Raw genomic sequence first — 57671 nt, 5'->3', positions numbered from 1 at the left:
CGGGGACCAGCAGGCCCAGGTGGTAGCGCAGCACGCCCTTGTAGTGTCCGGAGTGCGGGGGGATGTGCTTGCGGCCCCGGAGGATGGAGAACATGGCGCTCGTCATGCCCGGGATGCTCTCCAAGAGACGCGTCGTTTCCGGACACCGGCGGCAGTTGTCCTCGAACTTCACCCCGTAGCCGTAGAAGACGAACGTCTTCCACCTGTCATCCGTGGTCAGCTCGCGCTGCTCGGGCATCAGGTCCTGGAAGTTGGGGATGATCTCCACCCCCCGCATCACCGCGTCCAATTCCTGTCGGATGACCTTCCAGTTGCGCTCCATGCGGCTGGTGAAGGGGAACGCCGCGGGGTCGAAGAAGGTGTTGTTTGCGTCCGGCCGCTGGTGGATGGCCTGGGTGACCTGTTTGGCAGTGAAGAGGGCCCCTTGCGTGAGGGCCGTGCCGGCCAGCTCCATCGCCTGTTGTTTCAGCGCCTGACGCAGACCCGGGGGGCGCGGGGGGGGATTGTTCCCGGAGCTGGAGGGGCTTTGGGTGTCTTCCATGTCTGGCTTTCTGGAGAGGGATTGAAGGGTTGGAAGGGAACGGGTGGAGAAGGGCTCACGCCCGGACCATGTGCTGCTCGAGGGACTCGGCCAGCGCCTGGTCCTGTTCGGCGGCCTGGAAGCAGTCCTGCATCCGCTCCAGGGCGCCGCGGTACGAGGGCCCGCTGATGATCTCCTCCAACTGCTGGACGAGGAGGTCCGGCGTCAGCGTGTCGATGCGGGTGCGCACGCCCAGCCCGTGGTGCGCGACCCGCGCCGCCATGCCGGGTTGATCCCACTGGACCGGCAACACGACCATGGGCACGCCGAAGTAGATGCACTCCTTGATGCTGTTGAAGCCGCCGTGGGTCACCATCGCGGTCGCGCGCCGCAGCATCCGCAGCTGGGGCACGTGCTTCACGGACACGAGGTTGTCCGGCGTTCCTCCTGGGACCTCCTCCGTCCACTGGTTGGTGGCGACCACGAACTGCCAGCCCGGGCGCTGGCGGGCCGCCTGGGCGACGGACTGGTGGAAGCGGCGGGCCTGATCCGCCTGGTTGACCATCGTCCCCAGCGAACACACCACCAGCGGACGCTCCTCATCGAGCCGCTCCCAGGGGAAGTCCGGCTCCTGCCGCTCCAGGTCGATGCAGGGCCCCGTGAAGTGGAGGCCGGCGGAGGGCTTCGCGCCGCGGAACTCCACGAACTCCCGCGGGCAGGGCACGAGCAGGGGCTCGTGCGCGCCGGTGACGCGGCCGCCGAAGTCCAGGCTCGACACCGGGTAGCCATGCTTGCGCGCCAGCGCGCGCCGGAACTTCATCGAGTCCGGCTCAATGCCCACCCAACTGCCCAGCGAGCCCAGCTTCGTGTCGATCAGGATGCGTCCCCAGTCCACGGTGTTCCGGACGAGCGTGGGGAGCCGCTCGTCGGGGATGAGCCCCGAGCTGGTCGGTGGCGTCCGGGGCTCCCAGCGCAGGGGGATGCTCGTGCTCAGCGCCACGGTCGGCACCCGGTGGCCGTGGAGGACGAGGGCCTGCTCCGGCTGCAGGATGTCGATGACGCCCAGGTCCGGGCGCGTCCGCTCGACGATCGCGTCGAACTCGCCCTGGAGCATCGCCTCCAGCGTCTGCGTCTGCCTGCGGGCCAGCTCGCGCAGGAACACCAGCCTGGACAGGCCGCTCAGCGTGCCCAGCCGGGCATTGCTCCTGGCCTGGAAGCCCTTCGGGTAGAGGGACTCGAAGAGGCACTCGAAGCCGAAGCCCTCCGCGCGGATGAAGTCCTCCGTGTCAGGGAGGCTGCAGTAGATGATCCGGTGGCCGCGCTTCTGGAGCGCGCGGGCCATCTTGAACGTGGGGTTGATGTGCCCGCGCGCGGGCATGGGAACGAAGAGGATGGTGGACATGCCTGCACCTGGGAGAAGGGGCGGCTAACGCGGGCCGGGGTCGCGCAGGAGGGAGGGCTCCAGGAAGGCGGAGTCCGGCGGGTACCAGGCCCACGCGCCCGGCGTGGACCCTGGCGGGCGGGCTGACTCCGGAGTCGCGAGCGACAGCACGCCCTTGTCGAAGAGCGCCTCCAGCGGCGCGAGCGGGGGGGCCCCGCGCAGGACGTCGCCCGCGGAGTTGCCCAGCACCCGCGGCAGCAGCGCCTGTTCCTCCTCGCCCAGCCGATCATCGCGGTAGTCGGAGCGGAAGCGCCCGCTGGCCGCGTCGAGCCGGCGCACGGTGGGGCTCAGCCGCACGACCAGGTCCTCGAACGCCCAGTCCGGCCGCGCGGGGTCCGACTCCAGCCGGGCGATGCAGGCTCGGACGCTGGAGGAGAAGGCGGCGCGGGTGAAGGTGCGGCGGATCAGCGCGGCGCCCCGCTGGCAGGCCTCACGCAGGGGCGCTGGCGCGAGCACGTCCTGGAAGATGCGGGCCGCCAGGGAGGCGTAGGCGTCCGGGGCGCCAGCGGCCATCGCCTCGGTCTCGTGGACGAGGATGCCGTGGCCCGGCGGGAGCGCGTGGCGGTTGTTGCCCGCCCCGTTGGTGTAGACGGGACAGCCGTTGAGCACGGACTCCAGCACGTACATCCCGAAGGGCTCCGGGGTGGTGTTGTAGCAGAGCCCGAAGCGGGCCTCGCGCACGAGGCGGAAGAGGGCGGGCTGGCTCAGGTGCGGGACGGGCAGCAGCAGATCCTCCAGCGTCGCGTCCGCGGCCTGAAGCGCCTGGGCGAGCGCGTGCGCCTGGAAGGGGAAGTCGAAGCGGAGCACGTGTTGCAGCAGCGCGAAGTCCTGGGCGGCCACCACCAGCCGCACGGGAGGATGGCCGTGCTCGCGGGCTTGCGCGCGCAGGCCCAGGAGGATGGCGCAGACGGACTGCCAGTCCGCCTTGCCGGGCTGGATGGCGTGGCCCAGCACCTCGCCGCGGTCCAGCGCCTCCTGCACGGTCCGGGGCAGCTCGACGCCGGGGAGGCGCCCCTCGCCGTCGGGGGCCTCCAGGCACGGCAACGTCGGCACGAGGGTGCTTACGTTCGCGGCCCCGCGCGGATCCAGGCACCGCCGAGCGGACCAGTCCGGGGTCAGCAGCAGCGACGTGAGGGTGTCGTGGATGTAGGGCGACAGCGCCCCGTACAGGTCGATGAGCGGGTTGCCCAGCCACGTCGTGGGCTGGCCGTGGAGGCCGTGGAAGAACACGAACGTCCGCCGCGCCAGCTCCCTGTTGGGCGCGCGGATGCCCAGGCCCATGTCGCAGTAGACGGCCAGGTCCGCGGCGGGCCGGGAGTGCAGCGCCAGCACGCGCCGCGCGTTGGCCACCGGGATGCCGGAGTCCCCCGTGTTGGGGTAGTGGCGGTTGAAGCGCTCGACGTCGTGGCCGAGCGCTCGCAGCTCCTCCTCCATCCAGGCGTTGATGGCGCCCGCGACGCTCTGGAACGGCTCCGCCTCCAGGTACAGCCGGGTCCTCGTGCTCATGCGACCTCCCGTGACTTCGAGTCCGAAGGGGGCGGGGCCAGCGACCCCAGGGGCCGGTCCGGTTCCTCCACCACCTCCATCAACAGCGCCTGGAGCGCGTCCACCATCCGCGCGACCGTCGTCGCGTCGAAGAGCTCCGTGCGGTACTCCAGTTGGCCCGTGAGTCCTTCCGGGCCGTCCGTCAGCAGCAACTGCAAGTCGTTGAGCAGCAGGCCCAGGTCCGCGTCCAGCGGTTGGATCTCCAGCCCGGCCAGGGTGACCGCTGGCGCGGCGGAGGCGTGGAAGACGTAGCCGAGCGGGCTCAGCGGACGGCGGTCCACGACACCTGGACGCAGCAGCGACACCAGCTCCGCGTGGGGCAGGTCCTGGTGCTCGGAGGACTCCAGGTAGCTGGCGCGCACGCGCCGCAGGACCTCTCGGAAGGAGGGGTTGCCGGACAGGTCCGTGCGCAGCAGCAGGTAGCTGGCGAACATGCCCACCAGCGGCTCCAGCTCCGGGCGCGGGCGGTTGGCGTGCACGATGCCCACCACCGTGTCGCCGCACTGGAGCGTCCGCGCGAGGAACGTCTTGAAGGCCGCCAGCCCCAGCAAGAAGGGGGTGACGCTCTCGCGCCGGGCCAGCGTGTGGAACCGGGCGGACAGCGCGGGCGGGAGCGTGAAGCCGTGGCGTCCCTTGCGGAAGGTGCCGGCCTCCGGGCGCGGGCGGTCCAGGGGCAGCGACGCCGGCAAAGGCTTCTCCAGGCGGCGGCTCCACCAGTTGCGGTGGTGCTCCAGCACCTCGCCGCGCATCCACTCGCGCTGCCAGCGGGTGTAGTCGCGGTAGCTCACGGTGAGCTCCGGCAGCGGCGAGGGCTGCTCGTCGCGGAAGGCGGGGTAGAGCGCAGTCAGCTCTCGCAGCATCACTCCGCCGGACACCTGGTCGGTGAGTGCGTGGTGGACGGCGAGCATGAGGACGTGGCGGCTGTCCGTGACGCGGAAGAGGCGCGTGCGCATCAGCGGCCCGTGCTCCATGTCGAACGGGCGCCAGCCTTCTTCTTCCATCCGAGACATCAGCGCCTGCTCGCGCGTGTCCTCGGGCAGGGAGCGGAGATCCTCCACGGGGAGTTCCCACTCCGTGGGCGGGGCCACGCGCTGCACGGGCTGACCGTCCACGCTGGGGAAGGTGGTGCGCAGCGGTTCGTGGCGGCGCACCAGCTCTTCAATCGCGCGCCTCAGGGCCTCCACGTCGAGGGGGCCGTCCAGGCGCAGCGGGGTGAGCACCTGGTTGTAGACGCTCCCCGCGCCCATGCGCTCCGGAGACCAGTAGGCGGCCTGCGCGTGCGAGAGGGGGACTTCGCCGTCCTCCGGGGAGGACGTGATGGGGGGCGGCCTCGCGAGTGAATCGCTGTGCGGGGCCCGGAGCCGATCCGCGAGGCGGGCCACGGTGGTGCGGTCGAACAGCTCCTGAAGCGATACGTCCACGTCGAACACGGCGCGCAGGCGCGCCACCAGTTGCGTGGCGAGTAGCGAGTGGCCGCCCAGGTCGAAGAAGTCGTCGTGGATGCCCACGCGCTCCACGCCCAGCAGCTCCGCCCACAGCGTCGCGAGCAGCTCCTCCACCGTGTCGCGAGGAGCGACCTGGAGCGCCGCCCGTGCGGGCGGAGTGCCCGGGACGGGCAGCGCGCGCGTGTCCACCTTGCCGCTGGCGGTGAGAGGCAGCGCGTCCAGGAACACGAACGCCGCCGGCACCATGTACTCCGGCACTCGCGCCTTGAGCATCGCGCGCAGTGGGGCTTCGTCGGGGGACTCGTCTCGAGAGACGACGTAGGAGACGAGGCGGAGGAGGGAGGGCGAGTCCTCGCGAAGGAGTGTGAAGGCGTCGAGGACGGAGGAGTGGTCGCGAAGGAGGGAGGAGACTTCGGAGGGCTCGATGCGGAAGCCGCGCAGCTTCACCTGGGAGTCGAGGCGGCCGAGGAACTCGAGACGGCCGGAGGGCAGCCAGCGGACGCGGTCACCAGTGCGGTAGAGGCGCTCACCCGGCTCGCGCGAGAACGGATGGGGAATGAACTTCTCCGCGGTGAGGGAGGGCTGGCCGAGGTAGCCGCGAGCAACGCCAGGGCCGGAGACGAAGAGCTCACCGGGGAGGCCGACGGGGACGGGGCGAAGGAGGGCGTCGAGGACGAAGAGGCGGACGTTGGGGAAGGGAGCGCCGATGGTGGGCTGAGAGGGAATGAGCTGCGACTCAATGGAAGCGCAGACAGTCACTTCAGTGGGGCCGTAGGCGTTGAGCAGGAGGCGCTGGGGGTGGACCCAGCGTGAGGCGACGGCAGCCGGGAGCGCCTCACCCGCGGAGATGACGATGCGCAAGGAGTCGAGGCCCGTGGGGTCGAGCTGAGCGAGGACGGAAGGCGTGAGGGTGACAGCGGAGATGGCGCGGTCGCGGAGCAGGGAGTGGAGGGGCGGCCCTGGGAGGAGCTGCTCGCGAGGAGCAAGGTGGAGGCAGGCGCCCGCGAGGAGGGAAGAGAAGACCTCGCAGACGCAGGCATCGAAGCCGATGGAGGCGAACTGGAGGACGCGGGAGGAGGAGTCGAAGTGGTGTTCGCGGACGGCGGCGAGGGCGGTGTTGGCGAGGCCGCGGTGGGTGAGGAGGGTGCCCTTGGGCTTGCCGGTGGAGCCAGAGGTGTAGATGACGTAGGCGAGCGAATCGGGCAGGGAGCGGGGAGGAGGCGGCTGGGTGGAGCACGAGGCCACCTGATTCCAATCCGCGTCCACGCACACCAGCACCCCGCCGTGCGCCGGCAGCTCATCCGCCAGATGATCCTGGGTGACGACCACGGGGGCGCCGGAGTCGGCGAGCATGAAGGCGAGGCGGTCCGAGGGAAGCGTCGGATCCAGCGGCACCCATGCGCCGCCGGCCTTGAGGACGGCGAGCATGGAGACGACGAGATCGAAGGAGCGCTCGAGGCAGAGCGCGACGCGGGTCTCGGGACCGACGCCGTAAGCGCGCAGATGCCAGGCGAGCTGGTTGGCGCGTGCGTCGAGCTGCTGGAACGAAAGGGTGTCGTCGCCAGCGGCGAGAGCGGCAGCGTCGGGAGTGCGGGCCACCTGCGCTTCGAAGAGCTGGTGGACGAGGCGCTCCTGGGGGAAGGCCACGTCGCTGGCATTCCACTCCACCAGCACCTGGCGCCGTGCCTCTTCCGTGAAGAGCGACAGCGCGCCCAGCGGCTGGTCGGGTGAGGCGAGCACCGCCTCCAGTGCGGTGCTCCAGTGTGACAGGAGCTGGTCGATGGCTTCCGCGCTGAAGCGCGCCGGGTCGTAGCCCAGTCGCAGGAGCAGCTGGCGGTCGGGGATGACCATCGCCGCGAGCGGATAGTTGATGCGCTCCAGGAAGCTGATGTCGCGGATCGCCAGGGCGCTGCCCCGCTCGATGACGGACGTGTCCACCGGGTAGTTTTCGAAGACGAGGAAGCTGTCGAAGAGGGACGAGCCGCGCGGCAGCTCGCTCCAGCCCTGCACCTTCACCAGCGGGCTGTGCTCGTGCTGGCGCATCTCCGCCTGCCATGACTGAAGCTCCTTCAACCACCGCAGCACCGGCACGTCCGGATCCATCCGCACGCGCACTGGCAGGGCGTTGATGAAGAGGCCCACCATGGACTCCACGTCCGTCAGCTCCGGCGGACGTCCGGAGACAGTGGTGCCGAAGACAGCGTCGGTCGTGCCCGCGCAGCGGCCGAGCACCAGGCCCCACGTCGCCTGCACCAGCGTGTTGAGCGTGAGCTGGTGGTCGCGGGCGAACGCCTGGAGCTCCAGGGTGCGCTCCGCGCTCAGATGGATCTCCCGCTCGCCGGGAGCCAGGGGCGCCGCGTCCGCGCTCACGGGCCGGGCGAGGGGCAGGGGCGTGGGCTCCGTGAAGCCTCGCAGCGACTTGCGCCAGAAGGCCTCCGAACCGGCGTCGTCCCGGCGCTGGAGCCAGGCCACGTAGTCGCGGAAGGGAGGGCTGGACCGGTCCGGAAGAGGCTCGTCGCGCAGGAGCGCCTGGTAGGTGGTGAAGAGCTCCTGGAACAGCAGGCCCAGGCTCCACCCGTCCAGCAGCACGTGGTGGTACGTCCACACCATGCGCGTGACGTTCTCCTCCAGTCGGATGAGCGCCAGCCGCATCAGCGGAGGCCGGGACAGGTCGAAGCCCTGGGCGCGATCGCGGGCCAGGAAGTCTTCCAGCCGGAGCTGCTGCTCCGCCGGGGACGCGTCGCGCCAATCCAACTCCAGCCACGGGAGCGGGGCGCGGGCGCTCACCACCTGGAGCGGCTCGGCCAGTCCCTCCCAGAAGAGCGCGGTGCGCAGCAGGGGCTGACGCTCCACCAGCCGGTCCATGGCGCGGTGGAAGGCGTCGCGGTCCAGCGGCGCGTGGAACGTCCAGGTGAGCTGCTCCAGGTACATGCCCACCTGGGGCTCGAACAGCGCGTGGAAGAGCATGCCCTGCTGCATGGGCGACAGCGGGTAGATGTCCCTCGCGAGCGGCGCCGTCTGGAGGATGCGCTCCAGGGCGCTCGGGGCGAGGCGGGCCAGCGGGAAGTCCGCGGGGGTGCGCCGTTCCGCATCCGTGCCCAGGCGACCGGCGATGATCCTCCGCAGTGCGTCGCCCCAGGCGGTGGCGAGCGCCTGGATGGTGGCGTGGGAGTGGAGCGCCTCGCTGTAGCTGACGAAGAGGTCCATCCGGCCGGAGAGCACGTAGCCGCCCGCCTCCAGCACGTGCGGCCGCCGCTCCGATTCACCGATGGTGGGGCCCGCGGACTCACGCACCAGGGTGAAGGGGCCCTCGGCGCGCGAGTCCGTGTCGAACTGGCCCAGGTAGTTGAAGCTGAGCTCCGCCGCAGGCAGGGCGCGCAGCCGCCTCGCCGCTTCGTCCTCGCGCAGGTAGCGCAGCAGGCCGTGGCCGAGTCCGCGCGACGGTACCTTCGCCAGCGCCTCGCGCACGGCGCGCACCGCGTCTCCCGGACTGGCCTCGGAGGGGACCTCCAGCAGCGCGGGGTACAGCGCCGTGAACCAGCCCACCGTGCGCGACAGGTCCACGTCGTCGAAGAGGTCCTCGCGGCCGTGGCCCTCCAGGTCCACCAACTGGCGCGGCTGGCCCGTCCAGGCCGCCAACGCCTGCATCAGCGCCGCGAGCAGCACGTCGTCGATGCGCGCCCGGTACGCGGCGGGCACGTCCTGCAACAGCAGGCGCGTCTCCTCCGCGCTCAGCGACACCGTCACGCCTCGTGCCGACGCGAAGGTGGCGTCGCCGCCGGCACCCTCCCGGGGCAGCGGGCGCACGCGCGAACGGGATGCGTCCAACCAGAAGGGCAGCTCCGCCGTCACCGCTGGCGAATGGGCGTGCGCCACCAGCCGCTCCGCCCACGCCTTGAAGGACGTGCTCTTGGGGGGCAGTGACACCGCGCGCCCCTCCTGGAGCTGCCGGTACACCGTGGCCAGGTCCTCCAGCATCGTGCGCCACGAGACGCCGTCCACCGCCAGGTGGTGGATGACGAGCAGCAGGCGTCCAGACTTCTCCTCCGACGGGTCCACCAGCGCCGCCGCCACCAGCGGGCCGTCCTCCAGCGAAAGGCCGCGCTGCAACTCCCCGGCGACCTGCTCCAGGCGCGCCGCGTCCACCCGCCGCACCACCACTCCGCCGGGGCCGGGCTCGGCGCACGTCTGCCGCCAGCCCTCCGCCGTCCAGGTGAGGCGCAGCCGGAGCGCGTCGTGGTGCGCGAGCAGGTGGCCCAGCGCCGCTTCCAGCAGCGGCACCTCCATCGGTTGGCGCAGCTCCAGCACCATGGCCTGGTTGTTGTGCTGCGGTGCCTTCAGCTCGCGCTCCACGAACCAGCGCTGGATGGGTGTGAGCGGCACCGGACCCACCACCGGCCCCTGCTCCCCGGTTGGCACGTCCGCCGGAACCACCAGCGGCGCAAGCTCCGCGATGGTCGGGTGCTGGAAGAGCTGCCGGGGCGTGAGGCGCAGGCCCACGCGGTGCGCGCGGGCGATGATCTGCAGGCTGACGATGGAGTCTCCGCCCAGCGCGAAGAAGTTGTCGTGCAGGCCCACGTTCTCCCGGCGAAGCACCTTCGCCCAGATGTCCGCCAGCCGCTGCTCCACCTCTGTCCGAGGCGCCACGAACGGCGTCCCCACCGAGCGCTCCAGCTCCGGCGCGGGCAGCGCCCTTCGGTCCACCTTGCCGTTGGACGTGAGCGGCAGGGACTCCAGCGCGACGAGCGCTGCGGGCACCATGTAGTCCGGCAGCCGCTGCTGAAGGTGCTGGCGCAGCGTTTCGATGTCTGGCGTCTGGCCCACGGCGGGCGTCACGTAGCCCACCAGCCGCTTGCCGCCCGGCGCGTCCTCGCGCGCCACCACCACCGCTTCGCGCACGGAGGGGTGCAAGGCCAGCGCGGTTTCAATTTCTCCCAGCTCGATGCGGAAGCCGCGGATCTTCACCTGCAGGTCCGAGCGGCCCAGGTACTCCAGCTGCCCGTCGGCGCGTACGCGCGCCAGGTCTCCCGTCCGGTAGAGGCGCTCTCCGGGGCGCGTGGCGAAAGGGTGCGGCACGAAGCGCTCCGCTGTCAGCTCCGGACGGTGGAGGTAGCCGCGCGCCAGGCCCGGGCCTCCCACGTACAGCTCGCCCGGGATGCCCACGGGCTGGGGCTGGAGGCGCGAGTCCAGGACGAAGGTCTGGAGGTCCGGGATGGGCACACCCACGATGCTGCCCGAGCCCCCTTCCGCGTCGGCCGTGTGCACCACGCGGTAGGTGACGTGGACCGTCGTCTCGGTGATGCCGTACATGTTGATCAGCCGGGGCCGCGCGTCCCCGTGCCGCGCGAACCAGGGCCGCAGGCTGGCGAACTCCAGGGCCTCGCCGCCGAAGATGACGTAGCGCAGGGACAGCGCGCCGGGCTCGTCGGAGGTCGCGTCCGCGTGGAGCAGCTGGCGGAAGGCGGAGGGCGTTTGATTGAGGACCGTCACCCTCTCGCGGCGCAGCAGCGACAGGAAGCTCTCCGGCGAGCGGCTCACCCAGTAGGGCACCACCACCACGCGCCCGCCGTACAGCAGCGCGCCCCACAGCTCCCAGACGGAGAAGTCGAACGCGTACGAGTGGAAGAACGTCCACACGTCCTGTGCGCCGAAGCCGTACCAGGGCTCCGTGGCGGTCATCAGGCGCACCACCTGCTCGTGCGCCAGCTGCACGCCCTTGGGCCGGCCCGTGGATCCGGAGGTGTAGATGACGTACGCCAGGTTCTCCGGGGCGACTCCCGCGTCGGGGGCGTGGACGGGCTCCGCTTCGAGGCCGCGGTCGTCCAGCAGCACCACGTGTGCGCCGTGCGCCGGCAGCGCTCCCTGGAGAGAAGTCTGGGTGACGAGCACCGGGACGCGGGTGTCCTCCAGCATGAAGGCCAGGCGATCCATGGGGTACGACGGATCCATGGGGACGTAGGCGCCGCCTGCCTTGAGGATGGCGAGCAGGCCCACCACCATGTCCAGCGAACGCTCCACGCACAGCCCGACGAGCGTCTCCGGCCCCACGCCGAAGGAGCGCAGGCGCCACGCGACCTGGTTGGCGCGCGCGTCCAGCTGCCGGTAGGTGAGGTGCTGCTCGCCGCAGGTGGCGGCGAGGGCGTCCGGCGTGAGGGCCACCCGCGCCTCGAAGCGCTGGTGCAGGGTGGGGCCTCGCGCGAAGCCCTCGCGCGGGGTGTTCCACTCCACCAGGTGCTGGTGGCGCTCGGCTTCGGTGAGCAGCGGCAGCTCCGCCACGCGCCGCTCCGGGTGGGCGGTGACGTCGCGCAGCAGCACCTCCAGGTGCCCCAGCAGCCGCTCCGCGGTGTCCGGCTCGAAGAGGTCGGCGTTGTACTCCAGTCCCAACTGCTGGCCCTGCTCACTGTCGGTGACGTAGAGGGTGAGGTCGAACTTGGCGGTGCGCCCCTCCACGGGCAGCGGGCGCATCGTCAGCCCCGGCAGGGCCCGCTCCAGCTCCAGGCCGTGCTGGTGGACCAGCATCACCTGGAACAGCGGCGTGCGGCTCAGGTCGCGCTCCGGCTGGAGCACCTCCACCAGTCGCTCGAAGGGCACGTCCTGATGGGAGAAGGCGCCCAGCACCGCCTCACGCGCCTGGGCGAGCAGCTCGCGGAACGAACGTTCGCCGTCGATGCGGGCACGCAGCACCAGCGTGTTGATGAAGAGGCCGATGAGCCCCTCCAGCTCCGGGCGCCCGCGGCCGGACACGGGCGTGCCCACGCCCAGGTCGTCCTGGCCAGAGTAGCGGAACAGCAGCGCCTGGAGCGCGGCCAGGTACGTGGTGAAGGGCGTGACGCCCTCGCGGCGGTGGAAGGCTCGCAGTGCGTCCGACAGGTCGCGCGGCAGCCGGCGGGTGGCCACCGCACCCTTCGATGTGACGAGCGCGGGACGCGGCCGATCCGTGGGCAGCTCCAGCGCCCGGGGCATCCCGTCCAGCTGCTGGCGCCACCAGCCGAGCTGCGCGTCGAGCACATCACCCTGGAGCCAGGAGCGCTGCCACACAGCGTAGTCCGCGTACTGCACCGGCAGCGGTGGAAGCGGTGAAGGTTCGTCGCGCAGGAAGGCGTCGTGGAGCACGGCCAGCTCGCGCAGGAGCACCTCCAGCGACCAGCCATCGGAGACGATGTGGTGCAGCGTCAGGAGCAGCACGTGGCGCCGGGGCTCCAGGCGCAGCAGCGTGACGCGCATCAAGGGGCCACGGGCGAGGTCGAAGGGCCGGTGCGCCTCTTCGACGGCGAGCCTGCGCGCCTCCTGCTCGCGCTCCGTCGCGGGCAGCGCCTCCAGGTCAATCACGGTGAGGGGCGCGGCGGCCTCCGCGTGCACGCGCTGCTCTCCGCCGTGCTCGCCCTGGAGGAACGTCGTGCGCAGCGGCTCGTGGCGCCGGATGAGCTCCTGGAAGCAACGCTCCAGCAGGCCCACGTCCAACTCTCCCTCCAGCTCCAGCGCGGCGGGGATGTTGTAGAGCGGGCTGCCGGGCTGCCACTGATCCAGGAACCACAGGCGCTGCTGGGAGAAGGACAGGGGCAGCGCGCCGTCGCGCGGCACGGGGCGAGGGGCCGGAGCGGAACCTTCCTCGGGAGTCCGTGCGTCCACCAGGACGGCGAGCTTCGCGACCGAGGGCGCGTCGAAGAAGGCGCGCAGGGGTAGCTCCACGCCGAAGGTCTCCTGCACGCGCGCCACCAGGCGCGTTGCGAGCAGGGAGTGGCCACCGAGCGCGAAGAAGTCGTCGTGCGGGCCCACGCGCTCCAGCCGCAGCACGCGTGCGAAGAGTCCGCACAGCAGCTGCTCCGTGCGGGTCCGTGGCGGGGCGGAGGTGCGCGTCGCCTCCAACGCGGTGGTGGGCGCGGGCAGTGCCCTCCGCTCCAGCTTGCCGTTGGCGGAGAGCGGCAGCGCGGCCATCACCACGAAGGCCGCGGGCACCATGTACTCGGGCAGCCGCTGCTGGAGGTGCTGGCGCAGCGTGGCCGTGTCGGCCTCTTGGCCCGGGCCGGGCACCACGTAGGCCACCAGACGCGGATCGCCCGGCACGTCCTCGCGCGCCACGACCACTGCCTCGCGCACGGCGGGGTGCAGGCCGAGGCAGGCTTCGATTTCGCCCAGCTCGATGCGGAAGCCACGCAGCTTCACCTGGAAGTCGGTGCGGCCCAGGTACTCGATGGCTCCGTCGGGCCGGTAGCGCGCCAGGTCTCCCGTCCGGTAGAGGCGCGCACCGGGCTGTGTGCCGACGGGGTCCGGCACGAAGCGCTCGGCGGTGAGGTCCGGCCGGTGGTGGTAGCCGCGCGCCAGGCCCAGGCCTCCAATGTAGAGCTCGCCCGGGATGCCCACGGGCACGGGGCGCAGTCCCGCGTCGAGGACGTGCAGACGCAGGTTCGTGATGGGTCGGCCAATGGGGACCGTGCGCGACGGGTCGCCGTGCTCGCATGTCCAGTGCGTGACGTCGACGGCAGCCTCCGTGGGGCCGTAGAGGTTGAACAGCCGCGCTGGCAGCCGCTCCAGGCAGCGCCGCGCGAGATCCGGGGGGAGGGCTTCGCCGCTGGAGAAGATGCGCTGGAGGGAAGCGCAGGATTCCAGTCCCGGCTGCTCCAGGAAGACCTGGAGCATGGACGGCACGAAGTGCAGCGTGGTGATGCGCTCCTCGGCGATGGTGCGCGCCAGGTAAGCAGCGTCCTGGTGGCCTCCGGGGCGAGCCATGACCAGCCGCGCGCCGGTCATCAGCGGCCAGAAGAACTCCCACACGGAGACGTCGAAGCCGAAGGGCGTCTTCTGCAGGACGGCGTCACCGGGTGTGAGCGAATAGGCGGACTGCATCCACGCCAGCCGGTTGTGGATCGCGGCGTGGGTGTTGAGCGCCCCCTTGGGCCGGCCGGTGGAGCCCGACGTGTAGATGATGTACGCGGCGCCCTCGGGCGCGATGGTTACGTGGGGCCGGTGCGTAGGCGCTCGCGTGACGATGTCCCAGTCCGAGTCCAGGCACACCACGCGCCCGGAGGTCGCGGGCAGTGAGGGCTTCAGACTCTCCTGGGTGAGGAGCACCGGGGCGGCGGCGTCTTCCAGCATGAAGGCCAGGCGCTCGGCCGGGTACGACGGATCCATCGGCACCCAGGCGCCGCCCGCCTTGAGGATGGCGAGCAGGCCCACCACCATCTCCAGAGAGCGCTCCACGCACACGGCCACCGGCACTTCCGGGCCCACGCCCAGCGAGCGCAGGTGGTGCGCGAGTTGGTTGGCGCGGGTGTCCAGCTCCCGGTACGTGAGCCGCTGGCCTTCGAACACGACCGCCGGTGCGTCCGGCGTGCGGTCCACCTGTGCCTCCACGAGCTCGTGCAGCCTCGCTCCGGCCGGTGCCTGCGTGCCGGTGTCGTTCCACGCGACGAGCAGCGTCTGGCGCTCTGCGGGCGTCAGCAGCGGCAGCTCGGAGAGGGGCGCTTCCGGCCGCGCCACGATGCCGGTGAGCAGCTCCTGCAGGTGGCCGGCCATGCGGGCCACCGTGGCCGCGTCGTAGAGGTCGGTGTTGTATTCGAAGGAGAGGCCCAGCCCTTCGGGGTGGTCGGTGAAGGCCAGCGACAGGTCGAAGCGCGCGGTGCGGCTCTCCACCTCCAGCGGGAGCAGGGTCAGGCCCGGCATCGCGCCGGTGAGCTCCAGCCCCTGCTGGTAGATGATCATCACCTGGAAGAGCGGCGAGCGGCTGGGGTCGCGCTTCGGCTGGAGCGCCTCCACCAGCTTCTCGAAGGGCACGTCCTGGTGCGCGAGCGCGCCGAGCGTGGACTCGCGCGCCTGGGCGAGCAGCTCCCGGAAGGAGAGCCCCGGCCGTGGCCGTGCGCGCAGGACCACGGTGTTGATGAAGAACCCGATGAGCCCTTCCAGCCCCTGCTGCTCACGGCCCTCCACGGGCGTGCCGAGCGCGAAGTCCTCCTGGCCGGAGTAGCGGTGCAGCAGCACCTGCGTGGCCGCCAGCAGCGTCACGAAGGGCGTGACGCCCTCGCGGCGGTGGAAGGCGCGCAGGGAATCGGAGAGGGCGCGCGGCAACCGGGTCTCGCTCACGGCGCCGCGGTGGCCCTGGGTCGCGGGCCGGGGGCGATCCGTGGGCAGCTCCAGCGCCTGGGGCATCCCGTCCAACTGCTGGCGCCACCAGCCGAGCCGCGCGTCGAGCACGTCGCCCTGAAGCCAGGAGCGCTGCCACACGGCGTAGTCCGCGTACTGCACCGGCAGCGGTGGAAGCGGTGACGGCTGTCCCCGCTGGAAGGCGTCGTAGAGCGCGGCCACCTCGCGGAGCAGCACCTGGATGGAGCGATCATCCGAGACGATGTGGTGCATCACCCCGAGGAGCACGTGCTCCTGTTCCTCCAGCCGCAACAGCGTGAGCCGCAGGACCGGTCCCGCCGACAGGTCGAAGGGCCGCTGCGCTTCCGCGTCGGCGAGCCTGCGCGCCTCGGGCATCCGCTCGGCGGTGGGCAGGCTGCTCACGTCGATGACTTGAAGCGGAATGGACCGCGCCGGGTGGATGAGCTGGTGGGGCTCCTCCTCCGTGGAGTCGAAGGTGGTGCGCAGGGATTCGTGACGGCGGATCAGTTCGTCGAAGGCGGACTGGAGCGCGGGGAGGTGGAGGGCGCCGAGGAGCCGGAGCGCGGAGGGGACGTTGTAGAAGGCGCTCTGGGGCTGCCAGCGGTCGAGGAACCAGAGTCGCTGCTGGGCGAAGGAGAGAGGCGGGGGCGCGCCATCGCGAGGTGTGGGGCGCAGCGGAGGCGCGGAAGAAGAGAAGGAGGAGTCGCGAAGGGCGTCGAGGCGCTGGGCGAGGAGCGCGGGAGAAGAGGCCTCGAAGAGAGCGCGAAGGGGCAACTCCAGGCCGAGGGCTTCGCGCACGTGGGCGACGAGGCGGGTGGCGAGGAGTGAGTGTCCACCGAGGGCGAAGAAGTCGTCGTCGATGCCGACGCGCTCCAGCCGCAGCAAGCGAGCGAAGAGGCCGCAGAGGAGTGCCTCGGTGCGCGTGCGGGGCGGGACGAAGGATGCGGCGAGAGAGGCGTCTGCGTCGGGGAGAGGAAGGGCCTTGCGGTCCACCTTGCCGTTGGAGCTGAGGGGCAGGGTGTCGAGGAGGACGAAGGCCGAAGGCACCATGTACTCGGGCAGGTGCGAGGCGAGCGACGCGCGGACTTCGGAGACGTCGAGAGGCAGGCCCGGGCGCGGGCAGAGGTACGCGACGAGACGCGCGTCACCGGGGGAGTCCTGGCGAACGAGGACGACGACGTCACGCACGGCGGGCAGCCCGCGCAGAGAGGCTTCGATTTCACCCAACTCAATGCGGAAGCCGCGCAGCTTCACCTGGAAGTCGATGCGGCCCAGGAAGTCGAGGGAGCCGTCGGGAAGCCAGCGGACGCGGTCACCGGTGCGGTAGAGGCGCGCGCCGGGTGAGGAGGCGAAGGGGTCCGGAATGAAGGAGACGGCGGTGCGGGAAGCGTCGAAGAGGTAGCCGCGGCCGACACCCGTACCCGCGACGAAGAGCTCGCCCGGAATGCCGAGGGGGCAGGGCCGAAGGAGGGAGTCGAGGACGTAGAGGCGGGTGTTGCAGACAGGGCGGCCGATGGGGACAACGGAAGAGGCCGGAGGTGAGGAGAGGAAGGCGTGGGTGACGTCGTCGGAGCACTCGGTGGGGCCGTAGGCGTTGACGAGGGGAATGGCGGGCCACGCGAGAAGCCAGCGGCGAGCGGTTTCGGCGGGAAGGGCCTCACCGGTGGGAAGCATGAAGCGCAGGCGAGAAAGCGCGGGACGTGCAGCGCCGCGAGAGTCGGCCTCGTCGAGCAGGGCATTCAGCAGGGAGGGGACGGACTCGACGATGGAGACGGCGTGGGCCTCTAGCGCATCAAGCAGTGAGCTAGGAGAGTGGGCAACGTCGTCGCCAAGCACCAGCGTCTGGCCACCGACGAGCAGGGCAACGAAGGACTGCCAGACGGAGATGTCGAAGCACTGAGAGGCCGTCTGGGCGACGACGTCCGTGGGCCCGAGGTCGAGTGCAAGCACCTTGGCATGCAGGTGGTTGAGCATGCCGCGCTGCTCGACCATGGCGCCCTTGGGGGTGCCGGTGGAGCCCGAGGTGAAGATGACGTAGGCGAGGTGTGAAGGAGACGCGCGAGGCGAGAGGCGCGAAGAAGGAACGTCCGCGTTCAGGGAGGCTTCGAGCGAAAGGACGCGCGGGCGAGAGTCCTCGGGAAGCAGCGCGAGTGCGGAAGCCAGCAGCGGCGCGAAGACATCGGCGACGAGGACGAAGGGAGCGCGGCTGAGGGAGAGAATCTGGGCGAGGCGCTGGGGCGGGTGGAGCGGGTCGAGGGGCAGCCAGGCAGCGCCGGCCTTGAGGACGCCGAGGTTGGAAGCGACGAAGTCGCAGCCACGAGGGGCCAACAGAGCGACGAGGGAATCGGGCTGGACGCCAGAGGCGACGAGGTGGTGTGCGAGGCGGTTGGAGCGAGCGTCGAGGGCGCGGTAGCTGAAGGAAGAAGACGCGTCGCGGACGGCGACGGCGTCGGGGGCGCGGTCGGCCTGGCCTTCGAAGAGCTGATGGAAGCAGGCGTCGAGCGGCACGTCGGCGTGGGTGCGGTTGAAGTCGAGGAGCACCTGACGCTGCTCGGCCTCGGGCATGAGGGGCAGTGAAGCCAGGGGCGCCTCGGGGCGAGCGACGGCGGCCTCCAGTACCGTGCGCAGGTGCTGGGTGAGGCGCGCGATGGTCGCCTCCTCGAACAAGTCGGTGCTGTACTCCACGTGACCGACGAGCCCGCCTCGCTCCACCTCCACCAGCGACAGGGTGAGGTCGAACATCGACCGGCCCGCGGTGCTCTTGATGGCCTCCAGCGTCAGGCCTCCCAACTTGGGACGGCCCTGCGGCTTCTGGAGGATGAGCATCACCTGGAACAGCGGCGTGTAGCTGAGGCTGCGCCGGGGCTGGAGCTCCTCCACCAGCTTCTCGAAGGGCACGTCCTGGTTGTCGAACGCGCCCGTCGCGGCCTCACGCACCCGGCCCAGCAGCCCCAGGAAGGTGGGATCGCCGGACAGGTCCGTGCGCAGCACCAGCGTGTTGAGGAAGAAGCCGATGAGGCCCTCCAACTCGGCCTGGCTCCGGCCGGCGCTGGGCGTGCCCACGCAGACCTCGTCCTGCCCCGAGTACCGGTGCAGCACCGTCTGGAAGGCCGCGAGCAGCACCATGTAGAGCGTGGCTCCGCTGCGCCGGCCCAGCGCCTTGAGCTGCTCCACCAGCGCGGCGGGCAGCTCCACGCGCAGCTCCGCCCCCTGGAATGTCTGAACGGCCGGACGCGGCCAGTCCGTGGGCAGCTCCAGCACCTGCGGCGCGCCGCTCAGCCGTGCCTTCCAGTAGTCCAGCTGACGCCGCAGGGCCTCGCCCTCGCGTCCCTGCTGCTGGCGCGCGAAGTCCGCGTATTGCAACGGCAGTGCTGGGAGCACTGGCGCGGTGTCGGCGACGAAGGCTTCGTAGAAGACGCCCACCTCGCGGATCAGCACTTCGATGGACCAGCCGTCGGAGACGATGTGGTGCATCGTCAGGAGCAGCACGTGCTCCTCCGGCGATAGCCGCAGCAGCCGGGTGCGTAGCAGCGGTCCGCGCGTCAGGTCGAACGGCCGTCGCGCCTCCTCCGCCATTCGCATGCGCGTCTGCTCCTCGCGCTGCTCCAGCGGCAGGCCCGTCAGGTCCTCCGGTGCCAGCGCCAGTGTCAGTGACGGCTCCGCCACCTGCACGGGCTGACCGTCCTGATCCATGAAGCGCGTCCGCAGTGATTCATGGCGCTCCACGAGCGCGTTGAAAGCGCGCCCGAGGGCTATCACGTCCAGCGGCCCGCGCAGGCGGAACGCGGCCGGGAGGTTGAACAGCGTCGTCCCGGGCTCCATCCGATCCAGGAACCACAGCCGCTGCTGGGCGAAGGACAGCGGCGACGGTTCGGACGCCGCGCGCGCGGGCCTCGGGGCTGGTGCAAGGTCCTTCGCCGGCGCACCGGAGGCCTGCTGCCGTTCGGCCATCTTGCGCAGCAGTTGCTCGCGCTTTTCGGGAGGAAGGTGGGCGATCCGGTTGCGAATGTCGCTCATGGTGCTCGGTCGGTGAAGAAGGTGGGGCGAAGAGGGGGAGCGGCTCACTCCAGCTCGGACAGGAGGGACTCCAGCTCTTCCTCGCTCATGTTCTCGGTGCGGCTTTTGACGATGGCCACGGCCATGCCCGCGATAGTGGGCGTCTCGAAGAGCGTCCCCAGGCGCAGCTCCACCTGGAACGCCTGCCGGACGCGCGCCACGACCTGCGCGCCCACCAGCGAGTGTCCGCCCAGCTCGAAGAAGTCATCGTGGATGCCGGGCTCCGCGACGCCGAGCAGTTCCGCCCAGATGGCGGCGATCCCCTGCTCGACGGAGTCTCGGGGCGCCACGAAAGCGGTCCGCACGCCGCGCCGGGAGTGCCCGGCTCCCGTGCTCGTGGCCGGTGCCGTGCCGGTGCGCTCGCGCCGCAGCCACATCGCCTGCCGCGCGGAGAGGTCCGTGGTGGACACCGCCCAGCGGCCCTCGGCTCGCGCGGACAACAGCCGCCGCAGGGCGTCCGAGCCCTCGGCGAGCGTCATGTCCGACGCGCCAGGCACTTCACTGTCCTGATGCCAGCCGTCCCAGTCCACGCTGAGCCATTGCGTCCCGCCCGCCCGGGCGCGGTCGCACGCCAGCGTGTCCATGAAGGCATTGGCCGCCGCGTAGGCGCTGAACCCCGGGCCGCCCAGCACGGTGGACAGCGAGGACTGCAACACCACGAAGTCCAGCGGCGGCCCACCGGCCAGTGCGGCCGTGAGCCACCGGGTGCCATGCACCTTGGCGGCGAGCTGCTCCTCACTCCGCTCGCGCTCCAGGTCCACCAGCGGCACCGACGTCCGCGCGCCAATGATGCCCGCGGAGTGCACCACGCCATGCAGTGCCCCGAAGCGCGCCCGCGCGCGGGCCACCACGGACTCCAGCTCCGCCCGCCGGGACACGTCCGCCGACAGCACCAGCACCTGCGCGCCACGGGCCTCCATCGCCCGCAGGCGATGAATCTTCCGCGACACGTCATCCTCCTCGCCGTGCGCGCGCAGCCACGCGTCCCATTCTTCCGGAGAGGGGAAGGTCGAGCGGCCCACCAGCACCAGCCGCGCTCGCACCGCCGCCGCCAGGTGTTCGGCCAGGCCCAGGCCGATCCGTCCCAAGCCTCCGGTCAGCAGGTATACGCCCGCTTCACGCAGCGGCGCTGTGTCCGCGCTCGCGGAGGGCAGCCGCGTCGCCTCGAAGTGCTCGGCGTAGCGGCGCGAGCCGCGCCAGGCCACCACGGGCTCCGCCGCATCCAGGCGAACCTCCGCCGCCAGCCGTTCCAGCAGGCCCGCCTGCTTCGCCGCGTCCTCGGGCAGGCGCACGTCGATGCAGCGCGTGCGCAGCCCCACGTGCTCCTGCGGGACCACCTTGCAGGGGCCCACCATGAGCGCGCGGGCGGGCACCAGCGGCTCGTCTCCCGTCACCTCCAATGCGCCACTCACCAGCACCGCGACGTCCACCGGCCCATTCACCGGCCGGGCCTGGATCGCCCGCAGCAGGGCGACGAGGCCGTGGAAGCCCCGCTCCAGCTCCGTGGCGAGCGCCGCGTCTGCATCCCCACCGATGGTGGGGCCCAGGCCCCATGCGTGCACCACGCGCCGGGGCGTGCCCACGGCCTCCAGCAGCGCGCGGTAGTGCGCGGGTTCTCCAGGCACGAGCTCGAAGGTGCGCGCGTCGCGTTGGGAGAATCCGGACGCGGGCACCACTCGCACCACCTCCGAGCCCCCCGCCTCCAGTCGCGCCGCCAGCTCCGCGCCGAAGCCGGTGGCGTCGACGAAGGCGAGCACACGCTCACCACTGACAGCCGAGGGAGCAGGTGGCGGCGTGGGCTTCCAGGCCGGCTGGTAGAACCACTCCGCCGCGTCGTCCCGCTTGCGGAGCGCCGTCCCGGCCGTCCGGGGATCCGCCGCGGCGTGCGTTCCCGCCACGGCCTCCAGCCAGTAGTCCTCCCGCTGGAAGGGATAGGGCGGCAGCTCGACGCGGCGGTGCTCGCCCGGACCCTGGAGCCGCTCCACGTCCAGCTCCGCGCCCGCCAACCACAGCCGCCCCGCGGCATTCAGGAGCACCGCGGCGTCCGGCTGAGGATCCTGCGGCCGGCGCATCGAGGCGACAATCGTGCGCCCCGCCGCGTTCGTGGCCTGCCGCGCCAGCATCGTCAGCGCCTGCCCCGGCCCCACCTCCAACAGCAGCCGGTCCGGCTCCTCGAGCAGCGTCGCCACGCCTTCCGAGAAGCGCACGGGCCGCCGCACCTGCTCCGCCCACGCGCGAGGATCCGTCGCCTCCGCGTCGGTGAGCCAGGTGCCGGTGAGGTTCGAGACGCAGGGGATGGACGGAGGCGACAGGCGCACCCGGCGCAGCGCCTCTTCCAGGGGCCGCAGCATCGGCTCCAGCATCGCGGAGTGGCCGGCGTAGGTGCTGTGCAGCAGGCGGCACTCCACGCCGCGCGCCACCAGCTCCGCCTGAACCGCGTGCACGGCATCGGGAGGCCCCGACACGACGCACAGCGAGGGCGCGTTGCTGGCGGCGATGCCCACCGGCCTTCCCACCAGCAACGGGCGCACCTCTGCTTCAGGGAGTGACACGGACAGCATGGACCCCGCGGGCAGCTGCTGGATGAGCCGGGCGCGCAGCGCCAACATCGCCGTGGCGTCCTCCAGCGTGAAGATGCCCGCCACACAGGCCGCCGCGTACATGCCGACGCTGTGGCCGATGAGCGCCTGGGGCCGCACGCCCACGTCCATCCACCAGCGCGCCAGCGCGTACTCGATGGTGAAGAGCGCCGGGTGGCCGAACGTCGTCTGCTCCAGCTTCCGGGTGGCCTCCGCGTGCTCCGACGCGGCCGGGAAGAGGATGCGCCGCAAGTCGGAGCCCAGGTGCGGGGTGAAGCGCTCGCAGCACGCGTCCACGTGCTCGCGGAAGCGGGGCTCCGCGGCGTACAGGCCGCGGCCCATGTCCACATGGTGCGAGCCCTGACCGGGGAAGAGGAACGCCACCGAGCAACGCCCGTCCCCCGCGACCTCCGTGAGCAGCCGCGCGTCGCGTGCCGCCAGCGCCTCCCGGGCCTCGCGCGCGTCCTGGGACACCAGCACCCGCCGGTGCTCGAAGCGACGACGTCCCACCATCAGCGTGTGGGCGACGTCCGCCAGCGCAACCTCCGGGTGCTGCTCCAGGTGCGTGGCCAGCCGGTCCGTCATCTCCTCCAGCGCGGGCGCGGTCCGAGCGGACAGGGCCAGGAGCTGCCACGGGCGCTGCGCGGGCGTGCGCTGCGCGGGCGTGGGTGCCTCCTCCAGCACCACGTGCGCGTTGGTGCCTCCCATGCCGAAGGAGCTCACACCCGCGCGTCGGGACTTCGCGCCGGGCCACGGCCGCGACGCGGTGTTGACGGCGAAGGGACCGTCGTCGAAGGGGACGCGCGGGTTGGGATTCTGGAAGTGCAGACTGGGGGGAAGTCGCCGGTGCGCCAGCGCCAGCGCCGTCTTGATGAGACTCACCACGCCGGCCGCCGCGTCCATGTGGCCCAGGTTGCTCTTCACCGAGCCCAGGGCGATGGAGCCCCGAGGCAGCCCCTGGAACACCTGGTTGAGCGCGGCCACTTCAATGGGGTCTCCCAGTTGGGTGGCCGTCCCATGGGCCTCCACGTACTGAATGGAGTCGGGATCCACGCACGCCACCGCGAGCGCTTCGGAGATGACCTGGGACTGTCCGTCCACGCTGGGCGCGGTGAAGCCCACCTTGTCCGCGCCGTCGTTGTTGATGGCCGACCCGCGGATGACCGCGTGGATGCGGTCTCCTGCCTCCAGCGCGTCCGACAGCCTCTTGAGCGCCACCACCGCCACGCCCGAGCCGCCAATGGTGCCTTCGCCCCGAGCGTCGAAGGGACGGCAGCGTCCATCCGGAGAGAGGATGCCTCCGTCCCGATACGAGTAGCCGGCGCGCTGGGGCAGCGCCAGCGCGACACCGCCCGCGAGCGACAGGTCCGACTCGCCGGACAGCAGGCTCTGGCAGGCCAGGTGCACCGCCACCAGTGACGTGGAGCACGCCGTCTGCACGGTGAGGCTCGGGCCGCGCAGGTCCAGGCGGTGGGAGACGCGCGTGGCGAGGAAGTCCTTCTCGTTGGCCACCATCAGCGAGAACAGGCCCTGCGACGCCACCAGGTCCGGCCGGGTCAGCAGGTTCGCGATGAGGTAGGTGCTCCGGCCCTCGCCCGCGAAGACGGACGTGGCGCCACGCCCACGTGCGTCCCCATGGCCGGAGCGCTCCAGCGCCTCCCACGCGCACTCCAGGAAGAGGCGGTGCTGGGGATCCAGCAACTCCGCCTCGCGGGGGCTGTATCCGAAGAAGGCCGCGTCGAAGGCGGCCACGCCGTCCAGGACGAAGCCTTCGCGCACGTAGCCCGGCTGCTCGCGCACGGTGCGAGGCACTCCAGCCGCCTCCAGCTCCGCGTCGGAGAAGGACGTGCGCGGCTCGACGCCGTCGTCGATCAACCGCCAGAAGGATTCGGGATCGCGAACGCCCGGAACGCGCAGCGCCATGCCGACGATGGCGACGGACTCGGACGGGGATGAAGGGTCCTGAGCCATCACGCGCTTCCCTTCTTGCGGCGGCTCAGTCGCTGCTCCCGTTGTTGATCCATGCGCTCCTTGCGGCCCTCGCCGCGCTCCTGGCTGGACTCCAGCCGCGAGCCTCCGCCGGACTGGGACAGGTGTTCGGCCAGACCCGCGATGGTGGGGTACTGGAAGAGCACGGGCAGGGAGAGCCGCAGGTCCAGCGTCGTCTGGAGGCGCTCCTGCACGCGGACGATGAGCAGGGAGTTGCCGCCCACGTCGAAGAAGCGCTCGTGGCGTCCCACGCGCTTGAGGCCCAGCAGCTCGCACCAGAGAGCCGCCAGCGTGCGCTCCAGATCACCCTGCGGCTCCACGTAGCCCTGACCGCCGCCGACATGGGTCTCGTCGGGAGCGGGCAGCGCGCGCGTGTCCACCTTGCCGCTAGCGGTGAGGGGCAGCGCGTCCAGGAACACGAACGCCGCCGGCACCATGTACTCCGGCACGCGCTCGCGCAGGTATGTGCGCAGCGCCGCCGCATCGTGCCCGGGCTCGCGCGAGACGACGTAGGAGACGAGGCGGTGGAGAGAAGGCGAGTCCTCGCGAAGCAGCGTGAAGGCGTCGAGGACGGAGGAGTGGTCGCGAAGGAGGGAAGAGACTTCGGAGGGCTCGATGCGGAAGCCGCGCAGCTTCACCTGGGAGTCGAGGCGTCCGAGGAACTCGAGGCGACCGGAGGGCAGCCAGCGGACGCGGTCACCGGTGCGGTAGAGGCGCTCGCCCGGCTCGCGCGAGAACGGATGAGGAATGAACTTCTCCGCAGTGAGCGAGGGCTGTCCTAGGTAGCCGCGAGCGACGCCGGGGCCGGAGACGAAGAGCTCACCGGGGACGCCGACGGGGACGGGCCGCAGGAGTGAGTCGAGGACGAAGAGGCGGACGTTGGGGAACGGAGCGCCAATGGTGGGCTGAGAGGGATTGAGCTGCGACTCGATGGAAGCGCAGACAGTCACTTCAGTGGGTCCGTAGGCGTTGAGCAGGAGGCGCTGGGGGTGTGCCCAGCGGGAAGCGACGGCAGCCGGAAGCGCCTCGCCAGCGGAGATGACGGTGCGCAGGGAGTCGAGCCCAGAGGGGTCGAGCTGCGCGAGGACGGACGGGGTGAGGGTGACGGCGGAGATGGAGCGGGCGCGGAGCAGGGAGTGGAGAGGAGTCCCTGGGAGGAGTTGGTCACGAGGGGCGAGGTGGAGGCAGGCGCCCGCGAGGAGAGAGGAGAAGACCTCGCAGACGCAGGCATCGAAGCCGATGGAGGCGAACTGGAGGACGTGGGAGGAGGAGTCGAAGCGGTGCTCGCGAACGGCGGCGAGGGCGGTGTTGGAGAGGCCGCGATGGGTGAGGAGGGTGCCCTTGGGCTTGCCGGTGGAGCCAGAGGTGTAGATGACGTAGGCGAGCGAGTCGGGCAGGGAGCGGGGAGGAGGCGGCTGGGTGGAGCGGGAGGCCACCTGACTCCAATCCGCGTCCACGCACACCGAAGCGCCGGCATGCGCGGGCAGCACGGACTTCAAGCGCTCCTGGGTGAGGACCACGCGAGCGCCGGAGTCGGCGAGCATGAACGCGAGTCGGTCCGCGGGCAGGGTTGGATCCAGGGGCACCCAGGCGCCACCGGCCTTGAGTACGGCGAGCATCGAGACGACGAGGTCGAAGGAGTGCTCGACGCAGAGCGCGACGCGGATCTCGGGACCGACGCCGTAAGCGCGCAGATGCCAGGCGAGCTGGTTGGCGCGTTCGTCGAGCTGCTGGAACGAGAGGGTGTCGTCGCCGGAGGCGAGCGCGGGGGCCTCGGGCGAGCGGGCCACCTGGGCTTCGAAGATCTGGTGGACGAGGCGCTCCTGGGGGAAGGCCACGTCGCTGGCGTTCCACTCCACCAGCACCTGATGACGCTCTTGTTCCGGAAGGAGCGACAGCGAGGCGAGCGGGCGGGCCGGCGCGGCGATGACCTCGGTGAGCAACGCGGACAGGTGATCCGCCATGCGCGCCACCGTGGCCTCGTCATGGAGGTCGGTGTTGTATTCGAACGACGCGCGGAGGCCTTCGTCGGTGTCGGTGAAGGAGACGGTCAGGTCGAACTTGGCGCCCTGTCCATCCAGGGGCACCGGGCGCGCGATGAGGCCGGGCAGTGCCTGCTCGACGTGCAGGTCCTGCTGGTAGGCCACCATCACCTGGAAGAGGGGTGAGCGGCTGAGGTCGCGCTCGGGCTGGAGCGCCTCCACCAGCTTCTCGAAGGGCACGTCCTGGTGCGCGAGCGCGCCCAGGGTGGATTCGCGCGCCTGGGCGAGCAGCTCCCGGAAGCTGATGCGTGGATCGAACCGGGCACGTAGCACCAGCGTGTTGACGAAGAATCCGACGAGCGCCTCCATCCCGGCATGCGTGCGGCCGGAGACGGGAGCGCCCACGGTGAAGTCGTCCTGGCCCGAGTAGTGATGCAGCAGCGCCTGCGTCGTCGCCAGCAGGGTCATGAACGGGGTGACGCCTTCAGCGCGGTGGAAAGCGCGCAGCGCTTCGGAGAGCGGGCGCGGCAGCATCCGGGTGAGGAGGGCGCCGTTGAACGTCTGCAGCGCCGGACGCGGACGGTCCGTGGGCAGTCGCAACGCATGCGGTGCGCCGTGGAGTTGCTGGCGCCACCACCCGAGCTGCGCGTCGAGCACGTCGCCCTGGAGCCAGGAGCGCTGCCACAGGGCGTAGTCCGCGTACTGCACCGGCAGCGGCGGAAGCGGCGACGCCTCGTCGCGAAGGAAGGCGTCGTAGAGCGCGGCCAGCTCACGCAGCACCACCTCCGAGGATCCGCCGTCGGAGACGATGTGATGCATCACCACCACCAGCACATGGTGATCCGCATCGAGCCGCACCAGCGTGGTGCGCAGCAGCGGTCCATGCGCAAGGTCGAAGGGCCGCCGGGCCTCATCGCTGGCGATGCGGAGCGCTTCCGGATCGCGCTGCTCCGAAGACAGCTCCCTCAGATCCACCAGGGTGAGCGGAGACGTGAGCACGGGGTGGATGAGCTGCACCGGGCCCTCAGGGCTGTCCTGGAACGTCGTCCGGAAAGATTCGTGACGACGGATCAGTTCGTCGAAGGCCGACTGGAGCGCGGGGAGGTGAAGGGGGCCGGTGAGCCGGAGCGCGGAGGGGATGTTGTAGAAGGCGCTTTGGGGCTGCCAGCGGTCGAGGAACCAGAGGCGCTGCTGGGCGAAGGAGAGAGGCGGAGGCGCGCCATCGCGAGGTGAGGGGCGAAGAGGAGGCGCGGAAGAAGAGACGGAGGAAGCACGAAGCGCATCGAGGCGCTGGGCGAGGAGCGCGGGAGAAGAGGCCTCGAAGAGAGCGCGAAGGGGCAGCTCCATGCCGAGGGCTTCGCGCACATGGGCGACGAGGCGGGTGGCGAGGAGTGAGTGGCCACCGAGAGCGAAGAAGTCGTCGTGAATGCCGACGCGCTCCAGGCGCAGGAGGCGAGCGAAGAGGCCGCAGAGGAGGGCCTCGGTGCGCGTGCGGGGCGGGACGAAGGATGCGGCGCGGGAGGCGTCGGCGTCGGGGAGAGGAAGGGCCTTGCGGTCCACCTTGCCGTTGGAGCTGAGGGGCAGGGTGTCCAGCACCACGAAGGCGGCGGGCACCATGTACTCGGGAAGCCCCTGACTCAGATGGAGCTTGAGGACTTCGACCTCCAGCGATGCATCCGCCTTGGGCGTGACGTACGCAACGAGACGCGCGTCGCCGGGGGAGTCCTGGCGAACGAGGACGACGACGTCACGCACGGCGGGCAGTTGGCGCAGGGAGGCTTCGATTTCACCCAACTCAATGCGGAAGCCGCGCAGCTTCACCTGGAAGTCGATGCGGCCCAGGAAGTCGAGGGAGCCGTCGGGCAACCAGCGGACGCGATCACCCGTGCGGTAGAGGCGCGCGCCAGGTGAGGACGAGAAGGGGTTCGGAATGAAGGAGACGGAGGTGCGAGAGGAGTCGAAGAGATAGCCGCGGCCGACACCCGTGCCCGCGACGAAGAGCTCACCGGGAATGCCGAGGGGGCAGGGCCGCAGGAGAGAGTCGAGGACGTAGAGGCGGGTGTTGCAGACGGGGCGCCCGATGGGGACGACGGAGGAGGCCGGAGGGGAGGAGAGGACTGCGTGGGTGACGTCGTCAGAGCACTCGGTGGGGCCGTAGGCATTGACGAGGGGAATTGCGGGCCACGCGAGAAGCCAGCGGCGAGCGGTTTCCGCCGGAAGGGCCTCACCCGTGGGAACCATGAATCGCAGGCGGGAGAGGGCGGGACGTGCGGATCCGCGAGAGTCGGCCTCGTCGAGCAGGGCGCTCAGCAGCGAGGGGACGGACTCGACGATGGAGACGGCGTGGGCCTCCAGTGCGTTGAGGAGGGCAGAAGGCGAATGCGCGACGTCGTCACCGAGCACGAGCGTCTGGCCACCGACGAGCAGGGCGACGAAGGACTGCCAGACGGAGATGTCGAAGCACTGAGAGGCCGTCTGGGCGACGACGTCCTTGGGACCGAGGCCGAGAGCAAGCACCTTGGCATGCAGGTGGTTGAGCATGCCGCGCTGCTCGACCATGGCGCCCTTGGGGGTGCCGGTAGAGCCGGAGGTGAAGATGACGTAGGCGAGGTGCGAAGGAGACGCGCGAGGCGAGAGACGCGAAGAGGGAACGTCCGCGTTCAGAGAGGCTTCGAGCGAAAGGACGCGCGGGCGAGAGTCCTCGGGAAGCAGCGCGAGTGTGGAAGCCAGCAGCGGCGCGAAGACATCAGCGACGAGGACGAAGGGAGCGCGGCTGAGAGAAAGGATCTGAGCGAGGCGCTGGGGCGGGTGGAGCGGGTCGAGGGGCAGCCAAGCAGCGCCGGCCTTGAGGACGCCAAGGTTGGAAGCGACGAAGTCGCAGCCGCGAGGAGCCAGCAGGGCGACGAGGGAATCGGGCTGGACGCCAGACGCGACGAGGAGGTGGGCGAGGCGGTTGGAGCGGGCGTCGAGGGCGCGGTAGCTGAAGGAAGAAGACGCGTCGCGGACAGCGACGGCGTCGGGGGCGCGGTCGGCTTGAGCCTCGAAGAGCTGGTGGAAGCAGACGTCGAGAGGGACGTCGGCGTCGGTGCGGTTGAAGTCGAGGAGCACCTGACGCTGCTCGGCCTCGGGCATGAGGGGCAGCGAGGACAGCGACGCCTCAGGGCGAGCGACGGCGGCCTCCAGCACCGTGCGCAGATGCTGGGTGAGGCGCGCGATGGTCGCCTCCTCGAACAGATCGGTGCTGTACTCGAAGCGGCCGCGCAGGCCGTCGTCGGCCGCGGTCAGCACCAGCTCCAGGTCGAACTTGGAGGTGCCGTGATCCACGTCCAGCCGGTGCAGCTCCAGGCCCGCGTGGGCGGTCTCCGGCAAGCGGTTGTTCTGGAACGTGAACATCACCTGGAACAGCGGTGAGCGGCTCAGGTCGCGCCGGGGCTGGAGCGCCTCCACCAGCTTCTCGAAGGGCACATCCTGGTGCGCGTAGGCCCCAAGCGCCGCCGTGCGCACGCGCGTGAGCAGCTCCCGGAAGGAGATCGCGTCATCCAGACGCGTGCGCAGCACCAGCGTGTTGGCGAAGAAGCCAATCAACCCCTCCAGCTCGACGCGGCTCCGGCTGGCGACAGGCATGCCAATGCAGAGGTCGTCCTGGCCCGAGTACCGGTGCAACACCACCTCGAACGCGGACAGCAGCACCATGAACGGGGTGACGCCTTCACGCCGGCTCAGCGCCTCGACCGCGTCGGACAGCTCGCGGGGCAGGTGGACGAACCAGCTCGCGCCCTGGAGGGACTGGACCGCGGGGCGCGGCTTGTCGGTGGGCAGCTCCAGGACGCGCGGAGCGTCCCCCAACTGCTGACGCCAGTACGCCAGCTGCGTCTCCAGAGCCTCGTCCCGCAGCCACTGCCGCTGCCACGCGGCGTGATCCGCGACCTGGATGGGCAGGTCGGAGAGCGGCGAGGGCTGGCCCCGGGTGAACGCCGCGTAGAGGGCCATCAGGTCCTCGACGAGCACGTTCATGGACCAGCCGTCGGAGACGATATGGTGCATGGTCAGCAGCAGCACATGCTCGCGTTCGGCCAGGCGCAGCAGCGTGACGCGCAGGAGGGGACCGCGCGTCAGGTCGAAGGGCCGGCGCGCCTCCGCGGTGGCCCGGTGCTGGACCTCCGCCTCGCGCTCCGCCAGGGAGCGCGCCGACACGTCGATGACCGTGAAGTCGGGAGCCAGCGAGTCCGCGATGCGCTGCTCGGGTCCCTCCACGCCCTCGTGGAAGGTGGTGCGCAGGGACTCGTGGCGATAGGTGAGGGCGGAGAAGCCGCGGCGCAGGGACTCCACGTCCAGCGCTCCGCTGACGCGCACGGCGGCCGGCACGTTGTACGCGACGCTGCCCGGCTCCAACTGCTCCAGCAACCAGAGGCGCTGCTGCGCGAAGGACAGCGCCAGGGGCCCGGTGCGCTCCGCCGGTGAGAGCGGAGGCGACTGCCGGCCCTGCCTGGCCGCGCGCAACGCATCCACCTTCTCCGCGAGCGCCGCCAGGGTCGGGGCCTCGAAGAGGCTGCTCAGGGGCAGCTCCACCTGAAGCGCCTCGCGGATCCGCGAGACGGCCTGGGTGGCCAGCAGCGAGTGCCCGCCCAGCTCGAAGAAGTGGTCATACGCGCCCACGCGCTCCACGCGCAGGACGCGAGCCCACACGGAGGCCAACAACTCCTCGGTGAAGGTGCGCGGCGCGACGGTGCCGGACTCCACGGGAGCGGCCTCCGGCGCGGGCAGCGCCTTGCGGTCCACTTTGCCGTTGGGCGTGAGGGGCAGCGCGGCCAGGGTGACGAAGGCGGACGGCACCATGTAGCGGGGCAGGTGCCGCTGCACTGCTTCCTTGAGGACTGCCGCGTCCGGCACGTGGCCGGGCTGGGCCACGACGTAGGCCACCAGCCGCTTCTCGCCCTGAGCTTCCGAGCGCGCGTGGACGACGACGTCCCGCACGGACGCGTGAGCGCGGAGCACCGCCTCCACCTCGCCCAGTTCGATGCGGAAGCCGCGCACCTTCACCTGGTTGTCGATGCGGCCCAGGTACTCCAGGTCGCCGTCCGGCAGCTGCCGGACCAGGTCCCCGGTGCGGTAGAGCCGCGCGCCGGGCTCGCGTGAGAGCGGATGGGGGATGAACCGCTCCGCGGTGAGCTCCGGCCGGTGGAGATACCCACGGGCCTGCCCCGCGCCTCCCAGGTGCAGCTCACCGGGGACGCCCAGGGGCACGGGGCGTCCGCGCGCATCCAGCACCCATGCGGAGGTGCCGGGCAGCGGGCGCCCGATGGTGGGCTCGCCGCGCGCGTCCTGGGGAACCCGCGTGAACGTGGAGTAGGTGGTGTCCTCCGTGGGGCCGTACAGGTTGAAGACGTGCTCCACGTGGCCCGTGCGGTACAGGTCCGCCACCAGCGAGCCTGGGAGCGCCTCGCCCGCCAGGTTCACCGTGCGCAGGGACGCGGGCAGTGCACCGGCCCGCACCAGCTCCGTCATGGCCGACGGCACCGTGTTGACGAGCGTCACCTCACCCGCCGCCGCGAGCCCCGCCAACGCCAGCGCGTTGTCCGCGAGGATGACGGTGCCTCCCCGTGCCAGCGGGGCGAACATCTCGAAGAAGGACAGGTCGAAGCAGAACGACGTCGCGGCCAGCACACCGGACAGCTGCTCGCGCGAGAACACCGACAGCGCCCAGCGCAGGAAGGCCACCGCGCTGCGGTGCTCCAGCGCCACGCCCTTGGGCCGGCCGGTGGATCCGGACGTGTAGAGGACGTAGGCCAGGGAGTCCGGCCCGGTGCTCGCGGGCGCCAGCGGAGCCAGCAACACCGGAACCTCCGCGCCCGCCTCCAACCGGACGACCCGCGCTCCGTGCGAGGGCAGCGTCGCCTCCAGCTTCGCCGTGGTGATCAGCACCGGCGCCTGGGAGTCCTCCAGCATGAACGCCAGCCGCTCGGCGGGGTAGGCCGGATCCAACGGGACGTAGGCTCCGCCCGCGCGCATCACGCCCAGTAGGGCGATGACGAGCTCTGGCGTGCGCTCCATGCACACGGCGACGCGCGTCTCCGGGCCCGCGCCAAGCTCACGCAGCGTGTGCGCCAGTTGGCGCGTGCGCGACTCCAGCTCGCCGTAGGTGAGCCGCCGCGCCTCATGCACCAGCGCCACCGCGTCCGGCGTGCGCGCGGCCTGTGCCTCCACCAGGTGATGGACACAGGTCTCCCCCGGAAGCTCGGCGTGCGTCCCGCTCCACGCGCGCAGTTGCTGCCACTCGCGCTCGGGCAGCAGCTCCGCCCGGTCGTAGCGGCTCTGAGGCGCCTTCGACATGGCGCCGAGCACGCTCAGGTAATGCGCCTTGATGGACTCCACCTGCTCGGCGCCCAGGCCGTTGCAGTCCAGGGCGATGTGCAGCTCGGTGCTGGCCGTGTTGACGTTGAAGTAGGCCGTCCAGGCGAAGTACGTCTGGTCGGTGGCCATCATGTCCAGGACCTCCAGCCCGCGCAGCTCGCGCAGCCGGTCCAGGATGTGGAACTGGGTGAAGTTGAAGGCCGTGTCGAAGAGCGGCTGCCCGCCTCCGAAGGTCTTCTGCAGCTCCGCCAGCGGGAAGCGCCGGTGCGGCAGCCGGGCGCGCTCCGCCTCGAAGGCATCGCGCGTCAGGTCCAGCCACGACCCGCCCGCCACGTCCATGCACAGCGGCAGCGTGTTGAGGAAGATGCCCAGCACCTGATCGCCGCCGGGCACCTCCGGGCGTCCGTTGGCGATGATGCCCGTCACCACCTGGTCCTTCCCGGTCAGCAGCGCCACGACGCGCGCGTGCGCGGCGACGAGGACGCTCTTGAGCGGGAGGGTCGTCTCGGTGGCGATCTGCTTGAGGCCGGTGAGCACCTCGTCGGCCACCGGGAAGATGATCCGCAGGTGCTGTCCGGCCGGCTCTCCTTCGGCCAGCGGCCAGGGCATGAGCGGAGCGCGCTCCAGTCGAGACAGCTCCCAGGCCCAGAAGTTCTTCGACGCCTCGGAGGCCAGCGCCGCCCGCTCCAGGGCGATGAAGTCCCGGTAGGTGGTGGCCGGAGGAGGCTCCACCGGCGTCGGGCCGTCCAGCGATGCCACGTAGAGCCGCAGCAGCTCCGACCACAGCGAGGCCACGCTCCAGCCGTCCAGGAAGGGCTCGGACAGGGTGATGCGGAAATCGTCGTCGGTGAGGCGGTGGACGTTGATCCGGATGAGCGGCGGCGCGCGCCAGGTGAAGCCCAGACGGCGCTCGGCCTGGCTCCAGGCCTTGAAGTCCTGCCGCTGCTCCTTCTCCGGGCGATCCCGCCAGTCGAACACCGCGAGCGGCGCCTGCGCGTGCGTGTACACCAGCTGCAACGGTTCGCTGAAGGAGACGTCGAAGGCCGAGCGCAGCATGGGGTGGCGCCGCGCCATCTGTTCAAGCGCCCGTCGCAGCGCGTCCTCGTCGAAGCGCACCCGGACGTGGAAGCTGGTGAGGTAGACCTCGTAGCCCTGGCGCAGCTCCGCGTGGAAGACGAAGCCCGCCTGCAACCGCGACAGCGGATAGGCGTCCGAAAGGCCCGCGGGCAGCGCCGCGAGGTCCGCGTCGGACACCAGCGAGAAGGGCTCGGTGCGCACGGCGGTCTCACCCGAGCGGCGCAGCGCCTGGGCCAGCGCGCCCACCGTCTGGTGGTCGAACATCTCCGCGATGCTGAGCGTGAGCCCCCGCTCGCGGGCCCGCGCCACCACGCGCAGGCTGCGGATGGAGTCGCCTCCCAGCTCGAAGAAGTTGTCGTCCACGCCCACCTGATCCACGCCCAGCGCCTCGCTCCACACCTGGCACAGCAGCCGCTCCAGGTCGTTGGTGGGCGCCACGTAGCCCTCGCTCAACGACGGGCGCAGACGCTCCGGTGCGGGCAGCGCCCGGCGGTTCACCTTGCCGTTGGCGGTGAGCGGGAGGGTGTCCAGGAAGACGAAGGCGGCGGGCACCATGTGCTCGGGCAGCCGCTCACGCAGGAAGGCGCGCAGCTCGCCCACGGTGGGCGCTTGCGCATCCGGACGCGCCACCAGGTAGGCCACCAGTTGCTTCTCGCCAGCGGCGTCCTCGCGCGGCACGACCACCACTTCGCGCAGCGCGGGGTGCCGGGCAATGGAGCTCTCCATCTCACCCAGCTCGATGCGGAAGCCGCGCACCTTCACCTGATCATCCAGGCGGCCCAGGTACTCCACGTCGCCGTCTGGCAGTCCGCGGGCCAGGTCTCCGCTGCGGTAGAGGCGGGCGCCTGTCCCCGGGCGGAAGGGGTCGTCCAGGAAGCGCTGCTGATTGAGTTCAGGCCGCTGGAGGTAGCCGCGCGCGACGCCCGCGCCGCCGACATACAACTCACCGGGCACGCCCACCGGCACCGGCTGCTGGTGCTTGTCCAACAGCAACAGGGACAGGTCCTGGATGGGCGCGCCAATCACGCTGCCCGGCGCCTCGTCCACGTCACGCGCGCGCAGGGGCCGGTAGGTGACATGCACCGTCGTTTCGGTGATGCCGTACATGTTGACCAGCCGGGGCCGCGCGTCCCCGTGACGCTCGAACCAGGGGCGCAGGCTGCCCAGCGGCAGGGCCTCGCCGCCGAAGATGACGTGGCGCAGGGCCAGGGCGTCGGCCGGCGCCGTCAGGTCCTCCTGGATGAGCGAACGGAAGGCGGACGGCGTCTGGTTGAGAATGGTGACCTGCTCGGCGCGCAGCAGCGCGTGGAAGGCCTCCGGGGAACGGCTCACCCGGTACGGCACCACCACCAGCCGGCCGCCGTACAGCAGCGCGCCCCACAGTTCCCACACGGAGAAGTCGAACGCGATGGAGTGGAACAGCGTCCAGACGTCGGAGCTGTCGAAGCGGAAGTCGTCCCAGGTGGCGTCGAAGAGCCGCGTGACGTTGGCGTGCGTCACCTGCACGCCCTTGGGGCGCCCCGTGGAGCCCGATGTGTAGATGACGTACGCGAGCAGATCGCCCGACACCGCGACGTCAGGCCGCGAGCGCGGCGCGTCGGCGAGGCCCGGCGACTCCTCATCCAGTGCGACCACGTGGACCGCCACGTCACCCAGGGAGTCCGCCAGCCGGCGCTGCGTGAGCAGCACGCGAGCCTGACTGTCCTCCAGCATGAATCGGGCCCGCTCGGCGGGGTAGGCCGTGTCGATGGGCACGTACGCCGCCCCCGCCTTCAGGATGGCGAGCACGGCCACCACCATGTCCAGCGAACGCTCCAGGTACAGCCCCACCAGGTCGCCCGGCACGACGCCCTGGTGCACCAGATGGTGGGCCACCTGATTGGCGCGGGCGTCCAGCTCCGCGTAGGTCCACGAGCGCTCCTCGAGCGTCACCGCCACGGCGTCCGGCCGCTCCGCCACGCGCGCCTCGAAGCGCTGATGCAGGCAGGCCTCGCCCCGGGGCTCCACGCGGAGCGAACGGGGAGGACGCGTGAGCGCCTCGCGCTCCTCCGCCGACAGCAGGGGCAGCCGGGAGATGGGTCGCGAGGGATCCTCCGCGATGCCCTCCAGCAGCCGCTCCAGGTGCCCGGCCATGCGGACCACGGTGGCCGCGTCCAGCAGGTCCACGTTGTAGCGGAGCGAACCCGCGAGCGTGCCCTCCACCTCGGCGAACGTCAGCGTGAGGTCGAAGGGGGCGACGTGCCGCGCGAGCGCGAGTGACTCCACCTCCAGCTCACCCAGGCGCATCCGCAGCCCGCTCTCATCCAGGGCGAAGCCGCTCAGGTCCTCTTGTCCGGGCAGCGACGCGCGCTGCAACACCAGCTCCACCTGGGCGAGCGGAGGCCGGCTGGGATCGCGCCGCACGCGCAGCCGGTCCACCAGCGTGGTGAAGGGCAGCTCCTGGTGGGCCAGCGCGTCCACCACCACGCCCCGCGCGCGCTCCATCAGCTCCAGGAAGGACGGCTCGCCGCTCAGGTCTCCGCGCAGCACCACCTGGTTGACCAGGTAACCCACCACGCTCGCCAGCTGCGGCCGGGGGCGGCCGTTGACGGGAGAGCCCACCCAGACGTCCTCCTGTCCGGTGTAGCGATGCAGGAGCGTCTGGAACGAGGCGAGCAGCAGCGTGAAGAGCGTGACGCCGCGCTCGCGGGCCAGCGTGAAGAGCCGCTGGGCCAGCGGCGCCGGAAGCCGGAAGGCATGCGCCGCGCCCGCGTAGGTCTGCACCGGCGGACGCGCGCGGAAGCGGGGCAGCTCCAGCGGCGTGGGCTCACCGGCAAGCCGCTCCTTCCAGTGCTCCCAAAGCCGCTCGCCGTCGCGCGCGAGGACTTCGCGCAGCTGACGCTCGACGCCTGGCATGTCCAACCGCACCGGGGGCAGGGCCGGCGGCTGGTGACGGAGCTCGCCCTCGTACAGCGCGCCCAGGTCGTGGAGCAGCACCGCCATGGACACCAGGTCCACGATGATGTGATGGACGCCCAGGATGAGCACGTGCTCGCCCGCGGGGCGCGCCAGGACGTGCACGCGCATCAACGGCCCGGAGGCGAGGTCGAAGGGCCGGGCCGCCTCTTCGCCCAGGAACTGCTCCAGCCGCGCTGCGTCCCACGCGGTGGCGTCCTCGTGGACGAAGTGGACCGGGGCGTGGGGCAGGATGCGCTGGACGGGCTGGCCCTCCACGCGGACGAAGAGGGTGCGCAGGCTGGCGTGACGGTCGACCAGTGCCTGGAAGGCGCGCTGCAACGCGAGCACGTCCAGCGCGGAGCGGATCCGCAAGGCCTGCGTGACGTTGTACTCGGTGGTGTGCGGGGAGAGCTGGTGCTGGAACCAGAGCCCCCACTGGCCGGGGGTGAGCGCGTAGTCCCCGGGCGCCACCGTCGTCGTCTCGGAGGCGGGCACGTGCTCCGCGGCTTCGAGCGCCTGCACGAGGAAGCCCGCGAGCTCCTCCGGCGTGGGGCCGCTCAACACGCGCTGGAGCGGGAGCGTCACGCCCAGGTGCTGCTCGACGGCGTGGCCCAGCTCCACGATGCCCAGCGAGTCCAGTCCCAGCTGGCTCACCCGGACCGCCGGCTCCACGGCCGACACCGGGGCGCGCAGGGCCCGCGCCAGCTCGCGCCGCACCCAATCGAGCAGGGCCTGCTGCCGCTCGGCGACGGGCATGGCCCGCAGCGTGGCCACGTCCGGCCCAGGCCCGGCGTCGGGGCTCGCGTCCTCAGCGGAGGCGCGCGTCAGCACGGAGCGGCCCACCACCCGGATCTGGCCCTCGCCCAGCCACTGCCGGCACGTGCTGCGCATCAGCTTGCCACTGGAGGTCTTGGGCACCGCGCCGTGGGGCACCAGCACCACGGTGTCGAGCCGCAGCTCGTGTTCCTGCTCCATGGCCGCGCGCACCGCGGCGGCCACCGCCTCCACGTCCACCGTCTCGTCGCCCACCTCGACGACCATCACCACCCGCTCGCCCTCCGACGCGTCCTCGGAGAAGGCCGCGTTGCAGCCCGGCCGGATCGCCGGGTGGCTGCGCTCGGCCGTCAGCTCCAGGTCCTGGGGGTAGTGGTTGCGGCCGCGGACGATGATCAGGTCCTTGCGGCGGCCGGTGATGAAGACCTCGCCGTCCCGCATGAAGCCCATGTCGCCCGTGCGCAGGAAGGGGCCCGTGCCATCCGCCAGACGGGCACGGAAGATCTCCTCGGACAGCTCGGGCCGGTTCCAGTAGCCGGCGGCCACGCTGGGGCCGGACACCCAGAGCTCGCCCACCTCGCCGGGGGCCCGGAGCTGGCACGTCCGTGGCTCCACCACCAGGATGTCGTGGTCGGGCAGAACCCTCCCGCTGCCCACCAGCACGCGGGCTTCCGGCGCGTCCGCGCTCGTGGGCACGGGCCGGTGGCCCTCCATGCTGGAGGCGACCACCGGGAGCAGCACGGGGGGCGCGGTCGTCACGCCGCCGGTGAGGGCGAGCGTCGCCTCCGCCAGGCCGTAGCCCGGCATGAAGGTCTCCATGCGGAAACCCTGGGGCGCGAAGGTCCGCGCGAAGCGCTCCAGCGTGTCCGGGCGGATGGGCTCCGCGCCGTTCATGGCGCCGCGCCAGTGGCTCAGGTCCAGCGTGGCCCGCTCCTCAGGCGTCGTCTTGCGCACGCACAGGTCGAACGCGAAGTTGGGGCCACCGGACACCTGGGCGCGAAGCCGCGACATCGCCTCCAGCCACCGCAGGGGCTTGCGGAGGAAGGACAGCGGCGACATGAGCGTCACCGGGTTGCCCGCGTACAGCGGGTTGAGGATGCCGGAGATGAGGCCCATGTCGTGGTACGGCGGCAGCCACATCACCCACCGGTCATCCTGCCGCAGGTCCAGGCCCAGCGTGATGATCCGCATGTTGGCCACGAGGTTGCCGTGGCGGACCATCACGCCCTTGGGCATGCCGGTGGAGCCGGACGTGTACTGAAGGAACGCCAGCGACCCGGCCGTCAGCTCCGGGCGCCGCCAGCCGTCCTCCAGCCCCTCGGGCAGCGCGTCGGTGGCGATCCACTCCAGGTCCCGCAGCTCCGGCGCCAGCTCGAAGATGTACTCCGCCAGCTCCAGGATGAAGGACGTGGTGAGCACCACCGTCGCCTGGGCGTCGCGGATGATGGCGCGCAGGCGCGGCAGCGTGCGCTCCAGCCGCGCCGGATCCGGCGGATACGCGGGCACCGCCACGGCGCCGCCCAGGACGCAGCCGAAGAACCCCGCGATGTATTCAGTGCCCGGCGGGTAGAGCAGCATCACCCGCTGTCCCGCGTGCCGCTCCGCCAGCCGCGCGCCAATGCGCCGCGCCCGTGTGAAGAGCCCCGCGTGCGTCAGCTCGGACTGCTCCCCCGGCTCGTCCTCCAGGAACGTGTAGACGGGGAAGTCCGCGCGCGTCTCCACCCGGAGCGCGAGGAGGTCCATCAGCGTGTCGGCCTTGGGATGAATGACTCGATCGTTCATGGCTCGGGGCGGGGCGGCGCGCGATGCGTGGAAGAAACGGAGGGGAGGGAAGCGTGGGGTGAAACCCGGGCGGCGATGCTCTTGGCCACCCGCGGCGACAGGGCGACCACCGTCAGCGTCGTGTTCACCGCGCCCTCGGAGGGCAGGGTGGGCAGCGCCACGTCCACGGCTTCAATCCCAGGCATCTCCAACGGCCGGGGAGGAGGGTGGGGCGCATGCGAAGGGCTCACGCCGCCGAAGCGGGCGCCGCCGCGACGGTCTTGCCCAGCTCCAGCTTGATGACCCGGTGCGCGAGGTGGAAGTAGCGGTCGTCGTGCGTGATGACGAGCACGCCCTTGCCCCGCGCGGCCAGCTCCGGAAGCAGCCGGCGGTAGAAGACCTCGCGGAACTCGGGGTCCTGGTCCGCCGCCCATTCATCGAACAGGTAGAACGGCTTGTCCTCCAGGAGCGCGACGACCATCGCCAGGCGCTTGCGCTGGCCGGTGGACAGGCTCGTCGTGGAGAACCGCCCGTTGACGACCTGGAGCTTCGTGTCCAGCTCGAACAGCCGCAGGTACTCCTGCACGCGTCCCTGGAGCGGGGCGAGGTCCACGCCGCGCAGGTTCTCGAAGAGGTGGAAGTCGGTGAAGATGGCGGAGAACGTGTTGCGGTACGCGTCCCGGTTCTGGTCCGTCACCGGGACCCCGTTCCAGAGCAGCTGCCCGGACCTGGGCGTGTAGAGCCCGGTGAGCAGCCTGGCCATCGTCGTCTTGCCGCTGCCGTTGCCACCCACCACGAACACCAGCTCCCCGGAGCGCAGCGCCAGGTCGATGGGGCCCACGCGGAAGGCGGCCTCCTCGCCCGCGTCGCTGAACGCGTACGTCGCCGACTCGACGACCACCTCCTGCCGCCCGTCGGCGGGCAGGGCCAGCGCGGCAGGGGCGGAGGGCTCCTCGGTGAGCGACTCGGTGAGCGAAAGCTCCAGCTGCTGGAGCTTGTCAAGCGCGATGCTCACCTGGGGCCAGCGGCCCACGTCCTCCAGCAGCCCTCGGAACGGCCCCCACATGTACATCAGCGACAGCACGTAGCCGCGCGTGGCGTCGGTGTCGTGCGCGCTGAGGGCGAAGACGCCGAAGAGCATCACGCCCAGCACCAGCCAGGTGAAGAAGTGCACGAAGCTGCCCATCAGCGCGACGCTGATGGCCGCGTGCATGCCCTTGAGCCGGGTGCGCTCCACGGCGGGTGCGTAGTCCTCCTCCATGAACGCCCGCCGGCGCGGCTCGTGGAGCTTGAGCTCCTTGATGCCGTCCAGCACCTGCTGCTGCTCGCGGAACAGGTCGTCCTGGGTGTCGCGCTCCTCGCGCCACAGGGGGACCATCTTGCGGGTCGCGAAGTAATAGAAGACCACCAGCAGCGTCATGGCGGGCAGGACCAGCATCATCCCGCGGGGCGACAACCACGCCATGTACCCCAGGCAGCCGAGCACGATGGTGGTGCAGACGATGAGCCCGGGGATCTTCGAGGCGATGTTGACGATGGCCTGCACATCCTGGGAGAGCGCCGCGAGCACGGGCCCCTTGCCAATGAGCTCCAGGCGCCGGTAGGGCGCGACGAGGATGCTGCGGCCCAGCTTGAGGCGCAGCTCCGCGGTGATGGAGCGCGACACCTTCGCCAGCAGCAGCTCCGGCACGGTGTTGCCCACCAGCACGCCCACGCTCAGGGCGATGAAGCCCACGAGCAGGGTCTTCAGGGTGGACTGGTCCGTGCCCAGCGCATGGCTGATCAGCGCGAGCAGGGCGCTGTTGCAAAGGCCGGAGAAGATGCCCGTGACCGCGATGACGATCATCGAGGTCCGGGAGCGACGCAGCAGGAGCGACAGCAGTGAGAACATGGAGGGCCTCTGCGGAGAGTCACTGCCCCAGATGCGGCGGAAGGAGCCTTCCCCTCCGCACGCGATGGGACGTCAGCGGGTGAGCTCCCAGAAGAAGTCGTTCACGGCGACGTGTTCGTCACGCGCGACGGCGACGTCGTAGACCCACTTGCCGACCGCCAGGTCCAGCACGCCGAGTCCGAAGGGCGAGAAGATGATGGGCTGGGTGCGGTCCACCTGGCAGCGGCCCAGGATGAGCTGCGCGAGCGTGCCCGTCACGAACCCCCGTCCGCCGCTCAGCTGCTCCGCGAGGTGGGGCGACGTGTTGGCCTTCATGACGTGTTCGACGTCGTCGACGATGTTGTGCGAGGCCAGGAGCAGCTCGGGAGCCAGGTCCCGCAGGGAGATGTTGAGGACGATGGGGTTGTGCGCCAGCAGGGCCGGGTCGCGGATGTAGGGCGCCCCGGCGACCGTCGCGAGGACGAGCAGGTCGCTGGAGCGCACCACGGTCTCCAGCTCCTTCTCGCAGCGGATGACGCCATGGCGCGCCGGCCGGCACGACTCCCGGGCGAAGCGCTCGGCCTCCGCGGGGACCAGGTCGTGCAGGAGGACTTCATCCACCTCCCAGCCCAGCTCCATGAGGAACGTGTAGATGTAGCGGGCGATGAGGCCATTGCCCACGATGCCCAGCCTGCGCACCTGGCGCTTCCGGCCGTTGAGCCACTCCGCCGCCAGCACCGCGGAGCCCGCGGTCCGCGCCGCGGAGATGATGGAGCTCTCCAGGCACGCGAAGGGGTAGCCCGTCTCGTAGTCATTGAGCAGCAGCACCGCGGAGGCGCGAGGGAAGCCCTTCGCGACGTTGTCCGGGTAGCTGGCGATCCACTTGATGCCGGACACGTTGGTGGTGCCGCCCAGGTAGGCCGGCAGCGCGATGATCCGGTCGCGAGGCCTCTCCGGGAAGCGCAGGAAGTAGCTGTCCGGGTTGACGCTCTGCTTCTCCTCGTGGGCGAGGTAGGCGTCCCGCACGCGGTCCACGCACTCCTGGGTCGCGCCCTGGATGATGGAGTGGATCGTCTTTCCGGTGATGACGTTGAAGGGGAAGGTCATGGGGTGTTCGAGGCTCGTGGACTCGCGCAGGAGCGCGGCGGCTCAGGAGAAGCGCGCGGTCCAGGAGGGGGAGAAGATGGTGTCCAGGTAGGCCGTCCCGCGGTCGGCGCACATGAAGAGGACGGTGGGAGGCGCAGGCAGCTCGCGGAAGCGGGGCAGGTAGCGTTTGACGGCCGCGAAGCACGAGCCCGAGGACCCGCCCACCAGCAGGTTGTGTTGCAGGAGCAGCTCCCGGCAGCACTGCACCGTTTCGTATTCCGGCACCAACACCACGTCATCGATGAGCGCGTGGTTGACCAGCTCAGGCCGCACGCTGGCGCCGATGCCGGGGATGAAGCGCTTGCCGGCCGCGCCGCCAAAGATGACGGAGCCCTGCGCGTCCACGGCGACCACGCGGATGGAGGGGAACACCTCCTTGAGCCGGCGGGACACGCCCGCGATGGTGCCTCCCGTGCTCACCCCGACGAAGACGTAGTCGAGCCGCTGGAACGTCCGGCGGATCTCCTCGCCGGTGAGCCAGTAGTGCGCCTCGACGACGTCAGGGTTGCCGTACTGGTTGGGCCAGAAGGCGCCCTGGATGGTGCCGCAGAGCTCCCGCACCTTGTTCAGGCGGGTCTTCAGGTAGCCGCCCATGTCGTCGCGCTCGGTGACCTTCACCACCTGCTCGCACGTGCGCTCCAGGAAGGACTCGTAACCGGGCGTGATGTTCGGATCGATGACCGGGATGAACTTCAGCCCCAGCAGCTTCGCGTACGTGGCCAGGGCCGACGCGAAGTTGCCGGAGGACGACTCCACGATGGTGGAGCCCTCGTGCAGCTCCCCTCGTTCGGCGGCGCGCTTGAGGACCCACAGCGCCGGCCGATCCTTGAGGCTGCCCACGGGATTCTGGCCTTCCAGCTTTGCGTGGAGATCCAGTCCCTCCCACGACAGCCGCACAGTGGGTGTTTCCTTCAGGACGAGCTGCAGGGCCGCAATTCGTTCGATAAGGGGGGTGTGTAGCACGGTGAGTGCTAGCGATAGTCCCTCAATAGTTGGAAGTCAACAATCGTTGGGAATCCGTGACAGAGTAGCATTTCATGTCACAGGGCCGAGCTGGAGCTGACGAGGACGTCACTCGTCCCGAGGCTCCAACTCTGAGATCCGCCCGGCTTCATCGAAGCGGACGATCCAGCGGAGCGTCTGGTCCTTCCCGTGGATGGAGCGGTAGGTCCGCGACAGATGATCCGCGGAGTCCTCCAGGAGGATCAGGCGGCTCAGCGGAGGCAGTCCGCCGAGCGCGATAGGCAGCCACTCATTCAGATCCGCGAGCGAGTCCTTCGCGGGACCGGTGAAGTGGCGGGCGTCCGCGTTCCCCGCGAGCAGTGCGGGCAGCAGGGCCTTCAAGGCCACCGTCCGTTCGGGAGCGGCGTCGGTGATGCCGGGCTCGTTCAGGAAGGGAGGAGGGGACAGGAAGAGCTTGGCCACGCCGTGCGCGAGCGAAGGGCTCAGACGCCGCTGGTTGGTGAGCACCACCACGGCCAGTTTGTCGGCTGGGTAGAAGACGGTGTCGGAGAGCGCGGGCCCGCCGCTGTGAGCGACCTCGTGGCGTCCCCGGTACTGGCCCACGGTCCATCCCACCGCGAAGCTGCTGGGCTTGCCGTCATTGAGCGTGGGCGGCGTCCACATGGCGGAGCGAAGGTCCGCGTTCAGGAGCTTGTCGCCCATGAGCGCGGCCGCGAACCGGGACATGTCCGTCACGGAGGAGAACAGGCCGCCGGCTGACAGCGTGTAGCGCGGATACATGAACCAGTACTGCTGCTGATGGTCGGTGCGCCATTGATACGTCGCCGAGCGTTCCGCGACGACATCGCTGGTCAGGACGACATGCGCCTCGGTGAGTGAGGCATGGTCGAAGCCGCTGTTCGTCATGCCCAGGGGCGTGAAGATGCGGTCGCGCAGGAGCTGCTCGTAGGGGGCGCCGCCGACCTTCTCCAGGACATGGGTGAGGAGGACGAAGTCGTCCGAACCGTAGGCGTTCTTCTCACCCGGGGCTGAAGCAAGTGGGGCGCGCTTCGCCGCATCGATCGCGGCCGTGACGCTGGCGTTGTCCGCGTCTACGGGGCCAGGCTGAAGGCCAGATGTGTGACTGGCGAGGTGTAGCAGGGTGATGTCCTTCCAGGCGGGAGGACAGTCGGGGATGTATTGACAGACGCGGGCATCGAGCTTGAGCTTGCCCTGGCCCACGAAGTCCATCAGCAACACGGCCGTGAACATCTTGGTCCCAGAGGCAATCTGGAACGCCGTGCGCGTGCTCGCGGGGGCCTTCCATTCCAGGTTCGCTGTGCCGTAGGCCGCGAGCTTGATGACCTTGCCGTCACGGACGACCGCGACCGCGGCGCCAGGGATGTGGTTGCGAGCCATCTCCGCGCGTAGGAAGGTGTCTACCTTGTCCGGCGCGCTCCAGGCGACCTGGGCCCAACCCAGGAGTAGCAGCAGACCGCAGCGTCGGAAGTTCACGGGGCAGTCTCCGCCGGGGCCTGCTTGAGCTCCAGGAGCGACTCCGTGAGGTCGAAGAGCTTCGCGTCATCCGGGCGCAGGTTGCTCATGAGGATGACGGTGCGGCCGTCCTCCAGGACGCGCCAGGCGACGGTGCGGTACGCGCCGCCCGTCCCATCGTTGGTCGCGACGGTGTAGGGGGCGGGCCGCCTCTTCGCGGCGAAGGTCCGCACCCGGCCACCCAGGGCATACGCGGGCTCGGGATGTTCGATGGACAGGAGCGCCTTGCGTGACTCGGTGGACAGGAGCTTTCCGGAGAGGACTCCGTGGGTGAGGCGCAGCATGTCGTCGGCGGTGCTGTAGAATCCGCCCGCAGCAACGATGTAGGCAGGAATCATGAAGGCGTTGCGTTCCTCCTTCGGCTTCAGTGCGCTGTAGCCCAGGGCGAGCTCCCGGATGTCCTGGGTTTCACCCGCCGAGATGCCGCTGTCCGCCATGCGCAGCGGCTTGAAGACGAGCCGCTTCGCGAACTGCTCGAAGGACTCCTTGGAGACCCGCTCGAGAATGGCCTGCACGAGGAGCCAGTTCGTGAGGTTGTAGTCGAACCGTGTGCCTGGCACGAACGCGAGGTCCCCGCTCGCGAACCGCGTGACGGCGTCGGGCACGGGCGACCGATCGCTCCGGATGCTGGGGTCCTTCACGTATGCATCCATGAGGCTGTCGGGCAGGCCGCTGCCATTGCTGAGCAGGTGGCGAAGCGTGAGCTGTTTCCCGGTGTCCGCTCGGTACTCCGGGAGGTAGGTGAGGATGGGCTCGTCGAGCTTCAGTTTCCCGTCATCCACTAGGCGCAGGACCATGATGGACGCGAGCCACTTGCCCACGGAGCCCGTGAAGAAGCGGCTGTTCCGCTTGATGGGGCGTAGGGTTTCGGCATCCGCGAGGCCAAACGCTTCGACGGAGTCCACCCGCGCCCCCTTGCCTACGAGGACGACGCCGTTGAAATGCGTGTCCGCGACGAACTGCCGGACTTGTTCCTGGACCCTGTCTTCCGCATAAGCGGGCAGCTCGGCAAAGAGGCTGAGTAGCAGCGTGACGAAGACCGCTTTCATCTGTCTCACAGACATGAGGCTCCTTCATGCGAGGGCGCCGAGCCCTGTGAGGGAGAAGGCTATGGTACGAGGGAGGCTCACGCTGAATGCACCGGACGGGGTGCAGAACTCAAGATTGACGGGCACGGGACTGGTCCCGCATGAGGCCTATCCCAATCCGCTACAACAGAACTGCCCATGGAGTTCAGGTCCCGTTGACTGTCTTCCTTGCGCTTGGGATGAGGCTGTCAATTGAAATTATTGAGCCGGCTATAGTTCAGGAAAGCGAATTCTCCAGAAGAGAATCCGACTTCCATCATGGATAAGGCATTTGAGAGGCCCGTCTTCTGATGCAATGAATGCGAAGCCTCCCGTCGATGCAACAAAAGAAGCCGCAGCTCGGTGGCGTGTTCCGTGCAATCCAAGGGAATACTCATTTGGGGCAATCATCGCACCAGTCGCATCGAAGGCCTCATAAAGAGGAAGCGTGGCAGACGTTGCTTCTTTGTACCCGGCGCCGAATATGTGCAGATTGGGGCCAAGGAGGAGGGCGCCATCCATTGCGGTTAATCTGGCGATGTCGTCAGTGGCGGCATCTACTGCGGACCGAGTGAAGTTGCGATTGTTGATGGCTTGAGACATTTCATAGCTGAAATCCTCGTCTTCGTCGCGAAAGACGGTGTTTATCCATGTTTTGCTAGCCTCGAAAAATTGATGAACTTCAGAGGCGAGAATGCTCGGCTTGGCTGTTTGGTGCTTTGGTGGCTCTGTTTTGGGATCAAGCGAGTCTTTGGGGTGTACCAAAATAAGCCCGCCCCGACCTGTTGCGCTCATGCCTCGGACCAAGCGCTCAAATACCCGATCGCCAATATCCCCAGGCATGAGAAGCTTGTTTTTGACGTCGGCAAGTAGGCCCTCCAGTGATTTTCGGATTGCCGCACGGACGGGACCTTCTGAATAAAAGAGATCAGGGGCGGGGTTGGCGAGTTGTCCTCGCTCGTATCGCATTATTTCCTTGTCGGCGAAAAGAAGCGAGAGTGCTCCTGGTGCTGAAGCAGAAAGAAATAAAACGTCGCCGCCGTTTGTCGCGGGGTTGCGCCGGGCAATTCCGGTTATGTCTAAGGTGGAATCTTTGGTGACGGAGAGAATGAGCGCCGTGCGACCGAATTCGGTGGCCACTGACAGCTTTGTTAGTGAGTCGATGTTTAGTGGCTGCGGGGTGAGTGGAATCGTGAACCACGCTTTCTGGGGCGGTTCGTTCTGATCTTGATACTCGTAGCTGTCTAGAACGTCATCTAGCTCTTTCCCGATCGGAATAACCGCTTGAATGCGAATAGCATCTCCTTCTTCTGTTGAGAGGCTTGCAAAGAATAGAAGATCGAGAAGTTCTCCGAGTGCCTGAACTGATTCCGAGTGTTTGAGCCAAGCTGGGGCACGAAGCCTGAGTGCTTCCTGTAGGTGATCGCGAGGGTAGGAGAGTTTGTTCATGGGGTTTGCTTGTGGAATGTTCTGAATAGTGGTCGGTGTGTTTTGGGGCGGAGAAGTGCTCGCTCCAGTCCGTGGATGATGGCGAGTGCGCGACCGTCGTTGTCCCGGGACGCAGGTGCGTAGACGATCACAGCAAACTCGATAGGGTTGGAGGGCATTTAGCCTCAAGCTGTGATGACAACGTCGAGGGTCGGGTCCGCGACCTTCAACGCCGTCCGATGGGCTTCGCTGCGTGCTCTAATGACGATGTCGTATCCGCACCCTTTGGTGAGCTTGGCCTCGCGTTGCAAATTGGCCCGTTGCATAGTGACGAAGAGCTTTCTAGATCGGGGCGAGTGCTTCTCGAGGCCGTCTGTCTTCAATCTAGACGGGACGTCTTGGTTGGACGGATACGGCCACGCACTGCTGAAGTCATTGGCGAAGGGCTTCTGTCTGCATGGGCAGTTGGGCCGGTCGTGCCGCCATGAGTTCGATGTACTTGCGCCCTCTGTGCAGAGGGCGGCCTGTGGCGTAGCGGCTCAATGCGCGCTGTTGCTTCGCGCGCCCAACCCTATGGTCATCGAGTGCAGGTATTCGGAGCATTCCCGGTCGAGCTTGTGCAGTAGGGCGGGCGTCATGCCCCATTAACAGGGGCTGCCTTGTCCAATTTGTGCTAATTTTCAGACATTCCAGAGATGCGTTTTCGCATGCGGGAAAGCAGTACCGCATTGGGATGAGTCCCAGCTAATGTCGCGTTTGCCCAGTCAAGCAACTCTCCGATGTGTGGATTTTCTCGCACCTTGTCTTCGAGGAGCAGCGTCATCATCATGGGGACAAAAAGAGAGACGATGGGGACGATTTTGCTTATGGTTTCGTTAGGACTTAGTGCTGAGGCACCGGCTAGTGCGATGCCAGCGATGTTGAAGCTCTTGAGGCGATCTGGGCGACGTTCATAGTGGCGAACCTGTTCATTCCAGAGTCTAATGATTTCCTTCTGGCCCTCAACATCTGCAGTGCTCGAGCCCAAATTCAAAAGCATGTCGCGGAATCGCGTGAGATCGCCATCCCCAAGCTGTGTCGCGAACTCGACAACATTTGTGTCATTGTCGAATGCGAGTATTTCTCCGGTGAGTTCTAGCTCGCGCGCTCTTGTTAGTTGGATGTCGGTGGTTGTTCCAGAGCTGAGTGCGACCAAGAGGCCATTGGCGCCTTCAGTTGAATAGGAGTCCGATTGTTCTGGAGTCAAATGGGCATTGAGTGCGCCGGCCCACTCGACGTTGCATGCTGCTGTCCCCAATTCCACTAGTAGGTCCCGCTTAAAAGCGGTCTTGCTTATCTCATTGGCAAAGCGTGCCAGTCCGCCAGTCAAGGACGTCATGGCGCCGCGAGTGGCTAGTGAATATTCTGCCGTGGTCCAGTGCTCGGAAAGTGCCCGAGCAAGCGCGGTGAGTATAATTGGGTTGTGGTCTTTCGTTTTATCTTGCAGTCTTGACAGGGCTCTTAGGATTGAGCGCCGGTCGTAAGCTGTTCCCTGAAAAAGGTATAGCGGATTTCGACGGTGTTGATCTTGTGCGGTAAGGATGGCTAATTGTCGAGAAAGTATCGCACTGTGAGGAGCTTCTTCTAATAGTTCCCCGAGCCAGCTTGTGTCATATCTCTCGATGGATTGTGGAATTAGCCATCGAATAATCCCTCTTCGCGATAGTTCGACAAGCTGGCGTTTGGTGACGCCAAAGGATGATATGGTTGAGTCGAGATTTTCCTTGATCGGTGCGACAATGTGGGTTGTTGAGTAAAGTGAAAGATAAGTTCGGAGGTTGGCGGGCGGAAATGTAGTTGGGATGAGGCAGCTGGGTTTGGTTTTGAGCCAGTTGTCCGGAAGGGCGGAGGGGGCTCCTTCTTGCAGGTAGTGGTTTTTGCTTATTGACTCTTGCCAGTACTCGTCGTCTCTGAAGACTCTTGCGCGGATTGCAGTTGGGGTGTTCTTGCTGAGGTTGTGTCCGGGGGCAAGTGTCAGGAAACTGCCGAAATTCTTAAGCCAAGTGGGGGCGTTCGAAGGAGTCACGCTCTGAGCAGGCTGAGTCTCAATGCGCATTGGCAGTGGAGTGCCGAGCTTGGCAAATGCGGATGACACAGTCTTTGACTCGTTGTCGCTCAGATTTCGCTCGACCAGAATGACTGCGACTTGTGAGTCGTCTTTGACTCCAAGGAATGGTATGGTGCTTGGAATCATTGCTGCAAGGTCGCGACTGAGCGCATCCCACGAGCGAACAATGCCCTTTCCCTGTGCAATGTCTCGTATGGAGCGAACAGATAGCTCCCGGGAGTCGTCGGGGCGACGGGCGATGATTTTGATTGGAAATGCAACTGGCTTTAATTCGTTTGAGAACCAGTCTGGTAATTTCTTTCCGTTGACGACTATTTCGTGGCTGTTTGGGACTGAAATGTAATAGAAGCCCTGGGCTTCAAACAGGCCTTCAACAGGAAGTTGTGGCTGAAGCAGTAGAAACTGCTCGAACACTTCTTTGGCTGAGTTCTCGAAGTCTAAGTCTATTGTTGATGGCATAGGATTGTTGGCTCCTTGTCGTGCATGGCTGAAAAGTTAGGGCCGGTCATTAAAGCCTATTTCGGTAGGAGCGCGTGGAGCCAGATGATGATGCCCAGTGCGAAGTGCAGCATCACGTAGGTGTCCTCTCGCTTCACCCAGTTCACCGGCAGCCGTCGGGAGCGGTTGAGCCAGGAGTCAGTTCGCTTGATCATCCATCGTGGCGAAGGGCGTCAACACCGTGAGCGCTTGGGACTCAACTGGGAGCGCCGTCTCGGCGTCCGGAGCGTGAAGCGATACTCCTGGGCCAGATCGTGGACGGGTCTGAAGGCATACCCCAGGTTGGCGCACAGCGTCTGACGACGGCACCGGGTCGACAGAGGACGTCGGACAGGAGTCGATTCAAGCGTGGAGCGTGCCAGCTTGAGGTCATTCGTGTTAGCGCCAACGCGCCCCACTGCATCCCATAGCAACACCAGGTGAATCCCATCGAGGGGCTGTCGGTCAGGCACTAGTGGATTGTGGTAGCCGAGCGGTTGCTCCGGCCGGGCCGGCAACAGCGGTTCGATACGTCGCCACAGCTCGTCGGGCACCCGCCAGCCGTCGTTCTTCTTCACTACCCCATGGCCGCAGCCTCCTGCCTCTTCAACCCGGCAGGAGGCCGACCTTCTTCCCTATCGAAATAAGCTCTTAGGCCGTGGCGGCCCGCACCGCCTCACGAATCGCCCCGGACTCCACGAGCGCCGTGACCGCCGTGATGTCGTGATGCAGCTCGCGATCCCGCTCCATGTGCGGAACCTTCCCGCGGATCAGCTCGTACGCCGCCAGCACGCCCTTGCCGGGCTTCACCGGCTGACGGAAGTCCAGCGCCTGCGCCGCGACCAGCAACTCGATCGCCAGGCACGAACGCGTGAACTCCGACACCTGCCGGCCCTTCAGCGCCGCCGTCATGCCCATGGACACATGGTCCTCACGGCCCGCGCTGGACGGAATCGAATCCACGGACGCCGGGTGGCTCAGGATGCGCGACTCGGCCACCAGGGCCGCTGCGGTCACCTGCGCAATCATGAACCCGGAGTTCAACCCGCTGTTCTTCGCCAGGAACGCTGGCAGGCCCGACAGGCTCGGGTTCACCATCTGCTCCACTCGCCGCTCGCTAATCGACGACAGCTGCGTCAACGCCATCGCCACTACGTCCATCGCCAGCGAGATGGGCTGACCGTGGAAGTTGCCTCCGGAGATGATGCTCTCCGTGTCCGCGAACACCAGCGGGTTGTCCGTCCCGCTGTTCACCTCCACCTCCAGGATGCGACGCGCGAACGCCAATCCCTCTCGCGCCGAACCGTGCACCTGCGGAATGCATCGCAGGCTGTACGGGTCCTGAACCTTGCTGCAGTTGACGTGCGTCTCCACCAGCTCGCTGCCCTTCAGAATCCGGCGCAGGTGGTCCGCCACCGCCTTCTGACCCGCGTGCGGACGCACCGCGTGGATCTCCGGCAGGAACGGCTTGTGGCTGCCCAGCAGGCCCTCCACCGTCATCGCTCCCGCGATGTCCGCCACGTCCGCCAGCAGCTCCGCCCGCAGCTGCGTCAGCGTCCCCACCGCGCACATCGCCTGCGTGCCGTTGATCAGCGTCAGGCCTTCCTTCGCCTCCAGCACCACCGGCTTCAGGCCCGCCTTCTCCAGCGCCTGCTTCGACGGCATCCTCACGCCCTCGAAGAACGCCTCGCCCTCGCCAATCAGCACCAGCGCCAGGTGCGCCAGCGGGGCCAGGTCTCCGGACGCGCCCACGCTTCCCCGCTCGGGGACCACCGGCACCACGTCCTTGTTCAACATGTCGATGGCCAGCCCCAGCGTCTCCATCCGGATGCCGCTGAAGCCCTTCGCCAACACGTTGGCCCTCAGCAGCAGGAGCACCCGGGCCTCCGGCAGGGGCAGCGGATTCCCCACGCCACAGGCGTGCGACAGGATGAGGTTTCGCTGTAGGTCTCGCAGGTCCTTCCGGTCGATTCGCACCTCCGCCAGCGTGCCGAAGCCCGTGTTGATTCCGTAGGACGGCGTGTCTCCGGCCGCCACCCGGTCCACCAACGCTCGGGAGGCCTGCACCCGCTTCGCGGCTTCGGGGGCGAGCTCCACCGTGACTTCGTGGCGGGAGACCTGGAGGATCTCCTCCAGCTTCAGGGTGTCACCATCGATGAGGAGGCGGGGGCGGGACATGTTCGGGATACTCCGGGTATGCGGCTTGAAAGTCGTTGGGCCACGAACGCTAGCGGATTCGCGGCAGGCAGGTTGAGGGCCCTTTACACCCAGGCCCTGGCGCCCATATAGCCTGCGCCCGTCCGTGCAGGGAGGTCGTGAGCCCCGTGGCCCTCATCGTCCAGAAGTATGGCGGTACCTCGGTGGGTGACACCGAGCGCATGAAGAACGTCGCGCGCCGCTGCATCGCCGCCCAGAAAGCGGGCCATGACGTCGTGGTGGTCGTCTCCGCCATGTCCGGTGAGACCAACCGCCTGCTCAAACTGGTGGCGCAGATCACCGACCGGCCCGACGAGCGCGAACAGGACGTCGTCGTCGCCACCGGCGAACAGGTGTCCATCGGGCTCGTCGCCATGGCCATTCATGCGCAGGGCGGGAAGGCCGTGAGCTTCCTCGGCCACCAGGTGCGCATCGTCACCGACAGCACCTTCTCCAAGGCGCGCATCAAGAGCATCGACGCGGAGCCCATCCGCGCCGCGCTGAAGCAGGGGAAGATCGTCGTCGTCGCCGGCTTCCAGGGCGTGGACGAGACGGGCAGCGTCACCACGCTCGGCCGCGGGGGTTCCGACACGACGGGCGTCGCACTGGCCGCCGCGCTCAAGGCCGACGCGTGTGAAATCTATACGGACGTCGACGGCGTCTACACCACCGACCCCAACGTGTGCCCGGCCGCGAAGAAGCTGGACCGCATCACCTACGAGGAGATGCTGGAGCTGGCCAGCCTGGGCGCCAAGGTGTTGCAGATCCGCTCGGTCGAATTCGCCATGAAGTACAAGGTGCCCCTGTGGGTGAAGTCTTCCTTCACCGAGGATCCGGGCACGCTCGTCTGCGAGGAGGACGCATCCATGGAGGACGTGCTGGTTCGAGGGGTCGCCTACGACCGGAACGAGGCGAAGATCACCGTGGTGGGCGTGCCGGATCAGCCGGGCGCCGCGGCGAAGCTCTTCGGGGCGCTCGACGCGAAGCACATCGTGGTGGATCTCATCGTGCAGAACCTGTCCCGCGAGGGGCGCACCGACGTCACCTTCACCGTCGCCAAGTCGGACTTCGCCAAGGCCCACGAGGTCGTGAAGCAGGCCGCGCAGGACGTGGGCGCCACCGGCGTCGAGGTGGATGACACCATCGCCAAGGTGTCCATCGTCGGCGTGGGCATGCGCAACCACTCGGGCGTGGCGGCGCGGATGTTCCAGACGCTCTCCCAGGAGGGCATCAACATCCAGCTCATCTCCACGTCGGAGATCAAGACCTCCTGCGTGATCCACACGAAGTACACGGAGCTGGCGGTGCGCGCGCTGCACACGGCCTTCGGGCTGGACGCGCCGCCCCCCGTGACGGCCACGCCCACCGTGTCGGAAGTGGATGCGCTGAAGGGGCAGAAGGCCTGAAGCGGTTCGGGCGCACGTCCGCGCTCGCGGCGCTGTCCCTGGGGCTGCTCGCCCTGGGCTTCACCGCCCGGGCGCGGTGGCCGGATTCTCGGCCCTCGCTCGACTGCCCGCCGGAGGCCGTGCGGCTGGATCCGGCGGGGCTGGCCACGTGTGGTCCGGGGGCGGTGCCCAAGGGGGCGCAGGCGCTCGCGCTGGGGCTCAAGCTGGACCTCAACGCCGCCTCCGAGTCCGAGCTGGCCCTGTTGCCCGGTGTGGGCCGCGACCTGGCCAAACGGCTGGTGTCCGCCCGCGAGGAGCAGGGCCGGTTCTCGAGCTGGGAGGACGTGGACGCGGTGGCCGGTGTGGGCGCTGCCAAGTTGGAGACCCTCCGGGCAGCCACCGTGCTGGACTCGGCGGCGGCCGATGGGGGCGTGTGGTAAGCACGGCCGGTGCAGATCGCCTGCCCGCAATGCTCGATGCAGTACGTGCTGGATGCCCGACTCCTGCCGCCAAGTGGCGCGTCGGTGCAGTGCACGCGGTGTGGCCACGTGTTCATGGCTTCGCCCACCGGCGTCATGGCTCCCACGCCGAAGATTCCTCCGGCGGGTGGGGGAGACCGGACGGGCGCGCAGTCGTCCACGCAGATCTTCGGCGGTGAGAGCGCTTCCAACCTGAAGTCCACGAACCTGTTCGCGGGTTCGACCACGGCCTCCGGCTCGTTCGTTCCGCAGCCGACTCCGGCTTCGGGTGCGCTGACTTCGTCCGGCGTGATTCCTCCGCCTCCGTCCATCGCTCCGGTCGCGGCGCAGGCTCCCGTGGCGTCCGGCGCACAGGCTGCGGCGGTGATGGGTACGACGCGGGCCTTCGGGGCAGTGGGGCCCGGTGTGGGAACTCCTCCTCCCGCGGCGCCGCCGGAGCAGGGTGCGGCTCCTGGGTCGACGACGCGCGCGTTCGGCGCTGTCTCCGCGTCGTCCTCGGGTTCGTTCCGCCTCGCGGAGCCCGGCTCTTCATCGCGTGGGCCGGAGGGTGGGGGAGCGACGCGTGCGTTCGGCGCGGTGCCGGGTCCCGCGCCTTCGGGTGCCGCCGACGCGGCCATTGGAGCAACGCGTGCGTTCGGCGCGGTGTCGGGTCCCGCGCCTTCGGGTGCCGCCGATGCGAGCATTGGAGCGACCCGTGCGTTTGGCGCGGTGTCGGGTCCCGAGGCTCCGGGTGCCGCCGATGCGAGCATTGGGGCGACCCGTGCGTTTGGCGCGGTGTCGGGCCCTTCGGATTCCGTTTTGGTGTCGGCCTCTCCGGTGTCCACCGCTCCCCGTTCCTTCGAGAGCATCTCGCCTTCGGGCGACCCCGCGGATCCACCGTGGTCGGCGGCTGGAGGCTCACGCTCCAAGCTCGTTCCGGATGGCCACGGTGACGCGCCCTGGGCGACCTCTTCGCCGACCGCGACCGTCTCCCTGCCCGACGACGACGCGCCCTTCGCTCGCACCGAGCCCTCGAAGCCCGCGGTTTCGCCTTCCGGTGCGTCGGTGCTCGGGGGCGGGCTGGACCGGCCCCTTCCTTCCCGGAAGCCCTCCGGCGATCTGCCCCCGGAGCTGCTCGGCGCGTCTTCCCGCGCCGACGCCATCGTCATCGAGGACGGAAGCCGGCGTTCCTCCGGGATGAGCCGGGTGCTCCTGGGGCTCACGGTGCTCGCGGGCATCGCCCTGGCCGGGTACCTGGCGTATCCCGTCTTCCGCGACCGCAACTCGGCCATGCCCGTGGAGGCCGTGACGAAGAAGGAAGAGGCCGTGCGGGCCCTGCGCCTCGATGACGCTCCCGCGCGCGAACAGGCCATCCAGAACCTCAAGGTCCTGGCCACCGCCCACCCGAAATACGCCGAGGTCCAGGCCGAGCTGGCCGTGGCCTACACCCTCCAACTGGGCGACCTGCACGCAGAGTTCGACCGGCTGAACCTCCAGGCGGCCGCGATCAAGCGGGAGATCGATGCGGTCACCACCGCGAAGTCGTCGCCGAACTGGATGGGCCAGTCCAACGCGCTCCATGACGACCTGCGCGCGACCGAGCGCGACATGCAGCCGCTGCGCACCGACATCGCCGAGCGGCGCAAGGCGCTCGACGCGCTGATGGAGACCCTCCGGGCCGCTCCGGACGTGGAGCCCGCCGCCACCGTCGCCGCGCGCCTCAAGGCCCAGGCCCTCTACGCCGCGGTGACCGGTGCCCCCAACGCCCTGGGCCTCGCGGAACGCCTGCGTCAGGTGGAGCTCCCGCCGTCCTGGAGCATCCTCGCCCGCGCCGAATACGCCCTCAGCTCCGGCACACCCGCCACCATCGAGGCCGTGTCCGGGGAGCTGGAAGCCCTGCGCGCGCAGGACCGGTACCTCTTCCGAGCCTTCGTCCTGGGCGCCCGGCTGGCCATCCGTCAGGGCGACCCGGACACGGCCCGGAACCTGCTGGACGAAGTGGTGGCGCTCAACCCCAAGCACGACCTGGCCAGGCGCATGCTCGCTCAAACCGCGGCCTCCGAGCCCTCGCCCTGAAACGTTGACCGGATCACCTCCGCCTCACCCTGGAGAAACTCCAGTCCTTCCCGGGGGCTCGGTGGCTCCCTCGCCCTGAAGTCCCTCTGGACGCCCAGGCATGCACCTTGCTTCGTCCCTGGGTGTCGAGGACTCGGGGTTCGGAGGGTGGGTCGATGGCGGAGGTCTTCTTCTGGTGCGCGGCGCTTGCGCTCGTGCACACTTATTTTCTCTATCCCTTGAGCCTGTTCGCCCTGGAGGGCGCGGCCCAGGTCTTCCAGAACCTGCGCAAGATGCGCTCGGGTGAGGCGGCCAGCGTGGGCGTCAAGGCCGGGCCGTTGCCCTCGGTGAGTCTGGTGGTGGCCGCCTACAACGAGGCGGACTGCATCGAGTCGAAGCTGCGGAACAGCCTGGCGCTGGACTACCCGGCGGACCGCTTCGAGGTCGTCATCGGTTCGGACGGCTCCACGGATGGCACGGACGGCCTCGTGCAGAAGTGCGCGGATCCGCGCGTGCGCCTGTCGCCCGCGGCTCGCGCAGGCAAGACGACGGTGCTCAATCGCTGCATCCCGTCCGCGCACGGCGACATCGTGCTGCTGTCGGATGCGAACACGATGATCGACGCGGACGCGGTGCGGAAGATCGTCCGCCACTTCGAGGACCCGGAGGTCGGCGCCGTCTGCGGCAAGCTGCGCCTCTACAACCCCACGAAGCAGGACTACGAGGAGAGCGCGTACTGGAGCTACGAGTCCCTCATCAAGATGTACGAGGGCCGGCGCGGCGCGGTGGTGGGGGCCAACGGCGGCCTCTACGCCATCCGGCGCTCGCTCTTCACCCAGCTGCCGCCGTCCACCATCGTGGATGACTTCGTGATCCCGCTGCGCATCCTGGAGAGCGGCTTCAAGGTCGTCTACGAGGAGGGCGCCGTCGCTCACGAGGAGACGACGGAGGATTACGGCAAGGAGTTCGGCCGGCGCGCGCGCATCGCGGCGGGCAACTTCCAGAGCCTGGGCCTCGTGCCCGGGCTGCTGCTGCCCACGGCGGGCTTCGCCGCGTTCGCCTTCTGGTCGCACAAGCTCCTGCGCTGGTGCGCTCCGGCGCTGATGGCGCTGGCGCTCGTCGCCAACCTGTTCCTGCTCGACAGCGTGTTCTACCGCGTCACGCTGGGCGCGCAGCTGGGCTTCTACGCCCTGGCGTACCTGGGCCGCTCCGGCGTCTTCAAGAGCGGCGCCGCGAAGAAGGCCACGTCCATCGCGTACTACTTCGTGACCATGAACGCGGCCATCGCCGTGGGCTTCTGGCGCTTCCTGCGCAACTCGCAGCGCGCCGCGTGGGACCGCACGGCTCGCGTGCCGACTTCCACGTCGACCTGACCTTCAACCGTTTTGGCAGTCCAGGCCCGCTGGTTCCCCGCGGCGCTCCGGCTGGTTCCGGAAGCGCACGGATGGAATCGGCGGGCCTTCCTTTTTCAGCGCGCCGCCACGGCCATGGGCTTTGCCGGGCCGGAGGGCAGCACGCTGCCGAACGCGGCGAAGAGCTGACCGGTGAGCACGTGCGGCTGACCGGGGCCGGGGCTTCGCAGCATGTCGTTGAGCACCTCGCCCGTCTTCGGATCGCGGGCCATGTGGGGGCGCGCCAGGTTCATCTGGTAGCGGACCACGCCGCGCTTCACCCGGTGGATGACGGTGACCGTGCCGTCCGCGTCCACGCCGTCCACCAGGCCCACGTGGGTGAGGCCGTCGTTGCGCCGGCCGTCGCGGTTCTGATCGTACGTCTCGCGGAAGAACACCAGGTCACCCGGCACGGGGCGCCCGCTCGTGTACACGCGGCCGTTCGCCTGGGCGTAGCGGTACATCGCGGTGACGCCGTTGTCCCCGGGCTTGAGGGTGCCCCGGAACTTCACGCCCGCCTGGGAGTAGGTGGCGTCGATGAGCGCCGTGCAGTCCGCCGGGTAGCGCTTGCCGTTCACCTGCACCGACGACTGGCCCACCAGTGCACGCGCCGTGGCCAGCACGCGCTCGCGGGGATTGGCCGTGGGGGCAGGGCTGGCCGTCTGCTTCGCGGGCGTGACGCGCGCCTTCGCCGGGGCCTTCTTGGCCGGGGCCTTCGCCACCGCCGGGGCCTTGCTCGGAGCGGAGGTCTTCGCGGGGGCGCTGTCACGGACCGCCACCTCCTCGGACAGCGCGGCGCGCGGGAAGGCCGGCGGGGAAGCGGAGCGGTAGCGCACGGCATCCGACGCCACCCAGGCCCCCGTGGGGGAGCCCGTCGCACAGCCCGTCGTCATCGCCAGCATCGCCATCCATGCGCCCAGCTTCATGGCCACCTCGTCCTGTAGCGTCCTGGGACAGAGGCTCCCTCCGCTGGCGCGTGTAGGCAAGAAAACCACCCAGGCAACCGGGCGGAGCGGCTCGGGTTTTCGACCGGGGGCGGG

22 protein-coding genes and 1 pseudogene (1 of these 23 running past the window's edge) are annotated in these 57671 nt (G+C 69.3%); 5 read left to right on the top strand and 18 right to left on the bottom strand.

Features of this window, described 5'->3' with window-relative positions:
* The 17 genes from D7V77_RS00090 to hutH form a co-directional block, all read right to left on the bottom strand.
* Positions 1–541 carry the 5' portion of an aspartyl/asparaginyl beta-hydroxylase domain-containing protein gene (locus tag D7V77_RS00090; RefSeq protein WP_120574212.1) on the bottom strand. It extends 311 nt beyond the left edge of the window, so the window shows 541 of its 852 coding nt (coding positions 1–541); it begins with the start codon at positions 539–541; the stop codon falls past the left edge of the window.
* A 55-nt stretch (positions 542–596) separates the two neighbouring features.
* Positions 597–1922 (bottom strand): glycosyltransferase, encoded by a 1326-nt coding sequence (locus D7V77_RS00085; RefSeq protein WP_120574211.1) that lies wholly within the window; start codon positions 1920–1922, stop codon positions 597–599.
* 24 nt (positions 1923–1946) lie between these two features.
* A complete protein-coding gene (locus D7V77_RS00080) occupies positions 1947–3467 on the bottom strand; it encodes a hypothetical protein (RefSeq protein ID WP_120574210.1) in 1521 nt (506 codons plus the stop codon).
* Positions 3464–19066, bottom strand: coding sequence for a non-ribosomal peptide synthase/polyketide synthase (locus D7V77_RS00075; RefSeq protein ID WP_120574209.1), 15603 nt, complete (start codon positions 19064–19066; stop codon positions 3464–3466). Before D7V77_RS00075 ends, D7V77_RS00080 begins: the two co-directional genes overlap by 4 nt.
* Before the next feature lie 44 nt (positions 19067–19110).
* The gene (locus tag D7V77_RS00070; protein WP_120574208.1) at positions 19111–23655 is read right to left on the bottom strand and encodes a type I polyketide synthase; all 4545 of its coding nucleotides are present in this window, start codon (positions 23653–23655) and stop codon (positions 19111–19113) included.
* Positions 23655–38576, bottom strand: a complete 14922-nt coding sequence (locus D7V77_RS00065) for a non-ribosomal peptide synthase/polyketide synthase (protein ID WP_120574207.1) — start codon at positions 38574–38576, stop codon at positions 23655–23657. Before D7V77_RS00065 ends, D7V77_RS00070 begins: the two co-directional genes overlap by 1 nt.
* A complete protein-coding gene (locus tag D7V77_RS43535) occupies positions 38573–38743 on the bottom strand; it encodes a hypothetical protein (RefSeq protein ID WP_158624232.1) in 171 nt (56 codons plus the stop codon). Before D7V77_RS43535 ends, D7V77_RS00065 begins: the two co-directional genes overlap by 4 nt.
* Positions 38744–38802: 59 nt before the next feature.
* Positions 38803–40446, bottom strand: a complete 1644-nt coding sequence (locus D7V77_RS00060; RefSeq protein ID WP_120574206.1) for a cyclic peptide export ABC transporter — start codon at positions 40444–40446, stop codon at positions 38803–38805.
* A 72-nt stretch (positions 40447–40518) separates the two neighbouring features.
* On the bottom strand, positions 40519–41532 hold the full coding sequence (sbnB, locus tag D7V77_RS00055; RefSeq protein ID WP_120574205.1) for a 2,3-diaminopropionate biosynthesis protein SbnB: 1014 nt from the start codon (positions 41530–41532) through the stop codon (positions 40519–40521).
* A gap of 42 nt (positions 41533–41574) precedes the next feature.
* The gene (gene sbnA, locus D7V77_RS00050; protein ID WP_199733710.1) at positions 41575–42534 is read right to left on the bottom strand and encodes a 2,3-diaminopropionate biosynthesis protein SbnA; all 960 of its coding nucleotides are present in this window, start codon (positions 42532–42534) and stop codon (positions 41575–41577) included.
* A 108-nt stretch (positions 42535–42642) separates the two neighbouring features.
* A complete protein-coding gene (locus D7V77_RS00045; RefSeq protein WP_120574203.1) occupies positions 42643–44028 on the bottom strand; it encodes a serine hydrolase in 1386 nt (461 codons plus the stop codon).
* A complete protein-coding gene (locus tag D7V77_RS00040) occupies positions 44025–45116 on the bottom strand; it encodes a serine hydrolase (protein ID WP_233596541.1) in 1092 nt (363 codons plus the stop codon). Before D7V77_RS00040 ends, D7V77_RS00045 begins: the two co-directional genes overlap by 4 nt.
* A 249-nt stretch (positions 45117–45365) precedes the next feature.
* Positions 45366–46583, bottom strand: a complete 1218-nt coding sequence (locus D7V77_RS43110; protein ID WP_147451934.1) for a putative sensor domain DACNV-containing protein — start codon at positions 46581–46583, stop codon at positions 45366–45368.
* Positions 46584–46747: 164 nt separating this feature from the next.
* Positions 46748–46945 carry a DUF6310 domain-containing protein gene (locus D7V77_RS45890; RefSeq protein WP_368666163.1) on the bottom strand — a complete coding sequence of 66 codons (198 nt, stop codon included), beginning with the start codon at positions 46943–46945 and terminating at the stop codon, positions 46748–46750.
* 290 nt (positions 46946–47235) lie between these two features.
* Positions 47236–49128, bottom strand: coding sequence for a hypothetical protein (locus D7V77_RS43105; protein ID WP_147451933.1), 1893 nt, complete (start codon positions 49126–49128; stop codon positions 47236–47238).
* A gap of 56 nt (positions 49129–49184) precedes the next feature.
* The gene (locus tag D7V77_RS43530; RefSeq protein ID WP_158624228.1) at positions 49185–49322 is read right to left on the bottom strand and encodes a hypothetical protein; all 138 of its coding nucleotides are present in this window, start codon (positions 49320–49322) and stop codon (positions 49185–49187) included.
* Positions 49323–49797: 475 nt separating this feature from the next.
* Positions 49798–51324 carry a histidine ammonia-lyase gene (gene hutH / locus D7V77_RS00030; protein WP_120574200.1) on the bottom strand — a complete coding sequence of 509 codons (1527 nt, stop codon included), beginning with the start codon at positions 51322–51324 and terminating at the stop codon, positions 49798–49800.
* Between the two features lie 146 nt (positions 51325–51470).
* Here hutH and D7V77_RS00025 point away from each other — a divergent pair, with 146 nt between their 5' ends.
* The 5 genes and pseudogenes from D7V77_RS00025 to D7V77_RS00010 all read left to right on the top strand — a co-directional run bounded on the left by D7V77_RS00025 (position 51471) and on the right by D7V77_RS00010 (position 56613).
* Positions 51471–52748 (top strand): aspartate kinase, encoded by a 1278-nt coding sequence (locus D7V77_RS00025; protein WP_120574199.1) that lies wholly within the window; start codon positions 51471–51473, stop codon positions 52746–52748.
* Between the two features lie 119 nt (positions 52749–52867).
* Positions 52868–53167, top strand: coding sequence for a helix-hairpin-helix domain-containing protein (locus D7V77_RS00020; protein WP_233596523.1), 300 nt, complete (start codon positions 52868–52870; stop codon positions 53165–53167).
* A gap of 9 nt (positions 53168–53176) precedes the next feature.
* Positions 53177–53275: pseudogene (locus D7V77_RS45885) on the top strand (zinc-ribbon domain-containing protein); the annotation flags it as partial.
* 6 nt (positions 53276–53281) lie between these two features.
* Positions 53282–55261, top strand: a complete 1980-nt coding sequence (locus tag D7V77_RS00015; protein ID WP_233596522.1) for a tetratricopeptide repeat protein — start codon at positions 53282–53284, stop codon at positions 55259–55261.
* Between the two features lie 155 nt (positions 55262–55416).
* Positions 55417–56613 (top strand): glycosyltransferase family 2 protein, encoded by a 1197-nt coding sequence (locus tag D7V77_RS00010; RefSeq protein WP_120574196.1) that lies wholly within the window; start codon positions 55417–55419, stop codon positions 56611–56613.
* Between the two features lie 95 nt (positions 56614–56708).
* On the opposite strand, the gene D7V77_RS00005 is transcribed toward D7V77_RS00010, so the two are convergent.
* Positions 56709–57557 carry a CHAP domain-containing protein gene (locus D7V77_RS00005; RefSeq protein ID WP_120574195.1) on the bottom strand — a complete coding sequence of 283 codons (849 nt, stop codon included), beginning with the start codon at positions 57555–57557 and terminating at the stop codon, positions 56709–56711.
* Positions 57558–57671: the final 114 nt, after the last annotated feature.

The sequence above is a fragment of the Corallococcus sp. CA041A genome (assembly GCF_003612075.1).
In the GTDB taxonomy this organism is placed as follows: Bacteria; Myxococcota; Myxococcia; order Myxococcales; family Myxococcaceae; genus Corallococcus; species Corallococcus exiguus.
This window is presented reverse-complemented; position numbering and strand designations above follow the sequence as displayed.

Coding starts and splice junctions, on each gene's coding strand:
- D7V77_RS00085 (WP_120574211.1), bottom strand. CDS start 1,922: ATGTCCACCATCCTCTTCGTTCCCATGCCCGCGCGCGGGCACATCAAC.
- D7V77_RS00080 (WP_120574210.1), bottom strand. CDS start 3,467: ATGAGCACGAGGACCCGGCTGTACCTGGAGGCGGAGCCGTTCCAGAGC.
- D7V77_RS00075 (WP_120574209.1), bottom strand. CDS start 19,066: ATGAGCGACATTCGCAACCGGATCGCCCACCTTCCTCCCGAAAAGCGC.
- D7V77_RS00070 (WP_120574208.1), bottom strand. CDS start 23,655: ATGGCTCAGGACCCTTCATCCCCGTCCGAGTCCGTCGCCATCGTCGGC.
- D7V77_RS00065 (WP_120574207.1), bottom strand. CDS start 38,576: ATGAACGATCGAGTCATTCATCCCAAGGCCGACACGCTGATGGACCTC.
- D7V77_RS00060 (WP_120574206.1), bottom strand. CDS start 40,446: ATGTTCTCACTGCTGTCGCTCCTGCTGCGTCGCTCCCGGACCTCGATG.
- sbnB (WP_120574205.1), bottom strand. CDS start 41,532: ATGACCTTCCCCTTCAACGTCATCACCGGAAAGACGATCCACTCCATC.
- D7V77_RS00040 (WP_233596541.1), bottom strand. CDS start 45,116: ATGAAAGCGGTCTTCGTCACGCTGCTACTCAGCCTCTTTGCCGAGCTG.
- D7V77_RS43110 (WP_147451934.1), bottom strand. CDS start 46,583: ATGAACAAACTCTCCTACCCTCGCGATCACCTACAGGAAGCACTCAGG.
- D7V77_RS43105 (WP_147451933.1), bottom strand. CDS start 49,128: ATGCCATCAACAATAGACTTAGACTTCGAGAACTCAGCCAAAGAAGTG.
- D7V77_RS43530 (WP_158624228.1), bottom strand. CDS start 49,322: ATGATCAAGCGAACTGACTCCTGGCTCAACCGCTCCCGACGGCTGCCG.
- hutH (WP_120574200.1), bottom strand. CDS start 51,324: ATGTCCCGCCCCCGCCTCCTCATCGATGGTGACACCCTGAAGCTGGAG.
- D7V77_RS00015 (WP_233596522.1), top strand. CDS start 53,282: ATGGCTTCGCCCACCGGCGTCATGGCTCCCACGCCGAAGATTCCTCCG.
- D7V77_RS00010 (WP_120574196.1), top strand. CDS start 55,417: ATGGCGGAGGTCTTCTTCTGGTGCGCGGCGCTTGCGCTCGTGCACACT.
- D7V77_RS00005 (WP_120574195.1), bottom strand. CDS start 57,557: ATGAAGCTGGGCGCATGGATGGCGATGCTGGCGATGACGACGGGCTGT.